Origin of the sequence: Algoriphagus aurantiacus, from assembly GCF_035156405.1 — a bacterium.
Taxonomy (GTDB): domain Bacteria; phylum Bacteroidota; class Bacteroidia; order Cytophagales; family Cyclobacteriaceae; genus Algoriphagus; species Algoriphagus aurantiacus.
The window spans coordinates 1-57,671 of sequence record NZ_JAXRUT010000025.1; the positions used below are offsets into that span (position 1 = coordinate 1).

Genomic DNA, 57,671 nt, shown 5'->3' on the forward strand with positions numbered 1-57,671 from the left:
CGCTGTCGATATTAATGTCGGAGAAAAAGCAAATGTCGCTCCGATAGTGAATATCACCGCTCCGGGTGCAAACTCCCAGTTCATCCAGGGAGATAACCTTAACATCACTGCCAACGCTACGGATGCGGACGGAACAATTGCCAAAGTCGATTTCTATAATGGAAACACGCTTTTGGGAACTGACACTTCTTCTCCATACAGCTTTGACTGGGCTAATCTTCCTGTTGGAAGCTTCTCAATCACAGCTAAAGGAACTGACAACAAAGGAACAGCAACTGTTTCAGCTCCTATAGTAATTAATGTCATTGAAAAAGCTAATGTGGCTCCGAAAGTGAATATCACTGCTCCTAGCATAAATTCCCAATTCATCCAGGGAGATAACCTTAGCATCACTGCCAACGCTTCAGATGAGGACGGAACAATTGCCAAAGTCGATTTCTATAATGGAAACACGCTTTTGGGAACTGACATTACTTCACCGTACAGCTTTACCTGGGCAAATCTTCCAGTTGGAAGCTTCTCCCTGACTGCAAAGGCTACTGACAACAAAGGAACGACTACAGTTTCAACCGCTGTCGATATTAATGTCGGAGAAAAAGCAAATGTCGCTCCGATAGTGAATATCACCGCTCCGGGTGCAAACTCCCAGTTCATCCAGGGAGATAACCTTAGCATCACTGCCAACGCTTCAGATGAGGACGGAACAATTGCCAAAGTCGATTTCTATAATGGAAACACGCTTTTGGGAACTGACACTACTTCACCGTACAGCTTTACCTGGGCAAATCTTCCAGTTGGAAGCTTCTCCCTGACTGCAAAGGCAACTGACAACAAAGGAACAACAACCGTTTCGACTGAAGTCACTATTAATGTAAAGGAAGATGAGTCTACAGTCAATCCTATTGAAGTTGTTATACCAGAAATATTAATAGTTACTCCTATTACTAACCAAGAATTCGATGAGGGTGTAAGTATTGATCTAATGATCATGTTCCAAGGATCTGACGAATTCGTGAAAAATGTAGAATACTATAGTGGTGACCAACTCATAGGCTCTTCGAGCGTCAGCCCATTTAGTTTCACATGGCAAACTCCAGCTTCAACTCAACACACTATTACTGCAAAAGCAATTGGAGAAGACCCTAACAAATTTAAAATATCAGAATCTGTGTCTATTCTAGTGAAGAAAAAAACCCAGACAATCTTCCAAATTATAGATCCAATCAAGGATGCTGTATTCAATGGAGGGGAAAGTATCTCCATAAGGATACAAATTCCAGAGAACAGCAATCCTGTCAATCGAGTAGATTATTTCCGGGAAGATATAGTGATTGGAAGCTCAACTTCTGCACCTTATGATTTTACATGGACAAATGCTCCAAAAGGTGATCATAACTTGTCAGCTAAACTGATTTTTGCTGACGGAACCGAAAGCTTATCGAACACAGTTCCAATAAAAGTTTTGAAAAGGAATCAAGCGTCGGTAAAATTGTTATCTCCAAGCAATAAAAAAGAAATCCAATCAGGAGAAAACTTAGATCTTAATGTAGAATTACTGGAATTTGAAAACAAAGTTGAATTCGTAGAGTATATCCTAAATGGCGAAAAATTGGGAAGCTCTGAAATGCAGCCCTACAGTTACCAATGGAAGAATATTCCAGATGGAGACCACCAGTTAATTGCTAGAGCAGTTGATGCTAGAGGCTCATCTGTCTATTCTGCGCCAGTAATTTTAAAGGCTCGGAAAGACATCAACAACATTCAACTGGAATATGTAATCGGTCCAAACCCAACTACAGAAATCCTTAATGTAATCTTTACAAATTTAGATGGTGTCTATGATTTCGAATTTAGAGTGATATCCATGGATGGTAACGTACAGCGAACTTTCAAAGCAAGGCCTGAAGAATCAATGGTAACAATTGATGTTTCCGATTTGATAAATGGTGTTTATGTACTACAAGTATCTGGCAATGGAAATAACATTTCGAGTAAGAAGTTTATAATAAAAAAATAATGAACACCTCGAAATATGAGTAAGATTAATATAGGAAATTTTACTAGCTGCCTAGGTCAGGAAAACCTAAGCTAGCTCCACTGAACAGCAACATATAAGTTAACATACTGACGAATGAATTAAGAGCTTCCTTAAAAAAGGAAGCTCTTTCTATTATCTAAAAAAATGATTTCAAATCGGTAATGAATTGTTTTACAGCTTAAAAGAAAACATTACCTATTTAGTATGACTCAAAAAATCTCGATACGAAACAATAATCATTCTATTGGTCTTCCTACATCCACTTTTCCTTCTCATGCATATACATTCATTCTACTAATTTTGAAAACATAGCTTAGTTATCAGTTTTGGCATACTTTTGAATAGTTTATATGACGCCCTCTCCTACCAAGGCTTCCATCAATGACTATCATGGAAATCTTTGGAGCATTTACAACTTAGATAAAATGAACTAGCTTCTTAAATCAGTCCCAAAATTTTGACCTCCCATTCCTGCGGAAATTTACTGTCAAAAAGAGCACATAGTTAATTAACTACAGAAAGTCCAAATCCTAAAGTTTTAACCAATAAAATTTAGAATTAAAAAAAACTAAAATAAATGCTTTGATACGGAAAGCTAAAACCAGCTGATCCAATCAGAATAGTCATTCCGGAAATGTATTACCTTTCAAAAAAAAATAGCAAAAAGAGCCTTCCCATATGGCTAGTAAAAAGCCTCTATCAAAGAGGACATCTCTGAATTAAAAAGACCCAATATATGCTAGATTTAAATAGATTTGAAAAAAAAAATTGGTTTTTGAATTGATAAAACGATATTTTTTTACAAAAAAGTTTCAAAGTAAATTTGATTAATGGATATTAGCATGCATCAGAAAACCCTAAAAAATAAAATTATTCATATAAAATCAATTTATTTTCATATGCAAATAATTTATACATTTGTTAGAAAAGGAGAATAAATTTCAATTTCCACCAATTAATAATACCCATGGATAAGTTCATACTAAGAAACTTTAACTCAATAGTTTTCAAATTTAACAAAAAGAAAAAGATCCTGATTTTCCCAATCATGATCTTTGTAATAAGTTCGTGCCTTGAAAAACAAGAACTAGTGGTTACATGTGACCCTTGCACCAGCCCTATCTCATATGAGGGATATACTAAAATATTTGACGATGAATTCAACTCGGTCAATTTTGATGAAGAATGGGAGTTTGTTCAGGGAAACGGATGTCCAGATGCTTGTGGATGGGGTAATGGGGAACTTCAAAACTACAATGAAAACAACATTAAAATCCAGAACGGTAACCTTGTGATCACGGCCAAGGAAGAAATACAAGGACAATCTTCATATACATCTGGAAGGATTAGCACACTTGATACATTTTCATTTACATTTGGGAGAATTGATGTCAGAGCCAAATTACCTAAAGGCCAAGGATTATGGGCTGGAGTTTGGTTATTAGGGGATAACATTAAAGAAGTTAGCTGGCCAACTCCCGGCCACATTAGTCTGCTGGAGTTAAGAGGAGGAGATATGGAAGGCAGAGATAACACCTTAATAGGGAAAATTATATATGGAACCCCTAATCAGGTTGAGACCTTTAGTGATTTCACCTCTTTAAAAAGTGGTATTTTCCATGATCAATTCCATGTTTTTTCCATAATCTGGGAACCTACGAAAGTTCAATGGCTGCTTAATGATCAAGTTTATTTTGAAAAAACTATCGATTCTTCAATGAATGATACATTTACTAAACCATTCCATATAAATGTAAATTTGGCAGTAGGTGGACAATTCCCAGGCAACCCTGACAACAGCACTGTTTTTCCACAGGAAATGGTTGTTGATTACATAAGGGTTTTTCAAAAATAAATTAAAACTTAGCATCAATTTCAAATTTTTGATTAAACAGTACTAATTACATTATAAAATTCGGTATTTTTTTTTTTTAAAAATTATCGGATTTTATTTTATTTTTTGACGATCTTAAAGTAGATAAAATTTAGGAAAATTTAAAATCCAAATGATTAGGTAATGATTTTGGGAATTTGTACTTATAATTAATTCAGATAACCTAATACTTACAAATGGAAAAAACCAAATTTGATTATTTTTTTTCAGCATTTTTTCTGATAATAGCTGCAAAAACTACATTTTTGACCTATTATGATATTTTTTGGTTCATATTTTCTATTTCGTGCCTTTCATACGGCCTATACAAAAGAAGAATTTATGTATCAGATCTTTATGTTTTTGTTGGCTTCACTATTATATATATAGTCTATATTATTTTCAGAAATGTATTCTTTAATAAACTTGATATTAACTATCTATTAAGTGACATTTTTTTCCTTCTGAAGTATATACTTTTAGCTTTTATCTTTTGTATTGTTTTCAAAAGAAACGCTACAATTCTTATATCTGAAGTAATAATAAAATTTGCAAAAATATCATTGATCCTATATATATTTCAATTACTAGGGGGCGGGGAAGTATTGTTTCGGATAGGCATAATATTTCATAATATATTTCCATATCCAGGCAACAGCGAAACTTATTCCAACTTCTTAATATTCACATATGATAAGCTTCATTCTATAAGAAATTCTGGGTTTGTATGGGAACCAGGAGCTTTTGGTTGTTTTTTAACTATTGGATTATTGTTTCATTTTATGAAAAATAATTTCAAATTTGATAGAAACTCTAAAATTCTTGCTGTATCAATTTTAACTACAATTTCAACGACAGCATATTTAGCTTTTGGAGTTTTAATGTTCCTCTATTATCGTGTTAATGGAGGAATAATAAGTATCAAGATGATATTGGGATTTGCAGTTGGAATAGTGTTATTTTTCTCACTTCCATTTCTAGGGGATAAAATTATACAAACCTATCAGGACGACGTGAAGGCTCTGGATGATTATGAGATGATCATAAACGGATTGGATTATTTTACTGAAAATGAAGGAGAAGTTAAATTGAATAGATTTGCAAGTGGTGTTTTTTTATACAGAAATTTTGGACATCAATTAATATTTGGTGTTAGTAACGCATACATCAATGTCAAAAGTAGTGTATATGGTGTTGAAATTAGCAAATTTAACATCTCAAATGGAATAATAGATTTTATTGCCAAGTTTGGTATGATTGGATTGATATTTCTATTTTACCGAATTGGAAATTTTATTTACATTCATTATCAGAAATTAGAGTTCTCATTGTATATTATTTTCATAATCTTAGTCATGAATTTTGGAGAACCACTATTAATCTTACCAATCACTTTAATATTTCTATTTTTACCAAGATTTTCAGAAATTGAAGAGGAAGATGAAGAAGAAGATGAAAATGAGGAAGAAGAGACAAAACTAAGGAATGCAATTAATTTTTACAGTAAAAAATAGAAGCCTTTTTTGAAATTTTTATATTGATATTTATGCAAAAGGTATTAAAATTAGGAAAATTTTAATGGTGATTATCCCCTAGACAGATACTATTCAGAATGGCAACAAGGATTAACTCAAAGCCAACAGCTTTGGGGGAAGGTTGAGTTAGATAAAGAAGATGAGTTTAAATTCATTATTTTACCATATCAGAAGTTGTTCTCCTATCATTAACGAGGTGCTGTTTAGTAAGTGTTCTTAATTTTTAATGTAACTCAAAAATCCACGTCCTTTGGGCGTGGTCATGTTCTTGTGGGGCTTTGCGCGAAACGCATATGCGGTTGAGAAAAATTTGTGGTGCTTAGCAAAAATCGGGGTCAAAGCCACATCCTTTGGTTGTGGATAGTCCGATTTTAACAAATTTTTTACTTCCTCATGGAGAATTAAGTTCTTTTTGTACATATATCTTTAATAATGTGGGTGGGGGTTGAAAAATTCGATAAAAGTTAAAAATTTTCAAAAAGCACTCGGAAGCTAGATCATAAAAAAATAACATGAGATCCCGTAGTTATTAGAATAAATAAGTCATAAATTAAATTTCTGTGGTATCTACATAATTTTGAAGTTTGTTAATAAAGAATCTATTTTTAATCATCACAATTTATTTTGATTTATTATTTAAATGAAGTAATCTGCTCCGATTTTAATTTATCACAAAGTCTATTTGAAGGAATTGTTACATCATCATAAGTCAGAACTTTATCTTTCGGAACATTATTTTTTACCACACAACCTTCTGATAGTCCCATTGGCAGAAGGTTCTCTAACATAGCCTGATCATGATTTTCACAAAGGCCATAGGCCTTAAATCCGCCCACTCCATCTAATTCATCTCCAGGTTTCAAATCACATTTTGCCGTGGTGACCACATCTACAATGGATCCACCTAAAGGTACAATCACGGGATCATCGAAATCAATCAATCTTGCAATTGAACTTGCGATATCAAAAAACAGAAGATGATATGGTACATAAAAGCTATAGAGAGGTCCTGAACCCAACTTTCCATATTTCAGGTACTTTGTCGAATATGAATCTTTTGCAGCTGCATAAACAAAAACTCCTGGGGAAGGTTTTGCACCAACAATATATTCTACAATGCCTCCCCACTCTCTTAGTTGATCTACCTTAAATAAATGGGTTAAATTATCAACATGATCTGTAGATTCATAACCTAGCATCCCCCTTTTAGCTACCCGCATTCCGGTGGCATTAGCAATACAGGATTGCTCAAATGCTACTTTTGTACCATCAGCAAAATTTGTGGCCATTTCAGGTAACATACCCCATGAATCTGCAAAAGCTTTTTGGGTTGCGGGGGTTCGGTAATAATCCAGCATACCCTTTACATTTCCACAGACCAAAGGCTCAAACCCCATTCCCTTTACATACCTATAGAGATTCATTGTAACTCCAGGTTGATCGCCATCTCCAAGTGCATATTTAACACCGAATTGTTTTGCCTTATGATAAAGAATAGGGCCTAAAGTGGAATCCAGTTCTGCGTTAAATGATAAGACGTGTTTACCTTTTTCGAAAGCTTTGAGAATGGTATCTGCTCCAAATTCAATTGCTCCGGTGGATTCTACGACAACTTCCACATCGCCAAGACTCAAAAAAAGATCCATGTCTCCTGTGATCACAGATATTCCATTAGATATAGCATGATTAGCCTTTCCCAAATCGTCTGTGACTAGATAATTATGAATGTTTAATGCTTTATAAACATCAACTGCTCTTCCAGGAGTACGATTATAAGTGGCCGCTACAGTCATTCCAGGGGTGTAATGCATAATTTGATTAATCATACCTTTTGCCATCTCTCCCGACCCAATCATACCTACCTTTATCGGATTTTTATTTATTTCCCTATTTTTCAAGGCGGTATCTACTATTATCATTTTTCTATTTTTTTAATATTTATAATAATATTCAGATTATCTGAAATATTAGATAAGTAATTTTTTTTGGAAGTTCATTACAAACAAAATTAGCTTATTGGTTTTAAGCAATTTTCAAAAAATAATTTCTAAACCAAATGCTTCATTTTTGTTTCGTAAACACAATCGGTTAATCAGAAATTGAAACTTTATCTAAAACTGACCATTTGATTTTCCTATCAGATGCTATTCTTTCATAATCCGAAATTTGTTGCTTGGTAAAGGCAATTACATCTTCTGGTTTATTATAAAACATATAATACCAGTCACCAGTAAATTGAACCAACTCATCTAAATTGAGAGTCGGTTGCCATTTTAAATCAAACATTGCTTTATCGCAATTAAGCTTTAACAATCCAGCTTCAGAAAATTTAAATTCACCTGTCTCGAAAAAAGCTTCGTTTACATTTTCAAAGCCCCAACTTTTGCTCAATCTTCCAAGAAGTTCCATCACCGTAATACTATTCTCTGAGGGAGGACCAAAATTATACCTCTCTCCATTAAATTCTCCGCCATTCCACAACTCTGCAGCTACACTTAAATAGCCACTCAATGGTTCGAGAACATGTTGCCAGGGACGGATTGCACCTGGGTTTCTTAATTCTACCTTTTCAGATTGACTCCATGACCTCATGCAATCAGGCACAATCCTATCAGGTGCCCAATCTCCTCCTCCTATCACGTTTCCTGCTCTTACTGAGGCCATTTTAATATGAGGCAAGTGTTTAATAAAAGAATTATAATAAGAATTGATGACAATTTCTGCAGCCGCTTTGGAACCACTGTATATATCCTTGCCTCCAAGCATATCTGTTTCTTTATATCCCCAAACCCATTCAACATTTTCGTAGCACTTGTCTGAGGTAATAAAAATGGCTACACATTTATTCTCCAAACTCCGGATGGCTTCCAATACATTCCCTGTTCCTATAGCATTGGTTTGAAAGGTTTCTAAGGGATCTATATAGGACGAAGAGACGATGGCTTGTGCTGCCATGTGAAATATAAAGTCAGGGGCAATTCTTTTTATTTCAGACTTTAATGAGGATAAATCCTTAACATCCAACACTATGTGCTCCAGTTCCTTTTCAAGTTCTAATACTTCAAACAATGCAGGTTGTGTTGGAATGTCTTTTGATATTCCATACACTTTAGCGCCCAACTGGTTTAACCACAATGATAACCATGAGCCTTTAAAACCAGTATGGCCAGTAATTAGAACTCTTTTTCCGGAAAATACTTCTAACATCATATTTAATTGTGCCATAAAGATTTTTTTTATTACCTATAATCTTACCTAACTTAATGCTTTCTCAGTTATGAAAATTAAATCGATAATCGACGACCTAAACAATTTCAAATTGATCGAAAAACCTTTCTTTGGGAAGAAGCGGATAAAGACACGATATTTGAAATTTCAATATATGAATCGATTTTTATAAATTTTGTTTAAAATGGAGAATCATAATCTTTTAAACTAGGCATTTTTTGGTCTTTATCCGAAACTATATATTCCATTTCAGGCCAATCTATACCACAAGAATCCCATCTTATACCGCTATCACACTCTTGGCTGTAAACGGTAGTAGTACGATTGAGGAATATACTGCTTTCTTCTAACGCTACAAATCCATGTGCCATTCCAGATGGAATATATAAAAGAGCAGGACTCCGAGAATCTAGTACAAGGCTATAATATTGACCGAATGTGGGGGAAGATTTTCTTATGTCTACTACCACATCGAAAATACTCCCATACAAGCAAGAAACGCATTTGGCATGATCATCTGGAGGAATTTGAAAATGTAAACCTCTTACAACACCCTTAGAGGAAACTGAATAATATTCTTCAGGAAAATTGACTGGCATGCCTAAAGCTTCAAATGTAGGCTTGTGAAATATTTTTGTCAGAGCTCCTCTTGAATCTGTAAAAGTCTTTGGTTTTAGTACAAAGCAGCCTTTTAGATTTGTTTCAAATACCTCCATTATAGTGTATATCTAAAATCAAACACTTTCTTTTTTTGCAGTTGTTCCTTCTTTTCTTTGAATTCATTCCAACCAGTTAACAAGACCATGCAATCCACTTTATCATATAGTTGATCCAAAGTAGCTAAATAGGTGATTGGCAAATCGGGATAGTGATTTTTAAATTCTTCATTGGAAATTGGATCGTATGCAAAAATGTTGCTATACCCTTTTTCCAATAACTGTTTAATAATTTCTTTTGGTGGCGTGATCCTGACATCATCTGAATTTGGCTTGAAGGACAAGCCTAAGATCCCCAAATTTGTGTTTGGGCTAACCTCAGCAATAATCTGCTCCACCAAAAATGGTTTAATTTCTTTGTTGACGTGAAGATTGGCTTTTAGCATTGCCGGTGAATATCCGTTTTTTTCTGCTACACTTACTAGGGCCGCCGTATCCTTTGGAAGACAATATCCACCATATCCACAACCAGGATAAACGTAACTTCTTATGCCTGCAGGATTACCAAACCATCGCTTGTCTTCATGCAAAATCTGAAATGCTTTTTTAATTTCAATATCCCCAATTGCACCTGCGATCATTGACATTTCATTTGCATAACTGATCATGGTTGAAAGCATTGTATTGGATAGATATTTGATGAATTCTGCCGTATTGTAATTTACATAATGAATGGGTGCACCGAAGGGCTGATAGACTTTATCGAGTATTTCTTTCGACTGTTCATCTTCTACTCCAATCACAACCCGGTCCGGACTGATAAAATCTTCCCAACAATATCCTTCTCTCAAAAATTCTGGATTTGATGCAAATCCTACTTTGCGACTTGGATTTTCTGCAAGTTTCTGATTGACAAAGGGAATTACTTCTTTAGATAAAGTCGATGGCGGGACGGTACTCTTTGTAATCAATACTTGAAATTTTTCTGTCGGGACATTCAATATTTGCTCAATCCCATTGAGTAGATAGGTTAAATCTGCGCTTCCATTTGCCTTTTCAGGTGTTCCAACACACAAAAAAATTGCGTCACTATTTTTTATTGCATCTTCAAAAGGCACATCGAGCAGAAAAGAACTGCCTAAAGTTTCGATTAAAATATCTTTGAGATGTGGTTCAAAAAAAGGAACATGATGCTTTTTCAAACTAGCTAACCTCGATTCATTGATATCAAAACCGTAAGTTTTAAAACCTTTTTTGGCAAGACCAAGACTGGTAGTCAAACCAACAAATCCAAGTCCGAGTACAGTTATATTCATAATTTACCTTCATTAATTTTTAAGAATGTTAAAAAGCGTTTCACACCATCCTGGACAAGAATCTCAGGACTATAATTCAATATCTCTTTGGCTTTTCTAATATCAGGACATCTTCTATTTGGATTGTCAGTCAAATATTCACTATCATCCGAAGTTTGAAAAATTGCCTCTCCCTGATAATCATAAACTTCCTTTGCATTAGTAATAAAAAGTTCAGCAAATTCACGAACGGAAATTTCCGGTTTTTCTACTCCAATATTAAAAACATCTAATTTGCCATGGCATAAGACTTTTAAATATCCGGTGATTGCATCAGAGATATAGCAGAATGTCCGGGTGGGTTTTCCATCAGAAAACATAACTAAATTTCTACCTTCATGGATACATTTCGCAAAATCCGCAGGAAGTCTTTTGTCATGAATATTCATACCAGGACCATAGTTGTTAAAAGGTCTCGCTATGGAAATTGGCATATTGAATTTTTCATTGAAAACATAACAAAGCGTTTCGCCAAATCTCTTTGCCTCATCATAACAAGCCCTTGGTCCCATCGTGGCAACATTACCCCGATAGGTTTCGGAAGTTGGAATAAATTCAGGAAACGGATCACCATAAATTTCACTACTGGAAAAAAACAAAAAACCCTTGATTTTTTTAGGGACATAAAAGTCCAATAAACGTCTGAGACCAGTAATATTTGCATCGATAGTTTCAAGTGGATAAATCCTGTAGAAAGTAGGAGATGCAATAGAAGCACCATGGATAATCAAATCCGCATCTGCTAATTCAGGTATCGAAGCGGGGTCATCTGAGATGATGTTAAAAGTGTGTAGGTCTACCTTTGGATTATTTTCTGATAACCTAACCAACCAATCTTTGGATCCAGTGAGAAAATTATCCAGACCTATGATTTTTTTGATTCCAAGTTTCTCAGAATAAGAATTCAAGAAATGCATAAAATAATATCCCAAAAACCCAGCACACCCGGTAATTAAAACTGTCGAACCCTGAAATTTCTCCTTTTCAGCTTCAGAAAGCTTATTAAAAATGTATTCTAAATCTTCTACTAAAATTGGATTCGATTCGATTTTTGTTGCCATACAATTGATTTAGTTTAAATATTTGAGTAATTATTTTCAAAAATAGGTTTCCGTTAAGGAAAAAGCCTCGAATAATCTTCTTGAAGAATTCATTCACAAAAACAGGGCTTAATCACAATTAATTTTAAAAAAAATCGCATAGACTAATCCAATAAAAGGTAAAAGTGTCGTTTCGCATTCCTAATGAACGAATTTAAAATTTATTTTTTCAAATCAGCAAGAAACTGCATTATTAATCTACAGAGGGTCCCAAATAAAATTCTCTTAATCGAAAAGGTCAGAATTTCTGAAACTCCTGTACCTTATCCTTAAAATTACACAAAATATATCAATGGGATTTTACCAAAGATTTGCGAAGGAATTTCCGATTTTTATTAATTGTGTATTTCCACTTTTCTGTTTGTAGCATTCAAGAGACCCTAACAGATGGAAAACTCAAGAATTGAGGTACTTCGGTCACCCGTCTCCCGTCCTGAGCGAAGTCGTAGCATCGGTCTACAGTCCACCTAGGATCATTATAAGTTTTTTTTTACAAGCGGAGTTGGGTTGGTGTCATGAATAGATTTTAATAATCTTACGGCCACAATCTTTTTTTGAAAAATTTAATCGAATAAAATAAATATTTCCCCAAAACCTTTACTTTTAGTGTTAATATATGGAATTCTCTCTGTAACCAAATTAAATAAAGACAGGCTATGTCAAAGCCATGGATCTTGGGCAACGACGGCTGAGTCTACGGTTCTGGAAAGATATTACAAATGGTAAATTGACTAAGATCTGTAGATATTTCAAGATGAAGAAAATTGAAAACCTGAAAGCCCAAGCCGCGGAAAAACTTAACAAAGGGCTGATTAATAAGAATGCCGTGGCCCAGACCGATGAAAGTACCACCTATGATAACTTCACCGATTTCATAGGTGTCAATGTTAAGGAAAATTCAATCTAAAATGGGTTATACGGCAATAAACAATTTAAAGAGGGATGTGAAAATATAGAAGGGAATCAGTAAGTTTTTTCATAACTGCCTAGATGATTGCTATTAAAAGCTAAACAAAAGATATTTTGGTGATAAATTGTTTCAAAGGCTAGATATTGAGTCAATCAACCTTTTGCAGGATTGCGTATAATCATATATTTACAAAAATATTCATAATCATGAACGTAGATGTTGTCTTTAAATTTAATTGGAATATAAATCCCACGAGCCCTCAGCCGCGTGGGAGGGAATCAATTCAAAAAAACTTTAAACCTCTGTTTCTAATGAGTACATGTAGCATTCCGAACAGACTTATTTATTTAATTTCATTAAATTCAAACTAATTTTTATTTTAAATTTTTAAATCATGAAAAAAATAGGAGTTCTAATTAGCTTTTATAAAAGCAAATTAAGTGCAAATGAAATTTTATCCTTAAAGAGATGTGTTAGTATTTTGGGCAAACATGATTTAATTCTTTTTGGACCGAATAATATTGACCTAAGCCTTTATTTGGAGCATGCTGTTGGGGCCAAAACCCATTTAGTACCGGGTGAACTTTTGAAAGGAGCGGATAATTATAGTAAGTATCTTCTTTCGGAAGATTTTTACAACTTTTATAAAGACTATGACCACATTCTTCTTTATCAATTGGATTGTTATGTTTTTAGAGATGATCTAAGGCATTGGGTCTCAAAAAATTATGATTTCATAGGCTCTCCATTTTTTGAAGACTTTGAAAGAACAACAACAAATAAGTTAAGTGGTGTTGGAAATGGTGGATTTTCTTTAAGAGCTCCAAATAAAATATTGGAAGTGTTGGAAAATTGGGAGAAAAAAATAACCTATGAGAGTATAATCAAAAATAAAGAGGTATTTCTAAAAGGGGATAAAATTCGATTGATTTCACAAAAGTTTTTGAGTTCATTAACCGGATATAAATTTCATATTCCTTACAATAAACTGTTAAAAGTCCCTAAGGATGATCTCATGATTGGATTATTCTTTTCGAAAGAATTGAACTTAATAAGAACCCCTTCCCCCATTGAAGCTTCAAAATTTGCAATGGAGACAAATTGTAGTTATTTATATGAACTAAATGGAAAGGTTTTACCTTTTGGCTGTCACGCATGGGAGAAATATGAGCCAATTTTTTGGAAAAATTTTATTTTAAATGAAAGTGAAGATAATTTAAATATTGTCTGATATGGTTATCCGCTATTTTGCAAGTAGGGTTGAATTGACGCAATAAATAGTCTATCAAAGAACCTTTCTCTAAAGTTTTTTGTGCTCAGATTATAACAAAACTCATAGAGGCACTTCTGAAGCTTTACTTCCAAGACCATTCTAAATGTTCTCAGATCACTTTTGAAGTTTATTGCGATGTGAGTGTGCCTAAAAATCCACTTTAAAAAACATTTTTATAAAAAATGACTGAGGTGACCATTTAAATTCATATAATATCCTATCTCAAATCAAGGAAATGAACATTTTTAAAGGACTAGGCATCATAGAGTTTAATCAACGCTTCAAAACTGAAGAACATTTTAAAAAATACCTCAGTGAATTGTAGTGGAATCAGGGATTTGTATGCAGGAAGTGCGTGAGGCCATGAAATCCAGCGAATCTCAACCCCTCACCGGAACGGTGCATGTAGGCGAGTTTGTTGTCGGAGGCAAGGAAACAAGACACGTAGTCAGAGGGTACGGGGGAAAGAAGAAAAAGGTTGTCTGTGCAGTTGAATTGACTGATTCAGGGAAAGTTAAGCGGTTTTATGCCTTGCAGATCAAGGATTTTTCAGCCAAATAGCACCCCCATCTTCTAAAGGCATGTCTCCAAAGATGCTCTAATCACAACGTACGAATGGAAAGGTTATCGTCCAATTAGAGAAGGGTATTCTATCACCCAAATCCCCAGTAAATTTGGGTTTAATTTCATCGCCTTACACAACCTGATCCATCAAGTCAAATCCTGGATCAGAACAACCTACTCATGGGTAAGTAAAAAACATATTGAGCGCTACTTAAATGAATATTCTTATCGAATAAATAGATCTCAGTCAAAGCAAACTATTTTCCATATTTTGATAAAAAGGATGGTTTCAGCAGACAAACTAGTTATTTCCTCGATTGTATGATACTAAATGGTCACCTCTAAAAAATGATTATCCGCAATTCTGCCAGTAGTTTGAAATAAACCAAATAAGGCTTCGACTTAGCTCAGCCACCCGGTTCTGATTTTTTAGATGGAAGAGGGGGGAATGCGGCGGCGCCGCATTCCCCCCCTCTTCCTATTTTCAATCTTAATCGGTCAATCGAGCTACTGTTGCTGAGCCTATCGAACCATGTCTAACTGACTCGAGATCAAATAGAATTAAATTTGGCTAATGGCAAGAAAGCGGACATATATTTTATAAAATCATAATTGTGAATGGTATCCACCATACAGTTACTTTAATCAGTGGCATAATGGATTAACTTTAAGTCCAAAATCGTGGGCCATGACCTCATACAATCCAAAACAATCCTATCCGCTTCCCAAACTCCATCTCCTATTTCAAAACCTGATCTCAGAGGACATTTTGATATTGGCAGTTTCTTGAAAAAGGAATCGTAGTACGAATAGAATACAATTTCATCAGCTGCCTTAAAGTCACTGTAGTTGTCCTTGCCTCAAAGCATGTCTGTCTTTTTATAGTTCAGACCGTCCTAATAGTATTTTTCTGAGGTAATGAAAGTGACGACACATTTTTGGTCCAAACCTCGTAATGATTTAACTATATCAGAACTACCTATGGCGTTAGTAGTAATGATTTAAATAGGGTGCAAATAAGACAAGGACACTATAGGTGGGCTGTCATGTGAAATAAAGTCAGGAGAAATTCTTTTAACTTCTGATTTAATCGAAGAAAGGTCCCTGATATCCATTAGGATGTGTTCCATCTCCTTTTCTAGTTCTAATGCTCCAAACAAAGAGGGTTGAGTAGGAATATCTTTGGATATCCCATAGAGTATGGCTCCCTTCTGTTTTAGCCATAATGACAACCATGAACCTTTGAAACCTGTATGACCGGTAATAAGGACTTTCTTACCTGAGAGAATACTTCTAACATCTGATGAGCTTGTGGCATTACTTAAAAATATGAAATTGATTACCAAATTTTCCAAGGAGCTTTCCCTGCATCCCAAAGCTCTTCGAGAAGATGCTTATCCCGAAGTGTATCCATAGGCTGCCAAAATCCAGTATGCCTGTAGGCAGACAGCTGATTGCTTTTAGCCAATTCCTCTAAAGGTTCTTTTTCCCAAACTGTATTATCATCTGAAATGAAATCCAATGCAGAGGGCTCTACAATAAAAAACCCACCATTTATCCAAGCATTAGTCCTACCGTCTCCAGTAGGTTTTTCTCTAAAGCTTTCAATTTTGGAATCCTCATTATCTAGCGTAAAAGCACCAAATCGACCGGGCTGACGAACTGCAGTCAGTGTGACGGTTGCATTTTGGGATTTATGAAAAGCAATGGATGCATTGATATCTATATCACATACGCCATCACCATAGGTTAGACAAAATGCTTCATCTTTTATATGTTCTGCAACACGCTTAATTCTTCCCCCGGTCATTACATTTTCACCTGTATCCACCAAAGTTACTTTCCATGGCTCGGATTTCTTCCTGTGGACTTCCATAGAATTATTAGCCATATCAAAAGTTACATCTGCCATGTGTAAAAAGTAATTGGCAAAATACTCTTTTATCATGTATCCCTTGTAGCCGCAACAAATGACAAAATCATTGATCCCATGAGAAGAATAGATTTTCATAATATGCCAGAGAATCGGTTTACCACCAATTTCCACCATTGGCTTAGGCCTTACACCGCTTTCTTCACTAATTCGGGTGCCAAAGCCTCCCGCTAAAATCACTGCTTTCATCTGAATAAATTTAAAAATTAGTTATAAGAATGTATGAATTATATAATACAAAATAATGTATTCAAAAACACCTGCGAATCAAAGTTAAATAAAAATATTCGAGTCAAAAATTAAATCGATAATTTTAAAATAGGAATATTCGGTAACTAGGGAATCAAGTTAAATTTAAGCGAAATATGGATTTTATGCATGCTTTTGAGCATAAGGTAATCTGAAGCTACAAATTGCTCCATGATCCTCACTTTAGCCTACTTCTTCCCTATTTTGAGGATTGGGATTCTAAAATGTGTTAGAATTAGGAGTTACATTTACTAGGTTTAGAAATGAATCCGACTTTCCTTATTGATGTAATCAGGGTCCTTGCTCAATTATAACTTCTTGCCTCTCAACTTTGAATTTATCATAAATCAAAGGGAACAGCGTCTTAACCCAAAATTTAAGAAACATTGAAGGGACTTCCCTAGGAAAATGGGTTTTAAGAAAAAACATGTATTCTTTATATTGCAAGCCTTTTGGGCTATACAAAAATTCAATCCTTTCTGAAAGTTTAGAATCCATAGATTTCCAATTCCTTACCTGATCATAATTGCAATTGCCCAACACACCTGGTGCAACCCAAACATCGAATCCAGCTTTTTTGGCCATCAAGGTATAATCAAAATCAGCTATTCCATGAATATATTTCTCATTAAGAATACCAATAGAGCTAGTGATTTCGCTAGGAACAAGCATAATATTAGCACATCCAAAATCACAATCCAGCTCATGAGACACACTATTAACAAGAATGTGTTTGAGTTTATGCGGAGAGTAAAGCTTAAACCCGCCATACGTAAATTTACCATCTGTAAAATCAGTGGTTGTTCCGATGGTAATATTTGAAATTTGATTGGCAAGTTTCATTTTCTGATTACTCTTGATCAATTTCTCTAACGTGTCACTAAAAATCTGAGTATCATCGTTTAAAAGTAAAAAGAAATCAAAGTCCACACCAGTAGCAAGAGCAGCCCTCCATGAATTCCGCATTCCCCCAGCCCAAAAAAGGGTTCCATTACCATACAAAACACTTACTTCAAGAAACCTTTCTTGCACGGCTATGCCTGTACCATCTTTGGAATTATCATCCGTCAAAAAAACTTGCATCTCATAATTTTCTAAAGAAGATTGGGAGTACAAATTCTCCAAACATTTTAAAGTTTTCTCCTTCCTATTAAAACAAGTCAGTAAAACTGCAATTTTCATTATCAATAATTATAAAGGATCAAAATAAATTTGTAAAAACTAATTTCACTTATCCCAAAATCCAATAGCCTTTTTATTAACTATTTTTTGAACCTGAATGTACGTAATCAGTCCGAGGAAGGTGAATACAATAATATTAGAATAAATTACTCCAGGCAGTCCATATATCCCACCTAAATATATTGATAGCGGAACATTAATTGATGCTGCTAAAACAATAGACACCACCTGAAGGTAAAGTTTTCCGACTCCATAAATAAAGGTTACATGAATATTGTACCAGAAATATGCAATGAAATAAATCCCCAATGTCCAAGTGACAGAGAATGGAACTAACAAAGAATCGCCAAGCCATAAGTTAAATACAAATGGAGATACAACCACACAGATTACATTAAGCACAAAAAACAATAAAAATATTCTCCGAAGGTTTTTTAAACTTTTTTCCATCCATACATAATCCTTTAATTCATATGCATCTGCAAACGCACTCCAGTAGGGATTCAAGATAACGGTAATTATCATGAATAAAGCAGTGAAATATTTATAAACGACGTTAAAAACTGAAACTTCTTCCAAGCCTAGAACTTTTGCAATGATAATATTGCTAGTTTGGTATAGCATCAAACTTCCTAACTGCACTATAAAAAATAACCAACCAACACTAAATAAGCCTTTCGACTTTTTAAAATCAATTCTCTTGAGATCAGGTTTAAAAACTGAAAGATCATGTGTGAAATAATAAATAGTATAAATAGCAAGAGAAACTACCGGAGAAAATGCTAATACAAGAACCAAATAAATCAAACTCTCTTCCGTGAAATAGGTTAAAAAAAGAACTCCCATTAATGAGATGACCAATGCTATGGTCTGTATTATATTTGATTTATAGGCAAGATGAACAGCTGTTAGTAAAACAGATATAATTTGGAGAACGAACTGGGCACAAAAGCAAACTAAAACAATTACCACTATTAAATTCACCGTACTTGTCAATTCAAGTGGCGTGTTGAAAAATTCAGTCCAGTCAACAAAAGTGTGGACGATCAAAAAGAACACAAAAAATACAGCAGCTATAAGTGCTAAAACGGCATAAGTCGTACTTACATAGATTTTTCCATCTACATATCGTTTCTGAGCATATTCGGCAGTAATTTTATTACGTAAACCATTTCCCATTCCAAAATCAAACTGGTTCATCCAGCCTACTACGGAACTAATAGTCAACCAAATACCATAATTAACAGCTCCTACATAATTTATAGAGAGTGGTATTAAAATCAATGAAATCAATATACCGACTCCCTTAATCCCTATGGAATTAATAATATTTTTGATTACCAATGAAGACCTGTCTCCATCTTTGAAAGCTGCTGAAAGCCTATTTGAAGCTACTCCTAGACTTGGGATATTAGAGAAAAAATTCAAAATTCGTTTGATCATTAAAAATTACTTACTACTATATGCACTATGCTCTAACTGAAACTACATCCTTGTCTTTCCCGGAGTAATATCCATAACCGAATTTACTTCCAAAGTATTTATTAGAATCATTCAATACCACAAAATTTTGTTTAAAAATTTTCTTGTCAATGATTTCAGCCAATGATTCTAAATTATCGATTCTAGTATAATTCATCCTAACTACAAACACCATTAAATCAGCAATCTTGCTTAAGGAATACGCATCTGCCACCAATCCTATTGGGGAAGTATCAATAATTATATGATCATACGATTTTTTTAAACTATCAATAAGTTTTACTATTTTTTCTGTACTAATAATTTCAGAAGCATTTTCTATTGATTTATTTGAACCAATTATATCCATATTATCATTAACTCCAGAAGGTGATATAATTTCTCTGACATCTTTGATGTCCTGATTTAAATAATCAAAAAGAGAAAGTTTGGTTTTAATATTTAAAGATTTAAAAATACTAGGTCTTCTAAGGTCAAAATCAACTACTACCACTTTTTTGTCTACGATACTAAGAGTAGTAGCTAAATTAAGACAGAAAAATGTTTTACCTTCTCCAGACATTGAGGATGATACCATTATTACCTTGTTATCATCACCTGTTTGGAACTTCAAATTACTTCGGATCATCCTAAGTTGCTCCGCAGCAGGGGATATACTTTTGGGACTAATCGCAATTACTCCTTTTTGCTCATTTTTTGCAATTTCACCTAAAATCTGAGCATTTAAAGTTTTTTCAATTACCCTTTTTGAGGTCACCTTGGAAGTAAAAAAATATTTTGCAAAAATCAGACCGAGTGGCAAGCATAATCCAAGTCCAAAAGCTGCTGCCATAATCATCAGTTTATTGGGCTTTACAGGCTTTAAACTTGCAATTGGTGGATCTACCATTTGTGCACTGCTAACACCTGTAATTTCCAACGCAAGAACAGCTTCATCCCGCTTGCGGAGTAAATACTGATATTGCTCTTGTTTAAGACCGGTATTCCTGTTTATCTCAACCAATTCTCTTTCTATGCCAGGTATGCTTTGCGCCTTATAGCTGCTCTCATTTAAAGCCGCCTCGTAATTTCGCTTATTAATTAGAAGATTTGATTTGATACTGCTTATGTTAGCCAAAATATTTGACTTTATATTCACTATCTGATCATTAAGGCTCAACAACTGGGGATTACTTGGTTGAACAATTCTTATAATTCTTTGTCTTTCTCGCTGTAGTTCATTGTATTTAGTAAGTAAACCAGATAGAGAAGGATCAAGGTCAGCCAACCCACCAGGGATTAGGTCATAATTCCCGCTCTGATTATTCATATTAAACTCGATTGATTCGAGAATATCTATTTTGCCACTAACTTCTGCCACTTGCTTCCTAGTCTCAGCCGTGCTTTCAAGGTAAATTTTTGAATTCATGCTGATATCGGTGATATTATTGCGGGTTTTAAAATCTTCACCAGATTTTTCAAATTCTTCTAAATCCTCCTTTACAATCCCCAATCTTTCATTTATGAAATTTATTGTTTTAAGGGCCGTTTCATTTTTCTGATTAATTATTCTTTGATTATATCCATCTATTACTGAAGACATAATTTGCTTACCCATTTCAGGAGATGAATCAAGCATCCTTATGTAAAGAGTACTAGATTTGATTGAAGGGTTTTCAAATTCAAAAACTTTGGAATAATTTTCAGCAGCTACTTGAGGATTCACTAATTCTACTATAACATTATCTATTTCAGGTGCAAAATCATTACTTGCAGGTCTCTTCTGGATTGATATCTCACCAAAAGACATTTTTATTTTTTGGTCAAATTCAAATTCCTTTTTCTGATCTTCATCAAGTATCAAAACAAATTTAGTTTCTGAGACTGGTTGAATTTCAAATGTTTCGGATGCTGATAAAAAGCTTTTACTAAAAGAGTCTACTGTAATATCTATTGGAGATTCAAATGGATCGATTTTCTTTTTAAAAAATTCATCGTCAACATAATAATTAATAAATCCTTTATTTTTAATAATTGCTTCCATCAATAAAGATTTAGACTTAAGCTTTTCAAGCTCATTTTCTACTGTTATAGTAGACTTCATATTCTCTAAATCACTTATGATGGCATTCTCCGTGACATTATTATTTCTTTCCCCTTCTTTAATAATTATGGTACTTGATATCAAATACTCAGGGGTAAGTGTCTTGACATAAATATAAGCACCCCCGCAGAAAAGGAGGATGAAAATTGGGAAGAGATACCAACTTTTTAAAATTGTTCTTAGAACAAGTTTGATATTAATCGGCTCCTCGTTGGAGTTGACTTCTTTATTAATTTTTCTCATAATATTTTAACAGAATATCCATCAGAGATCAATTAGTATTACCGAAAATAGCTTGCCAACTAAATAAGATTGGCACTAGCAAAGAAATTGCTAATGATAGAAAAACCATACTTCTTTCATTTGTACTGACCTTTACGGATTTCATCTTGTCAGGCTGAACATATATAATATCATTTTGTTTTAGGATATAATAAGGTGATGACAAAAGATCTTTATCGTTAAGATCTAAGGTAGTTACTGACCTTACCCCGTCTGATTCTCTAATCAGACGAACATCTTCACGAAGACCAAACTCTGTCATATCACCCGCTAATCCCAGTGCTTCGAAAATATTTAAATTCTCCGACGGCACATAAAATGTAGATGGATTTTTAACTTCTCCAATAACAGTGATTCTAAAATTAGCAAATTGAATCGTGACTACAGGATCTACGATATACTCCTCAATTCCCTTCTCGATTATTTCTGTTGCCTGTGATTTAGTAAGCCCTTCTAATTTCAATTTCCCAACTACTGGAATATTGACCTCCCCTGTTTCATCTACTAAAAATCCCTCAGCATTGATGCTATTAATGACACTTTTATTGAAATCAAGGTCAGTGGAAGGATCATTGAACATTGCATTCATTTCTGGTTGCAGACTACTCAAGCTGATCCTCAATAAGTCCCCAGACTGGATTTTCACTTGTCTATCTGGTTCTATTACGGTTTGATACTTTTCATCAAAATCCAAATTACTCATGTAGGTGAGGTTCCGGTTGGAGCAGGAGGAGAAAATAATTGACAGGAAAAGAAAAAACAAAAGCTGATTTCCCGACGAATTGCGATTACTAATCATTTTATTTTATTAATTAAATTTTCAAATCTTTAAATAGTCCCTATTCTATAACACTTATCTCCTTTAGTTCAACTTCTATAAAACCTGAAAATAAGCCAAAAAACATGTAAATTATTTTGTTATATTTTTAAGTATCAAAATTATCTCTTGAATTTCATTAAATCAAAAGAATCTAAGTTATACCTTCTTAAACCCACAATTAGGGAGACCTTTCCCCTAAAAACTGACCAAATATCTCTTTTTATGATGACAAGCCCAAGAAATCTTTATCCAGAACTTTCCTCTACATCAATTAGGCCACTTTTCAATAACTTCAAACCCAACACATCTGAATTCAACAACTAAACCTTTATCTCAACAAGTATCTCGTGGGCATTTGAAAGTTTAGGTATTGAATTCCATACTCATTACGAATTCTTTCAAATAATTGCTTCCTTTGAAAGGGAAACAATTAACAAAGTAATGATATTCATGTGGTTGAATTACACTAACATAGGAACAAAAAGTTGACCAAGTAGGCATTAATCGTCGCAGGAGATCATTTTTTGGTCACATTCAAGTACCCGAATGCAAATAATAAATATTTATAGTTGAATACGAATGGATTCAACTATAAATTCTGACTTTTTATTTTTGGTGGGATTAAATTCATTGTTAACTCAACCCCATCTATTAACTTAATCAATATCCAAATTTTTGAAAAAGATCTGGATTGGCTTTAAATGGATAATTCAACAATAGAGAAAACACCATATTTAACTCTTAATACCCTCAAAACAGCTTAATAAAAAGCGCATCCTGATAACGCCCAATTCTCGAAATCCCTATGAAGCAACGGAACCTATTTTTACTCGGATTCATACTAATCAAATTCGTGCTTCAATACCTTCTTATAGACCCAAGTTACGATCTACATAGGGATGAATACCTCCACCTTGACCAGGCACATCATTTGGCTTGGGGGTATATCTCGGTACCGCCTGTTACTTCTTGGTTTTCCCATCTGATTTACCAGATTGGCAATTCTGAATTTTGGGTCAAGTTCTTTCCTTCACTATTTGGAGCTCTGACCATTACTCTGGTTTGGAAAGCGATAGAAAGACTAGGGGGTGATTTATATGCACAATCCTTGGCTGCCATCTGCCTGATATTTTCGGCTCTAGCTCGGCTAAATATCCTTTTCCAACCAAATTCATTTGATATATTGGCTTGGACATTTGTGTACTATTCCTTACTCTGCTATATCCAATCTGGTAGAAAAAAATGGTTGTACTGGTTAGGTGTTGGGTTGGGTTTCGGCATTTTAAATAAATACAATATCGCATTTCAAGTCCTTGGACTTTTGCCTGCTTTGCTACTGACTTCAGAGCGGAAGATTTTCAAAAACCCACATTTCTATACCGCATTTGGATTAGCTTTTTTGATTGCCTTACCAAATCTGATTTGGCAGTGGCAAAATGATTTTCCAGTCATCTGGCACATGCGGATGCTGAGCCAGTATCAATTAGTGAATGTGAATCGCTTCGATTTCCTTACCGATCAATTATTCTTCTTTTTCGGATCCAGTTTCATACTGTTTCTGGCAGTGATTTCTTATTTCGTACACCCACCTTTTCACAAATACCGGATTTTCTTTTGGACTGCTATTTTCACGTTGGCTATCTTTACTTATTTCAAAGCCAAGAGCTATTATGCAATAGGCCTCTACCCTATTCACTTTGTATTTGGAGCAATATATCTTTCACATTTGCTTTCCAAAAGTTGGGGCAAGTATGTCAAAATAGCTGCGATGATTATTCCAATAGGATTATTTATCCTCGCTGCCCCGATGACATTTCCGATTGGAGATCCGAAATACCTCAAAGAAGTCCAAAGTCGTCACCCTGATTTGATGGAAAACCGCTGGGAAGATGGGGAAGTCCATGATTTGCCACAGGATTTTGCGGATATGCTTGGCTGGAAAGAGTTAGCGGCGAAAGTTGATCTGGCTTATTCCAAAGCTCCTACCAGCGAATATACAGTGATCATCTGCGACAACTACGGTCAAGCCGGAGCGATCAATTTTTACACCAAAACCAAGGGCTTGCAAGCTGTCACTTTGAATGCAGACTATATCAATTGGATAGACCTAAGTCGGGAAATCAAAAATGTGATTCTGGTGCGCGAAGCCGTGGATGGGATTAGTGAACGGGAAATCTCATTTTTCGAAAAATCAGAAGAAATAGGAACAATCACCGATCCCAACGCAAGGGAATATGGGACAATCATACATTTACTTGTAGGCACTAAAACTGATATCAATTCGATTCTGAAAAAAGAAATTGAAGAGAAAAGGGCAGAGTTGAGGGAGTAAAAAATTTACACAATAAGATTTCTGTGGTTTGTATCAAAAACCAGGTTAAAGGAATTAATATTTAATATCACCAGTTTTCCCTATTCTGTTTTGTTCCTTTGCCATCAGAAGAACCCACCGCCCTAAGATCTTCTTTGATTCTCAATTTTCAGATTAAATCCCCTTTATGTATACGTTCAAACAAATAGAAGCTGCAATTCTGTCAGCCTCTAATATTCTCATTACCGCTCACAAATCTGCAGATGGTGACTCAGTTGGCTCTTCATTGGGTCTATTGAATTTTATAGAAAAGCTTGGGAAAAAAGCGCTCATTTGCCATCCTGATAAATCCCCCGATTTTTTGGACTTCCTGGACCTGTCTCCCATCATCGTGATGGATGAGGAGCCGGAGAAAGTAACAAAAGCTTTTCTAGAGACAGATTTGATCTTTTGTCTTGACTATAATTCTACTGATCGTGTAGGCAAAGAAATGCAGTACTTGCTGGAGGCGGCAACCTGCCCCAAAATCATGATCGACCATCATCTTGACCCGCAGGATTTCACATCAGTCACAATCTCTGAAACCTCATCATCCTCCACGGCTGAGTTGATTGTGGAATTGATAGAGCAATCTGGAAACGGTGCATTACTCGATGAAAAAATTGGAACCCCCCTATACCTAGGAATTCTCACTGATACGGGAAGCTTTAGGTTCAATTCCGTGAAACCCAGAACACATGAAATACTAGCCAAATTGCTCGATGGAGGTGTAAAACATAACCTGATCCATGAATTGCTAAACGACACGAATACAGCGAGTCGCCTTCGCCTACAAGGATTTGCGATGAGTGAGAAAATGGAGATTTTAGATGAGAACGCAGTTGCAGTTGTTTCACTGACTAAGGAGGAGTTAGCTAAGTATCAATACCAGAAAGGTGATACAGATAGTCTAGCCAATCTTGCTTTATCCATCAAAGGAATGAAAGTAGCTATTGTGCTTTCGGAGCGGGACGGTATTATCAAGATGTCCTTTCGCTCCAAAGGAAAAGATCACGCGGTAAATGAATTGGCAGCAACTCATTTCGATGGAGGCGGACATGCTAATGCATCTGGGGGAATGAGTGCGCTTTCCATGAATGAAACCTTGGATAAACTTAAAGGGTTAGTCCCTGAGTATTTTCCTGTCTAGATGAAAGAATAATCCAAGTAAAGCTTCTTGAAAGAAGGACAAGTGTGATCGTTCGAAGTTCAAAAAACCTCAACCGTTAAATGCACTATAGTTATGAATAACAAAAAAACTCCGTGCGAACTGAATTACACGGAGTTTTATTTTAGGTGGTTTTTTGTTCTTTATTTAGTCCCTCAGAGTTACTGTTCTGGTGACATCATTGAATCCACCAGGGATCAAATTTCCGTCAGCATCCAACAATTCCAGTTTGACAGTGACTTCACCTTTTGGAAGACCTTTGATGATATAAGGAGCCCACTCAGTGATCATAAATACCTGACCATTAATGGTTGCTCTTACTTTATTTCCAGATTCAGAAAGCGTTGTGTTTAGCAAAAAGAAATCAAGTAATAAATTCTCAGTGTCAGCACCAGTGTATTCTCCTTTTGGACGACTATAGATCATGGTAGGCTGATCAAAATCTACATTGAAATTATCTCCTGATTCACCAATTACCATTTTTTTGGCAATAAATGAATTTTCATTTTTTACTGATTCATGATATGATCTACTTAAAAAAGCTACCAAGTAATGAGTTCCTGCTGGTAATTCTCGCTTAAACTCAGACTCATAGTGAGCAGAATATGGCTCATTATCTAATATAAAATGGATGTGTTGACCATCGCCGGAATTGGCTAACATTCCTGCCATCTCATTTTTTTCAGTTTGTGCTCCCAACTCATAATCTCCCACTTCAAATGCAAAGTCAACTTCCCCCGCATCTGCAATGGCAGTAGTGCTAGGCTTTGCCATTTTCAAAGAGGAACTTGAATAAGCTGGAGAATCTTCAAATTTTTCGATGGAGATGATGGCTTCATCAGTCATTTCCATATCCTCAACCACTACTTCTTCATTTTCAGTATTTTTCGGCTGGCAGCTTACCGCGATCAATAATGCCACAGCAGCTGTACCTAGTATTTTTACATTCATAATTCTCAATTTTTTTTGTATATGATTTACATTATAAAAGTCTCAAACGCCATTCCATCGCTCCCCAGAATGAATTTCGAATTCAAAGTTATTCATCTAAGAGTAAAATTTTCACAATCCTACGTATGATTTCCCATTAACTTTCACCTAAATAGTCCAAGAGACTAAGTAAAAGCCAGCTTTCATACGTTTCTGATCATGCTACTAGACCCAAAATCCCTTGAAGTTCAAATTGAAATTTTAGGTTAGCCTTAGCAAAAAAGGTTTTTATATTGATTTAAGCGCGTATTTTTGCCCTGAATTGGGTAAATTAATCCCCACACCAAAAGATGATTTTGTAGTAACATTAACTAAGTTCATCCACATAAACCATTTTAAATTTGCAAGGCATATAGATCCGATAATTTTAAGCCTTAGGCTAAAGCTTATGAAAAACTGGAAAAAATCGTTGGCCATAAAACCTGCACGGAAGCTTTTCAGGTGGACTTGGAAAATTTGATGGATTTGATTGAGGTTTTCTTTTGGACAGTGCGCTGCGATCCAAACACTGCTAAGTACATTTTATTTTTTGATACCGATGAGCAACTCAAATTCAACATTTGCAAATACGGCAATCTCCACCTCACCGAATTCAAACAAGAAAAACTTACCCAAGAAGTGCTGGAGTCTCTAGGCTGGACAGTGATCACAGGACGGGAATATGATCAGTTCACAGAAGATGGTGGAATAGAAGGTAGAATGATTAGTATGTGAAATCCTTCAAATCATTCCTACCAGTGAAGGTGCATTGATCCATATTAAAAGATAATCTTCTGTTCCATTAATTCAGAATATAAGTACGAATTCCGATCTTACATTTTCTCACATTCAGTTCTAATCGGTAACTATTTTTAAAATGAAAGCTGCAATCCGGAGATCTTATGGAAGCCCTAAAATAATTAAAGTTGAGAGCACCGAGCGTCCAGTTCCCAAGGACGATGAACTTTTAATCCGCGTGCATGCCACAACAGTGAACCGGACGGATTGTGCTAACCTCACAGGCAAACCCTTTATTATGCATTTAATGTTGGGTTTATTAAAGCCTAGAAAAATAATTATGGGGACAGATTTCGCTGGTCAAATCGTGGAAGTCGGTAAAAACATCAACACCTTTCAAGTCAATCAGCGGGTGTTTGGTTTTACAGATATGGGTTTAGAATCGCAAGCGGAATACATGGTTCTGGAGCCAAAAAATAACGTGTTGACTATTCCCGCACAATTAGATTACAAACAAGCTGCAGCCAGCCTAGAAGGTGCTCATTATGCTTATACTTTTATCCACAAAGTAGCCATACAGTCTGGACAAAGAGTACTTATAAATGGTGCTACCGGAGCTATAGGTTCCGCTTTGCTACAATTTGTCAGGACTTTCGATGTGCATGTGACAGCCACCTGCGATACAAAAAACAGTTCGCTTATTAAATCACTGGGGGCGGACAAAATATATGATTACACAAGGGAAGATTTCACTCAGGACGATGAGAAGTATGACTATATATTTGATGCCGTAGGCAAAAGTACCTTTGGCAAGTGCAAACTCTTATTGAAAAAAGAAGGTGTCTATAGTTCTTCAGAATTGGGGCCCTATTCACAAAATATCTTCTTAGCACTGTGCACTCCTTTCCTAGGCGGCAAAAAAGTAATCTTCCCAATCCCTTATAGCCTTTCTGAAACACTTCCGTACGTAAAATCCATGTTAGAAAAAGGGCTATTCCACCCTGTAATTGATCGTGAATATCCCCTAGATACCATCGCAGATGCCTATGATTATGTACTTTCCGGTAAAAAAACGGGTAACGTAATCATCAATTTATAGAACTTGATAAAACACCCAAACTTTATAGGTTTTCACAGATAAATAAGAAATGCTAAGGACACAGACCACTGCTATACAGCTTGCCTCCTGATTGTTCTGTGCTTTGCCTTTCCTTAATTTCCCCAAGCAATTCATCTAACCGGTTAATTAGAACCTGAGGCTGTTTGATCACCACCAAATCACCCAGTGCGATCACCCAACGTACAAATCCCTCAATGGAGGAATTCATAAAGGTCATCTCTGTTAGTTCTCCCACTTTTTCCTCGGATACAAATCCATTATTGTACTTTGAGTTGGCGAGGTATTTCAAAGAACCATCCGGAACCTGCAGAATGATTTGATGCAATTTTTGTTCACTCGCTATTTTGTCCAGATATGTCTGCAGAGAAGGATGTTTTGCTGTGGAATAGGAATTCTCTGTCACCTGCAATTTGCTGAATCGATCTAGTCGAAACGTACGATAATCATTTCTCAGAAGGCAAAATGCCAATAAATACCATTGTTCATAGGAATGAAACAAGCCTATGGGCTCTAGCTCTCGATCTGATTTCCGCTCAGGGTCAAAAGTCATATAGCTAGTAGCTAATACTTTTCTCTCAGAAATAGCCTGAAGGATTACCTGAAAAGCCTTGCTGGATTTATTCATTGCCTGAGAAGATCCTGACTTCAAAACCTTGATGGTATCCTCCACTTCCACCAATAAATCTTTTTCGGTAGATTTTAATACAGCCTTGATTTTGATCAGCGCTTCTTTGAAAAACTTACTGCTTTGCTCATCCAACAGCTTTTCCACCAACTTGTCAGCGACCAAAAGTGCCAATGCCTCCTCACGACTGAACATAATCGGAGGAAGTCTGTACCCTTCCACCAGGGAATACCCCTGCCCTGCCTCGCCTATAATCGGTACCCCAGATTCGCCCAGAGATCTCACATCCCGATATATCGTTCGCAAACTCACACTAAAGCGCTCAGCAAGTTCTGCTGCACGCACAGTTCTCTTGGACTGTAGATGCGTGAGAATCGCCGTAAGTCTGTCTATTCTGTTCATTGAAAAAAGGGGCAAAAGTCTAAAAGCAAAGAAACCTGAAAAAAATCAGAAAAACTTTCAAATTCCAAAATCCTACTGACATAGGGCTGACACTAGGCGGTTGTTTATTTGGGTATTCTTAAACAAAACACAAGTACTATGGAAACTACAACATCAGCAACAACAGCACAAATCATCAACAAAGATCAGCTTTTGACCCACTGGCTAGGACATCGCAAGCTCACCCGAAAAGTATTGGAAGCTTTTCCTGAGAAAGAACTTTTTGAATTCAGTATAGGTGGTATGCGCCCTTTTGCCAAGTTGATCAAAGAAATGTTGGCAATGGCAGCACCTACAGCGCAGGGTTTAGCAACAGAGGAATGGGAGGCTTTTGATGAGGAAAAAGCGGAACTGACTACAAAAGCCTCACTTTTGGCTCGCTGGGATGAATCTACTGAAAAGATCGAGCAATATTGGAAAGCTATTCCTATGGAGAGATTTCAACAGCAGGTAGTTGCCTTCGGACAATATGAAGGAACTGGATACAGTACCCTGTTTTATATTATTGACAATGAAGTTCACCACCGTGGTCAGGGATATGTGTATCTCCGTGCGTTGGGGATCACTCCTCCAAATTTCTGGGAGCAGTATTGATTTTCAGAACCGTGGTCTGTGTTTGCACAGTCCACGGTTAATTCACCAATAGGGTGTTCAGTGTCGCAGACCCCATTAATTGAACCCCAAGTCCAAAACCTTACAAACCACTCTCCCTCCACAGGTTAAAAATTTTTATTCTTTATGTAGCGAACAAAACTTATCATACGTCTTGATGTTGATTAAAAACTAAAACCAACAAGTACATATTATGAGTGTAAATTCATTTGCAATGAAGAATCTTAAATCTCTGGCTTCAGTAGCATTACTGGCCGGAACTATGGGATTGACTGGTTGTCTGGATAACGACAATATCCCGAACGATTACCCGCCTGCAGGCTATATTTCTATTTATAATGGAGCTCCTAGCAATACTGGAGTAATCGTATATGCTGACCAAAATCAGGTGAACAATTTCTCTTTGAAGTATTCTGAAGTATTGCCTTACAGCAACTTCTACCCTGGAGACAGGCTTTTCAAGTTTTCTGAACCTAATTCTCTGTCTTCTCTTTTGGAAAAGGAATTTGAGATCAAAGTAGATTCTGTTTACTCCTTATTTATGGTAGAGGATGAAGGTGAGTTGGATGCTGTCTTGGTAGATGATGATTGGTCGGAGCCAACAGCTAATGAAGCACAAATACGAATGGTAAACCTTTCCTCTGATGCTGGAGCAGTGTCACTAAGGATAGATGAGATAGAAACTCCAATGTTCAGAGATCTGAGTTTTAAGTCAAATTCTGAGTTTGAAAGTCTGGCTACCAAAATTTATGATTTAACTGTAGTTTCTGCCACAGGAGAAACCCTTGCCACGGCAACCAATCTGGAGCTTAAAGGAAACAGAGTTTATACTCTTGTGCTAAGAGGCAACAAGCAAGCGACAGAGAATACCAAAAAACTTGATTTGCAATTATTGACCAACTATATAGATTACTAAGTAAACTTACTTCCACAATGCAATAATCCCGGCCAATCAGGTCGGGATTTTTTTATTTTAACCACAGGCGACACGGAGGTTTTCGCAGAGGTGACAACGCATCAATAACATAGAAGTGCCGAGCTACCGAGATCTCAACCTTTGATTTTGGTTTATTGAATTCTCCATCTCAGATCACACGGACTGAAGCTCCTAATATCCTAGCCCACCTTCAGTGCTGGGTAATAATAATATAGAAAGTTCTTCTAGCTCTGAAAAAGCGGAATATACCTTTACCACATTTACCTCATGTCCAAGATTTAGAATTTTTTGAACGCCTAGTTGAAATTAGAAATCAACTTAATTTCGTGCTCGCTACTAGTCCCTAAACTCACTCAGAATCTCATCCATCTCCTGAATAGGCTTCTTAAAATTATTTCTGTTTTCACTGTGTATCGCATAGATGCAAGAAGCCAATGTCACCAGATAAATTGCGGCAGCAACTTCTTGATATTGGCCTACTCCACCGGGAACCCATAAATAAAAGCTGATAAATACTCCCAAAGCACTATGAACAGGGATAATAAACCACTCATATATAGATTTGAAATGAAAGAAATCTGAGAGAAACTGTCTCTTTCTTTGGATATAAGCCTTGAGTGATTCCGGCTCCTCATTCTCGGCTCGATTACTTGCCATCTGCTTAAATTTCTTCATCAGCATCCAGGTAAAAGGTATAGTGACCAAGATTCCGAAAATGGAGATTGCTGCGATCAAAAGATCATTCATTCCCCACCTAATCCCTACATGGCCCAGCACTGCATACACTCCGATGTGCATGGTCAGCGTCATCCAGAAGTAACCCATGATTTGTTTGTTTTGCTTTTTCATACGTAGTTTGATTATGCCATGAAGGGCGTATAAATCGATTTTTTGCGCGTTTGTTTCTATTGGATCCTGCTGCTTCCATTGGTTTTTCAGCGAATCGAAAATGCTGGACTCAGACATGGCGTATTGATTTAAGTTTTGCTTCTAGTTCACGTTTGATGCGGACAAGCTTCACACTGATATTTGACTTGGACAATCCTGTAATTCCGGCTATTTCTTCATAACTCATTTCCTCCAGATAGAGTAAAATAATTGCCTTGTTCAAAGCCGACAGCGTTCCTATTGCCTGATAAAGCTCATTGATCATTAGATTCTTATCACCCAGATCTACATCGGCAATTTCAAAGTGAGTTGCCTTCAGGTCCTTTCCAGTATGCCTCTGCTCTTTTTTCTTATATGTAATTGCCGTATTCAGGCAAACCCGGTACATCCAAGTGGAGAATTTGGAATCCCGCTGAAAGCTGCTGAAGGACCGCCAGAGCTGATACATCATTTCCTGAAGCGCATCCTTATAGATCTCCTCTTCCCGGAAATAAATCCGGCAGACCTTATGGGCTATTCCCAGGTTTTGGTTGATCAAAGAAAGGAATTCGCTTTCTTCTTGGATTCTCATGTTCTGCAATTGGTTCTTTACCTGATTAGTATGCAGAAAGTTAAAAAAACTACAGGGAGGGGGAAAGAAAGTTGGAAAAGACAGTTTAGGTGACGGGAGACCGCAGATAAAGCATGTATTCAATTCCCAGTTCAAGTTAGGCTAAATCTGAAGACTGTATCTGCTATGACTAATACCTTTCAATTGGCAACTTATTTCATTGCAACTGACCACTGATGACTGACCAACTACTCTTCCTCAAGCACAGACAAAATATTCCCCGCCGGATCCTTAAACCAAGCGATTAATGGGCCACCTCCTTCACGGCAAATTCCTTTTTCATCAGTTTGGATCGGATCTGTGTATTGCTCAAACTTAACCCCTTTAGCAGTCAACTCATCCACTATCTGATCAATATCATCCACAGGAAAATTCAGCACAGTAAACGTAGCAGGTGTGTGATCGGGCTTAGGATAAATGATGACATTACTTCCACCGCTAAAGTGCAGGGAGAGAAACCCCATTTCATCTTCTGCTACATACAGACCAAGAATATCCTGATAGAAAGATTTGGCTTTTGGGAGATCATCCACTGAGAAGCCGCTGAAAGCACGGGAATTTTGAAGCATGGCAAAGAGAGTTTATGAGTTCTGTATCAGTATTGTTGCATCAAAATTTCGACAGATTTTAGGAAACTTCCTATTTCCCTTACGGAGGTCTGTGTGGACAAAGTCCAAAAACTCATCAGGAAGTACTACCGCAAAAACACTGATTTCAAGAGATAATGGATGTTTGGAATTTACTTTTATTAAGAAGTAGTCTGTGTTGACACAGGCCAATCACATAAATCCAACACCCTTTTTTAACCATTCACTCTTAAAAGAAAAAATCAGAAAAACATTTGCGTAGCTACATAACTACATCTAAATTTGTAGCCAAGTGACTTCGTAATGTAGCGACAGCGCCGCCAGACCATTATCATGAAAAACATATAAGGAAATGAATTTAAGACGAGACGTATTTCAAGCGATTGCCGACCCCACAAGAAGAGCTATTCTTCTCTTGCTTGCCACGCAATCCATGACAGCAGGTGTTATTGCTTCCAATTTTGACACGGCAAGACCTACCGTTTCCAAACATCTTCAAATTCTAACAGCATGTGAACTGCTCAATCAAGAACAGCAAGGAAGAGAAATGTACTATCATCTTAATCCTGACAAAATGAAGGAGGTTGCCGATTTCTTAGAGCCATTCAGAAAACTTTGGGATGATAGATTTAACAAATTAGAACAGGTAATGAAATCCTATAACCCAAAAAAATAAAGGCGTGGAACAGAAAACCAAAATTACAGCCGAAGACGGCAAACAGGAAATCTTGATTACAAGAAAGTTTGATTTGCCTGTAAATCTACTTTTCAAAGCTTACACAGAAGCTGAATTGGTGGAGCAATGGATGGGCAACAAGGTGTTGAAATTGGAAAACAAAACACACGGTGGATATCAGTTTGAAACCACCGACGCACAGGGAAATGTTGTGTTTCGCGCCAATGGCTCTATTCACAAAGTCATAGAAAACAAAACCATCATAAGGACTTTTGAAATGGAGAATACCTCATTTCCTATTCAACTTGAATTTTTGGACTTTGAGTCAATCAGTGAAGAAACGAGCGAGCTGACCATGAAAATCATTTTCAAATCATTGATAGACAGAGACAATATGCTCCGACTTCCATTTGCACAGGGCATTAACATGGCTCATAACCGGCTTCAGAAGGTAATCAGCAAATTACAATAGCGGTATGAAAAACAAAGAGAAAATCATCTATTGGGTCGCTACAATCTGGCTAAGTCTAGGAATGGTTTCGACGGGAATAGTTCAACTCATCCAACTGGACGAAGAAGTCCAAAAAATGAATGCCCTGGGTTATCCTTCCTACTTTCTAACGATAATCGGCATTTGGAAACTCTTAGGGGTAATCGCAGTTCTTGTCCCTAAATTCCCTTTGGTTAAAGAATGGGCCTATGCAGGTTTTTTCTTTATCATGTCAGGAGCTATTTTCACACATCTTGCAGTTGGAGATGATGCGGTTGAATATTTTGGTCCCGCTCTATTGCTTGTATTAACAATCGTTTCTTGGTTTTTCAGACCAGCCAACCGTAAAATCACAAGCAGCTGATTATGAAATCGAGCATGTCGAAAGCGACACACAGCGAGATGATTATTCACCTTGCGAGATTCTCCCGAACCGATCCCGAAAACTATCGGGACGGGACAGGCTATTCCGTTTCCTTTGTCACGGGACAGGTTATGACCAATGAAAAACAAAAAATAAACAGATGAAAATAGAACTGAATCCACAAGTTGACAAATACCTGGTTGACGGCTGCATGCGCTGTAAATATGGAGGCACCCTACAGTGCAAAGTCAATAACTGGAGAGAAGAATTAGAATTGCTTAGACAACTTGTTTTAGAAACAGGACTGATAGAGGAAATAAAATGGGGGGCGCCGGTTTATACCTCCAAAGGAAAGAATATTGTTTCGGTGGGAGCATTGAAAGAATCTGCTGTCATTGGATTTTTCAAAGGAGTATTATTGACAGACAAGCATAATATCCTTCAACAACAGGGAAGTCTACAGTCTGATCGGATAGTCAGGTTCACTCATACAGACGAAATTAAAAAAATAGAAGATGTGTTGAAGTCGTACATATTGGAAGCTATTGCCATCGAAGAAAGCGGAAAGAAAGTAGAATTTAAAAAGAACCCTGAACCCATTCCTGAGGAACTGTTGCAAGTATTTGAAGATGATCCTGCATTTCAACAAGCTTTTTACGCTTTGACTCCTGGAAGACAAAGAGGCTACATCATTAATTTTTCCCAACCCAAACAAGCGCAGACACGAATTGGAAGAATTGAAAAATATAAAGACCAGATTTTTAACGGAGTTGGACTACACGATAAGTACGGTAGCTGACGAGAAAAGCAGCAGCCAGCATCGGTACTGGCCACTGCGACTGAAGACTGATCACTCCCCCTACTTCTCTCCTCCTCCGAAATTCATCTTGAAACTAGCTCCGAACAAGCCAAAAGTATCACCGTAACCAGAGACTTCTCTTACTTGATAATTGTAGAAAGGCATGATCACATAGTTTGCTCCTTTGGTCTCCAAGACTCGAAGATTCACCCCGAAGTTCAGCGTGGCAAAGGGATAAAATCTACCGCTTTTTGATTCTAGCGGAATGCTCTCTGTCACATCCTGCTGTCGTAGGGATAATGAAGAAGAACCAAGTGCATTATTATTATATACCGCCACCTGTCGCGCTACTGTATTCTCTTGGCTGCCCGTTTCATTTAAGGCATAGAAGTTTGAAAATCCAGCTTGTATGGAAACGGAATTATTTCTTGTCACTGGATACTTCACGAACACAGGCACCTCTACCTGCATCTGCCGAACTTCCAGTTTCTCGGTTTGAGGGTAAGAATTACCAAAGGCCATCACCGTACTTTCCTGCTTACCATTTTGATTTAGATAGTTCAAGCCTAGTCCAGATCCCAAGGTGAGCTTTCCAGGGAGCTTTATATCCACCAGCATACCAAGCCCAATAGTTGAAGCTGTAGCAACCTGATTATCGCTTTGGATTGCCCCAAAACCCGGAGATAAGCCCATGCCAAGTCCTACTGTCGTTTTATTTTTTTCAATTATAGGAAATTCATTTTCTGCGACAAAAGACTCTTTTTCCGCAGGTTTCATAGGCTCTTCAGGCTGTACCAAGGCCAGTGTTTCCTCAGGCGACTTCATTATTACTTGCTTTTTCTCTTCTTCTGATTTCGCGATAAGTGGCTGCTTCTGTAGGGAGCTTGGCTTTTCGGCTATTTGCACAATTGGATTCTCCTTAACGATTTGTGGCAATTCAGGGGAGATCTTAATTGTTTCCGTTTTCTCGGTCTTTTGTATTGGCTGCGGAACCGAAGCCAATGCTTTTGAATCAGTAGGGATTATTTGGCTTTTTGGAATTTCTGAAGCCTTTGGAAATGTCTTAGAACCAGATGCATTCGTGTTTGGCTCTACAGCTTTCGGAGCTGCAATAGGTAAATTTTCAGCCAATTCTTTAGAATCAGTTGTAGGAATTTCTTCTGTTGCAGGAAGTTCCTCTACCTCATTATCAGGAGCTTTCTCTGTGTTTTCGGCCAACTGAACTTCTGGTGAATTTGCATTTCTATTTTCAGAAAGGTCAACGGAATTCAGCCCTACTACTAACAATAGTAGAGATGCAGCAATTCCACTTGCCCAATAGGCAATAGTTTTGCGTTTGAGCTGTGCGCGCTTTTTCTGAAAACCTTCCCAAGCGCCCAATTCATAGGGCACGGAGGCTTCGACTAACTTCTTTTTAAGGGAAGCAGCGATTTCCTTATCCAGCTTATCTTCCTTCATATTCTTTCAAGTGTAATGATACTAATTTGCGGAGCTCAGACTTTGCCCTTGCCAGATATACTCTGGAGGAGCTTTCAGTTAGGCCAAGCTTTTCGCCAATTTCCTTATGACTATAGCCTTCGATCTCATAGAGATTAAAAACCATTTTATGATCCTCGTGCAATAGATTGATCAGCTTGATAATATCCTGAAAGGCCAGATCCTGAAGTGCACTCACTTCATGGAAAACGCCTGTTTCCTCAGACACATCGGTTTGATTCTGAAACTTCTTCTGCTTGCGGAAATAGTCTATCGCGGTGTTTACGGTGATCCGGCGAAGCCACGCCTTTACAGACTGGAAGTCATCGAATTTGTTAACAGACCCGAAAAACTTGATAAATGAATCGTTTGTGATCTCATCGGCAAGCATTTTATCCTTGGAATAGGACAGACTGATCCCCATGACATAGCCATAGTATTTTTTATAGAATACCTCTTCGTACTTAGCCGATCGTCGTTTGCAACCTTCGATCAGCTCCTGATCAGTCCACTTCAATTCAAACCTATTAATCTATAGTTTACGACATCCATGTTGGAGTCGGAATTATCACTCGTTAACTATTCATTTGTTTATCTCCTCATAGGCCCTTTCCTCTGAGACATTCTTCTCAACAGCTCTTTTAATCGTCTTATTCTCCTTCTGAGTGGAGGAGTTCATGCAGTCGGCGATCCCCTCTAAATTCTGAGAATAACCAGTATTTGTAGCAAAATTAGATGCTTCTATCAGAAATCCCGACTTGATTGAATCATTCTCTGAGCCAGCATTTAGCGCGCTGCTCGCAAATATCAAAACCAAATAGGTTCGCAGAAGTGTTTTCATGATGCTTTATTACCCTGACGGAGCACTTACACAATACGCTACAGTAGTCGGTAAATAATTTTGAGTGGTGGGTTGTTGGTTGGCTAATTGAATTTAAAAATAGATGAATTTAAAATTTGTAATTGGGTGGCTGTGCCGAATACGGTCGGGACTGTTGTGGTTAGTGATATTGTCGACCGGCTGGTGAGCTTTCCGAACCAAAAACCTGACGAAAGTCATTAGGGACACTGAATTCTGGCAGGCAAAAGAGCGGCAATTAGACCTAGTTTTGCTTTTTCAAAACAAGTAAAATCAGCCACTATACATATGCCACATCAAACCACAGCACATACTTTCCATATCCCAGTAATGGGACTTGGATATACAGTAGATACTCCCATCAAAGTTGCAAAGTATGGTATTTCCAGTGTGGTATCCATTATGGATGATCACCTGTTGGAAGACATGCGAAAAATCTACTCGAAGAAATATGTGCGAGAATTCATACCTATTTCGGATGAAGAAGAAGATTATCGTGCTAAGCGAATCACTGCTTACCTAGATTTGACTCAGTCTATCATAGAGGAGCAATTCAATAAACTGATCAATGAGGATTGGGAAAGCAATACAGAATTCAAAAAGTACCTGAATCTATTGCCTGAAAATTCTCCTGTCCTGAATTTGGTTCAAAAACTGGAAACTGCTTCAGAATCGGAGAAATTTCAACTCAAAGAGGAATTCAAATCCATGTTGAATATGGGCGCTGTCGACGTGAACATCATGACAAAAGTGGACAAAATTAACAGCGATAAATCAGGCAATGAATTACCCCGGGAATATTCGGATGCCTTGTCTGCACTTAGGGGTTTTGCCAAGAGTAAAGCAAATGGATCCGTGGTATTTTCGGCTGGAATGAATCCGGCATTGTACAGCTATGCCGAGCAGTTCTCTGAATTTTTCCCAAATCAATTCGGCGAATTTCCGAAAGGAATTATCCTAAAAGTGAGCGATTATAGGTCAGCTTTAATACAAGGAAAATTCTTGGCGAAGAAAGGACTTTGGGTTTCAGAATTCAGAATTGAGTCTGGTCTGAACTGCGGTGGACATGCTTTTGCCACGGATGGATTTCTGATCGGGCCAATTTTGCAAGAGTTCAAAAGTAACAGAAATGAGCTATTTCAAATACTTTATGAAACATGCCAAAAATCACTGGAAAACAAAGGGTTAAACAACCTTTCGAAAAGCCCTACTTTCAAGATAACTTACCAAGGTGGAATAGGAACTTGGAGTGAAGATAGCTTTTTACGTGAGTATTATGAGCTTGATGGAACCGGCTGGGGAAGTCCTTTTCTCCTCGTACCAGAAGCTACTTCTGTTGATGATGACACATTGGATCGATTGCTTAAAGCAAAGAAATCCGACTTCTATCTCAGCCATGCTTCCCCACTTGGAGTACCTTTCAATAATCTACGCACTTCCTCTGGTGAAGAGCAGCGTGTGGAGAGGATCGAAAAAAATCGTACGGGAAGTCCATGTTACAAGAAGTTCCTTTCTAACAATACCGAGTTCACAGACAAGCCGATTTGTACCGCTTCTAGGCAGTATCAAAATCTCAAGGCAAAGCAATTTGAGGCGGGGGAAATTGAGTCTGAAGAAATGGATAAAGTGAAGGCGAAAGATTGTCTTTGCGAAGGATTAAGCGCACCCGCTATTTTGGCAGCAGGAGAAAAACCAAGACGAAACTTAAACGCAGTCACCATCTGCCCTGGTCCGAATCTAGCTTATTTCAAAGGCACATTTACCCTTAAAGAAATGGCGGATCATATCTATGGCAAGTTCTCTCTGAAAGTGGATACAGAAAGACCGCACGTATTTGTGAAGGAATTGCAGCTGTATGTGGCTTATTTGAAAAAGGAATTTGAAACTAAGGTCACTGAGAAAGTAGCTAAACAAGAGGCGTATTTGGAGAAATTCAGAAATAACCTGATCCAAGGCGTAGAATACTATCAGGAGTTGATCGATAAAGTGGAGGTAGATTCAATTGCTATTCTTGAAAAAATGTCAGATCAGTTTTCAAAAATCAAACACGAAATCGAACAGTTAAGTAAACCAGTAGAAGCTAGCACGACCTAATAGATCAATCTAGTTTCAAGAACTTTTGTAACCCAAGTAAACCAAAAAGAGCTGAGAGCTATTCCAGCCAATTATCGGCTAGTCTGCGATCACGTAAGGAAAATGCTTTCAGCTCACTTTTTGGGATCAAATAATCTAAAATAAAAACCACAATTTTTAGCCATGCGATATCTGTCAGCATTGCGTATTTAGAAAAACCCAAAGACAATCTTTAATTATCTTTATTCCAGCGTAAGGAATTACTCGGGAATGATTGGATTAATTGATGTGGATTAATGGAATACTTAGTTGAAAAATCCTCCACTAAGCGTAGTCTCCCTTTTTTTCGATCTTTCCCAAAAAGCGTTGGACAAGGAGGGAGTTTCATTTCAATGGCTTAAAGAGAGTATTTCTATTTTTCACTACCTCTATAAGTTTTAATTTTTTCTTTAATTTATGAGAAAATCAAAGCTCTATATATGAAAAATCTTCTGGTTCTTCTCCTTCTATTTTTCACGCTTTCATATTCCTATGGGCAGAAAAAATCTTCTCAGGATCGTTTTTCTGGGTTGGATGCTGAACTCGAAAAAGTTCTGGAAACTTGGAACGCTGCTGGGTTTGCAGTTGCTGTGGTCGAAAAAGATAAAATTATCTACTCCAAAGGCTTTGGATTTCGGGATTATAATAATAAAATTCCGGCAACTCCAAATACACTTTTCGCAATTGGGTCAAGCAGTAAGGCATTTACATCTGGGCTTTTGGGGATTTTGAGGGAGGAGGAAAAATTGTCTTTTGAAGATAGTCCTATCAAACACATCCCCGAACTCAGGTTTTACACTAATGAAATGAACAACCTGATTACCATCAAGGATTTGATGACCCATCGAACAGGTCTTCCAAGGCATGACTTGAGTTGGTATTTTTTCACCACCCAATCGAGGGATTCTTTAATGCAACGCATCCAATATCAGGAACCTTTCGCCAAAGTCAGGGAACAATGGTATTACAATAATTTCATGTTTTTGACCCAAGGAGTAATTGCAGAAAGGATAACAGGCAAGACCTGGGAAGAAAACATTAAGGAAAAGTTTTTTGATCCTTTGCAAATGAAAACCAGTAATGCAGTAATTGAAGGTCTGAAAAACGGAAATGATGTTTCCTTTGGCTATGAAGTCAAAAACGATTCCATCATCAAAAAGATGGAGTACTACGATATAGCCGCGATGGGTCCGGCCGGAAGTATCAACAGCAGTGTCAATGAAATGTCCAATTGGTTGATCGCTTGGGTTAATGGAGGAAAGTTCAATGGTAATCAAATCCTGCCTGAAGCCTATGTCAAAGATGCCATAAGTCCACAAATGATCATGGCAAACAGTATCCCTGACAAAGAATTTCCGGAATTGCACCTGAGTAACTATGGATACGGTTGGATGGTATCTTCCTACAAGGGACATTACCGGGTAGAGCATGGAGGAAACATCAACGGATTCTCTGCGAATGCTGCCTTTTTCCCGATGGATAGTCTTGGGATTGTGGTTTTGTCCAATCAAAACGGTTCACAAATTCCCGCGATTGTTCGGAATATCATCAGTGACAGATTGTTGAAAATGGAAAAATCCGATTGGAACAAGATCCAAAAGGATAGAGTTGATGAAGCCAAAAAGCAAGCTGAAGCTGGCCGGGCAAAATCCAGTTCCATTCAAAAAAAGGGTACTAAAACCTCTCACATTCTTGCAGAATTTACTGGAGACTATACACATCCGGGCTATGGGACTGTTGATGTACAGTTTGAACGTGATTCCCTTTTTGCCACTACCCCTTATGAAAAAGTCTGGCTAAAACACTTCCACTACAATATCTTTTCCTTGGTGGGAATGGAAAAAGGAAAGGTTGATACCTCACTGGTTTCACCCATGCAGTTCAATTTCAGGATCAATAATATGGGTGAGATCGCATCGCTTTCCTTCAAGGCTGAACCTACCGTTGATGCCATAGAATTCAAGCGTAAGCCCAAAGAAATCGAGGTAGACAAAGAAACCTTGGAGAAATATGCCGGCGATTATGACCTGGGTGGGCAGGTTGTGAAATTTTACCTGAAAGAGGAAAATGAAACGACGCTGTTCCTTTTTGTACCAGGTCAACCGGAATATGACCTTTTGTCCATTGGCAAGGATAAGTTCACGCTCAGAATCGTAGAGGGGTTTGTGATTGAGTTTTTGGAGGATGAAGCTGGAAATATCAAAGAAGCTAAGTTTACGCAACCCAAAGGGGTATTTGTGGCGAAGAAAAAGTAAGGGTTACTAATGGATCCCTACATTGGCGTAGTCCAACTCTTTTCTCGTTGAGCAACTAGCTTTTTTAAAGGTGTAGGTGCTATTTTCAAAGTAAATTCACGAAAAATAGATTAATTGTGAGAAAATTTGGATCCTTAATTTTACTAATCATTATATCATCGATAATTCATTTTTACTTTAATGATTACAAGTTCAATCATGCAATTGGTGGTATCATCTTTCAATTTATTGCATCGGGACTAATAGGTTGGGTATTCGCTCAGTATTATAATAAATACTATAATTCATCCAGAATTACATGGTGGGCTAGATTTTATGCCTTGATGATTATTGGCACCATAGCTGTACATCTTTTAGGAATATATCCGAATTAAGCAAAGTTTGTACTTTTCTCTATTTAGCGCCAAATTGACGCTTGCCTGCATGTGGTCTTTCCAACTTGACAAATGGTTATGATAATTGGTTTCAAGCCGATATCGGCCATACCTACGGCATTTTGTGAAATCATCCATCGACCATTTTACCAGCCATTAAAATGGCTGGCTAGGTGATCGGTCATGCCTACGGCATTTGAACTTGCACATTTTTAAAGTCCCATAGGGGCGGACGATATCTTTTGACAAACCATTAATTGAAATCTCCAATACAAAAACAAGACCCACACTGAGCGTAGTCAACCTTTTCTCGATAAGTAAACATATAGGCGTTTGCAAAGGCGAGTTTGCTACATTACTCTGATTTAAGAATTGCAGCAGGATTAGCCTTTAGTATTTTCCAAATCTGAGAACTGACGGTAATTGCAATGACAAGAAGTAAAATAAGTAAGCCCAAGCCTATCGGAACTATACCTACCCCGGAATGGAAAGCAAAGAAGCTGTCTAAGAAGTTGGAAATAATCAGCATCGAAAATGCCCCTCCCAGCACGGAGGCAATCCCCCAAATGATCAAATATCGCTTAAGTAACTTCATCGACAAATCACCCAAATTAGCACCGAAAACCTTTCTGACACAGTAATCTTTGACATGAGAATTCATATTCAAAGACACCAATCCAAACAGCCCTAAAGAAGCCAGAATAACGGCTAGTATAGCTGAGAACAGGATAATATTACTTACTCCCCGGACGTCGGCAACCTCCCGGTCAAAAACTTCTGTTTGTAATTTTCCCTCAAAAAGTCCCCGTGGAATGGTTTCACGCCAGATTTTCTTAACTGTTTCTATGGAAGAGATGGCTTGCCCTGCATTCATCTTTAGAGTGAGGTAATTATACGTAGTATCCTGTGATGCCCTAATCACCACTGGGTCAATGGCATGTTGGAAGTACGTTGTATGAAAATCCTCCACCACTCCTATTACAACAAAATCAGTACTATCAAGCGTTATTTTTTCTGCTATAGGAAAATCCAATCCAAGCTGATCCAAAAAAGTCTGGTTTACAAGAACTGATTCTTGCGTATCAGATATCAAGTCAGGATTAAACATACGGCCTTCTTTCAGTTTAAGATCCAAAACTTCCGGGTAAGAAGCTTCTGCATTCAGAAGGCTGATTTCATACTTCTCATCATGAAATACAAGCTCCTCTTCTCTTAGCCAATTCCCGACATAATTTTGGCTTCCACTGACCTCATTTACAGAAGCAAGTGCTGACAGCTTGTTTTTGAGTGGAAGGTAATCTTTTGCACTAGGTACATTTACTATGATTTTATCTCCACTATCGTAACCCCAGTCCCTATTTGCATTGATATAGTTGGTCTGGACAAAAGCTACTCCAGCTACAATACTAATGATCGCAAGAGTAAACTGGAAAGTCAGCAATACACTGGTAAAGACACTTTTACTTCCAATCTTCTGATTGCCCTTGAGGATGTTGATTGGATTAAAGGATGATACATAAATCGCTGGATACAATCCGGAAACAATAGTGATAAAGAGAAGCAGAGCTCCCAAAAACATCCAAACGTAATGATCCCGGAGCAGGTCAATTTTGAGGTTCTTAGAAGCGATATCGTTGAATCCCGGAAGGAAAATAAAACCTGCGAAAAGACATCCCAGCAAAATGGCAAAAAAACAAACCATCAAGTTTTCACTAAGAAACTGAACAACGAGCTGACTTTTCTTACCCCCTATCACCTTACGTACTCCGATTTCTTTTAACCTCCTTGATGCCATCAGCACGGATATATTGATGTAGTTGGATATTGCCAAAACCAGAATAAAGATGGCTATGGCAGCTAATAAAATCTGAGCAGCCATGGGTAAAGAACCAACCACGCCATGTTCTATTTGCTGCGCGTGTCGAACCAAATCTGTGAACGCCTCTAGCTGAATACTTTTGTAGGGCTTTTCTGGATTGATCTTATTTTGAATAGCGGTTAGTTCCGCCAGACCTGACTTCATTTGGGAAATATCTGTACCATTCTCCACCTGAACAAACGTCCATAATTGCGAATTCCAGGCATCTTTTAGTGGTAAACCTATAGTAGATGTACGATAGGTAGAAATGTTAACCAATATGTCAAAATTGAACATATCCATGTCATTAATATCGGCCAAGACCCCGCCCACTTTATAGAGTTTTTCTTGTCCATTGACCACCAAAGAAAGTTCCTGACCTATGGGATGCGTATCTCCAAAAAATTTCTTTGAAAGCCCATGCGTTAAAATCACTTGATTTGGCTCTCTTAAGGCACCCGCATACCCGTATTCCATGCTGTAAATAAACATGTCCATAAATGCAGGATCCACAAAAAATGACCGTTGATAATAGCTTTCATTCTTATATATCCAAAGAGGAAAATCAACCGAAATGCGCGTATGACTTTTTACTTGATCTAATTTCTCAGGAATCAGCTCAGCAATAGGGTCCGCGACGGCGCCATAAGTCATTAAGCCATTTTCTCCATCGGCAGTATAGGTCAGCTGATAGATTTCATTTTTGTTAGGCTGTAGCATGCCTTTGAACCAAACCTGTGCAATAAACAAATAAGCCACCATGCAGCAGCCTACCGCGCAGGACAATCCAAACACAGAAATAAAAGTGGTTCCTTTTTGCTTAATGAGATTTCTCCAGCCAATTTTAAAATAGTTCTTAAACATAGCTCCTTGGTTATAAGTCTGATAATTAGGTTTTGTACGTCTAATATTGCCCCATCTGAAAAAACTGAGCACATGAATAAAAAATCGGAACCTGGCATAGCCTAGTCCCCGCTCCTCTAAATTCAGGTAGAAAAGCTCATATGCATCACCCTGTATCTGTTCCAATCGACTGGGATTGCAATAGAATTCCAGGAAGCGATCCGGCCATCTGGGAGGGTTATGTTTGAATTTAGTATCCATGGGAAAAATCCAAAGCCAATGGAGGAAGCTGGTCGAAAAGTTTATTTCTCAGGTTTTTGACTTCTTCGATAGCCGATCTACCTGTAGCTGAAAGTGTAAATAACCTTTTTCGCCTTCCACCCCTCTCTTCGGTAGCACCGCCCATATAAGACTTCAAAAAACCCTTTTCTTCCAATCTATTCAAAACCGTATGTATTGCCGAGATATTGACTTTTCTGCCCGTTTGATTTTTGATTTCTTCCAAAACTGCAACTCCATAAGCCTCTTGATCCAAGATTCCCACTGTCAGCAAAACCAACTCTTCCAATTCACCTAAATGATACCCCTTCATATGTTTATAATTGTTTTTTATGGCCATTACCTGTCCCGAGAATCGGGATGGAATCTCGCATGCACTCCCCGAGCTATCGGGGCCTCCCAGTTTGTGACTCTTGAGTCATGCCTGTCTGTCCGGTAGGCAGGCTTGATTTTATAAACCTCTTCCATTATATTTACAAAAGTAAATGTAATACATTACTTTCATATTTGTAAAATAAATACGGATAAAAAAAATTCCTCCGATTTTTAAACAGTAATCAATTTTGAACTAGGACATCACAAACTGGAATGAGGGTATATATTTTGCATTTGCAATTCTTCTAAAACTAGACCATAAGTCGCGCTCTCTGTGAAAAGCTCGGTGATCTTGGTGGTTATTAAAAAGGCTATTATTTCTGAGTCAGAATCTGGTTTTCCTGATCTAACACTACTTCCAAATCGGCATAGCTCAGATCCTGAACTGCAATTTCCTGATCGATCGCCAAAGAAGCGACTGCAGCTGCGGATTGACCCAAAATCATAAAAACAGGTTCCATACGAATAGAACCAAAAGCAGTGTGAGAACTGGACACGCATACTGGTACAAGCAGATTAGTGCATTCTTCTTTTTTGGGTAAAAGCGTTCCGAGGGAAATTGAATAGGGCTTTTCTGGGTGAACACCTATGTCACCTTCATTCTGAACAAAGCCATCTTTTGTCACGAATCGCTGGGTATTGTGAGAATCCAAAGAATACGAACCCATCCCAACAGGCTCAGGAACTGTTTTGGCTCCGAGCACATCATGCTCCGTCATCACGTAAGCTCCGATCATGCGTCGGGCTTCACGCACATAGATTTGATGAGGCCAGTTTCCATTATCTACAAACTCATCCTTTGCCAGTCCCCATTGTGCCATTTCATCACGAACTTCTTGAGGCACTTTTGAATCATTTGCCAAATAGTACATCAGACCTTGCTGATAGTCCGTGTTTTCCTGCACGATTTGCTTTCGCTCTTCATAGCTGGCTTCTGGATACGCATAATTCTTCCCAATGTAATCCGTAGAAAAAGGCCCGTGATTATTAGTGTCTGTTTTCAAATTTGGGATCGGGTCAAACTTCTCAAATGTTTCATCCCAGCCAGCAGCATAAACTCTTGCAAGCAGTTCATAGCGAGCTGGGTCGTAGTTTTGTGGCTTCGCAAAAGGAACGCGATTGTCAGGATGGCGGCTGAGTGCCATTCTATAGTTATAAGCCTGAATCCTGCTATCTCCATCTCCATTCTCACCCGGAGGATCAGCCGAAATCTCTGGCAACAATCCACTGGTGGAATCACCCTCGATAACATAAGGGCTGATATCATTTTGGAAATAATGCCTGTGCTGATATATACCAACCTGCACACCATTCCACTTTTCATCATAAACCGAATTTGCCTCTCTCCCCACATGATAGCTCACACCCGCAGCAGCCATGAGATCTCCTTCATAGGTCGCATCAATAAACACTTTGCCTCTATATGTTTTGCCTGATCGCGTCTTGATCTGCGTGATTTGACCATTCTCTTTAGTCACCCCAGCTTCCCGATCTAGCCATTCATCCCTGTGGATTACCATTTCATATTCTCGGGCAAGATCTTCAAAAACCTGCTCAGCAACATGCGGCTCAAAAATCCACATCGTCCTATTTTCCCCGTCCATTGCTGGAGTACCTTGGCCTTGATTGCCATATTCCTCTTTCTTTTGCCACTTCCAAGCAGAATCGGTCTGGTAATGCATATACACTCGATGATAAAACTCACGGGCCAGACCACCGATTACAGATTTATTCCCTGTATCGGTGTAACCCAATCCACTGGAAGACAATCCTCCCAAATGAATATCCGGAGAAACAACAATAACTGATTTCCCCATTTTTTTGGCCTGAATGGCTGCAGTGATGGCTGCAGAAGTTCCTCCATAAATAATCAGATCTGCTTCGTAGTCGGAAGTGCTTTTGGGCTCACAGCCAAAGATTAATAGAAGGATAATTAGACTTGAGAAAAATTTCATGGTGAATAACTTATCTTGGGTAGCTGATTTATTAAAAGAATGAAAACTACTTTCAAAATAATCTATTTTATCCAAGTCTGCTAACTAATCCACTTTCTCATGTCAGTTCATACCATCCTTGGTGCCAATGGCAACATAGCCAAAATCGTCTCTGCAGAACTCGCCCAGTCAGGAATATCAGTCCGGCAGTTCAGCAGAACCCCAAAAAAAGTAAATCCATCAGATGAACTGGTTTCTGGCGACTTGTTGGATGCTACTGCTGTGTCTCAGGCAGTAAAAGGATCAGAAGTAGTATTTCTCTTGGCTGGGATTCAATACAACTCAGCTATATGGGAAAGAGACTGGCCTGTCGTCATGAGAAACACATTGGATGCTTGCATCGCACATGGAGCTAAGTTGGTGTTCTTCGACAACATGTACGCTTGTGATCCCGACCATATCAGTCATCTCACCGAAGATACCCCGCTTAATCCCAAAAGCAGAAAAGGGAAAGTCAGAAAGCAGATCTTGGACATGCTATGGGCTGAGGTGAAAAGCGGAAAAATTTCCGCTATTGTAGCCAGAGCCCCTGATTTTTATGGGCCAGACGCTAGTAATTCAGTCTTGGATGAACTGGTAATAAAAAAATTGAAAGCAGGGAAAAATGCTCAATGGCTCTATTCCGGAGATAAAAAGCATTCCTTTATCTATATCCCTGATGCAGGAAAAGCAACAGCATTTTTGGCCTTGCAGAAAGATGCATGGAATCAGACATGGAACTTACCCACTGATAATTCCTATCCTTCGGTAAAAGAAATTGCAGAACTGATCAATCAACAACAAGGCACCAAGCTCAAACTGCAAGTGATGCCAGCCTGGCTGGTCAGTACCCTTGGACTTTTCATGCCTGTGATGAAAGAAATCGCAGAACTTCGCTACCAGTCGGATTCTGATTATTGTTTTGATTCTTCGAAAATTGAGCAAGCCTATGGACTTAAGCCTACAAAGATTAAGGAAGGGTTGAGTGTTAGTCTTAAAAGCTAATCCTACTTTTCAATCAATTTCAATTTATATAGAACAATCCCATCGTCTTCTGTCTCGGATAAGCCAGCAACTTTGGACACGACCAATTCTCCCTCGTTATTGACCACCATTGGAAAATTGCTGGTAAAAGGAAAAGGCACATTGGTAGCTAACTGATTGAAATCCTTATCAAAAATCGCAGCATACATTGGGTCTCTTTTAAGTGCACCTATCCCATATTTGGCTGATGGATCAAGCCGAACCATCTCTTCTTCAGAAATTCCCCTGTGATATATAGCGAGGTAATAATCACCTACCACAAAAATATTGGTCAGACTACCGGGTCTTATTTTCCGGATTTCATTAAAATACTGTTCAGGGTTATCCATTGGAACTGGTGTATACCCAATCCAATCCGGGATACTTACTTCAACCGTCTTTTCATAGACAAACTGATCTCCCTCCCTAGTGTAAACATATAAAATTGGTTCAATTCCTATACTTAGCACCAACATATCTTCATCCAGGGTATAAACAGGAATCGGAAATCCGTGAATCTGGTTATTAAACAATACGGAAGTCTCAGGTAAGCTCAGCACCCCTAAGGTGTCTCCTGTAGTTTTATCCTGAGCTTCAATAATCGGAAGCTTATAAAATGCTCCAAAAAAATCGTCTCCAAGCGACATGGATTCCGGAATTGGTTGCGGATAATAGATTTTATTCCCCAATTCGAACAAACCCAGCTTGCGATTCTTCATGACAACCTGATAAGGATACGGGATACTTATCTCCCCTACTTTAGTAGAATCCTGAAACCTATAGTAGCCATCTAGGCGATTAAAAACAGTTACGTCTCCATTGAAATACCCAAGACTTACTGGATAATCAACTACATCAATACCATCCTTATTGAATTTATTATGGTGCAGGATTTTACCCTGAGCATCTACTTCAAGGTATTCCCATGGTTCATCCGTGGCAAGCAAATATTTATCTTGTTTTGGATCATAATCCATTAGCATCATTTCCCCGAGATAATCTATCTGAACTGAATCGGTGATTTCCAGAGTAAAGACCTTAAGCTCCTTATCTGCTTTATCATTGTCGGAATTTTTCCCGCACGAAACAATGACAAGTAAACATAAAATCAAAACTGATAATCGTAAAAATCTGGACATAAGGTTGTGGTTTGGTGAATTAAAAGATAGTTAGTTAAATGAAATTTCTTCGAAGAACTACTACTTGTGCGTTAGGGATAACTTGTAAAGTATAATCCCATCATCTTCTGTCTCGGATAAACCGGCGACTTTGGACACTACCAATTCTCCCTCGTTATTTACCACCATCGGGAAATTACTTGTAATAGGAAAAGCGACATTTGTAGCCAATTGGCTGAAGTCCTTATCAAAAATCGCAGCATAGTTTGGATTCTTTTTCCGTCGGGCAACCCCACCGTCATTTGGTTGGCCAAGGTCAGACATCTGCTCTTCTGAAATTCCTTTATTATAGACTACCACATAGTTATCTCCCACCTTAAAGAAGTTGGTCAAATTGCCTGACAATTTCTTCGAAAAACTTTCAAAAAATTGCTTTGCCTTATCCGAAGGGACAGGATCATAGTGAACCCAACCGGGAATATCCACCTCAACGGTCCTTTCGTAATCAAATTTATCACCTGACTGTTTGTAAACATAAAACCTCGGCTCAAGCCACATGCTCAATAGAAGGATATTTTCAGTTTTGGTATATACCGGTATAGGGAATCCGTGAACTTGTTTATCAAGCAAGGGGGAAGTTTCCGGTAATCTCACCACTCCCATGGTATCCTGGTTAGTTTCATCAAGCGAACTGAGTACAGGAAGTCTGTACAACTTTCTATAAAAGTCTCCTTCATCCATATTCACTGCAAATGTCTCTGGCCAAAGTGATGGGAAATAAGTTTTGTCCTTATTTCTAAAAACTCCAAGCTTTGGGTAAAACATGAATATTTGGTAATTATATGGAATAGGGATTTCACCAACTTTGGAAGAATCCACAAATTGATAGTACCCGCTGGTTTGCGTCAAAACAGTGACCTTTCCATCTACATATCCTAAGCCCAAAGATGTCTCAACAGCATCTATTCCTTCAGGATTGAATTTATTGTGATTCAGAATTCCCCCTGAATCATCCACCTCTAAGTATTCATAATAGGAATCTGTCGCCAGCAAATACTTATCAGCTTTAGAATCATAATCCAGCAGCATCATTTCCCCGAGATAATCTATCTGAACGGAGTCAGTAATCTCTAGCGTGAATGTCTTCTGAGACGAGCTGTTATCAGGATTTTTAGAACAGGAGGAAAACCCAAAAGCTATTGCTCCAAGAAGAATTAAGGTTGTGTTAAGTCTCATGAGAAAAATTTAGCGATGAAAAACTGAAAGGGCAATTGTATGATTTTCAAAATCATACCTAAAAAACCAAATCAAACCAGAAATTGCAACTGTATAAGATTTTTTAACTAACTCTTCCCATCAATAAGATCATGAACTCGCTCGTGTAGTGACGGCACCACTTCCTCTCCAAACCATGGATTTCTCCTTCTCCACATAAGATTGCGGGGTGAGGGGTGGACTAGCGGCATAAACTCCGGCAGATAAATTTCATAATTCCTTACTGTCTCTGTCAGGGTTTTCTTCCGACTATTTCCCAAGTAATATTTCTGGGCATATTGGCCTATTAGTAAGGTCAATTTTACCTCCGGCATCTCTGCCCTTAACCTTGCATGCCAAGTAGGTGCACATTCTGGTCGGGGCGGCATATCTCCACCTTTTCCCCTACCCGGATAACAAAATCCCATCGGCATTATTCCAAAAATCTGAGGGTCATAAAATTGCTCTCGGTCTACTCCCAACCACCGTCGTAGTTCATTGCCACTGGCATCATTCCAGGGAATTCCTGTGGCATGGACTTTCGTCCCGGGTGCTTGGCCAACGATCAGAATTTTGCTTTTAGGATGGATAGAAAAAACCGGAAGAGGGTCTAGTGGTAAAAAAAATTTGCACAAAGTGCAAGCCTTTGCTTCAGCAACTAACCTTTGAAAATTATCCATCTGTGGGCATTTTGTTCATTTGAAACTCATTTTTAATGAAAAAAAGAAGGAATATAATAGTAGGCTGATTATTGTGCTGAATTTATGTTAAATTAATACGCTACTCGCTTGAACTACAACAGATTATTCAAAACAAATAAATCATAAATTTGGTTAAATCCATCTGATCACCCTAGTTCGTACTTAGTAAAATATCATTCAACCAATCTATCCTACATGCCATGAAAAATACTTCCATCCTTTATGCGCTCCTCATTTTAATTTGTGCAGGTTGCTTCTCATCCAAAGATTATGTGACAGATTACGACTACAATTATCAAGCTTCTTTCAAAAAGTATAAAACTTTCGCGTTTGTTGTGCCTACGGAAAAAGACACCAGTATGATTTCGCCAGTATTAAGTGCTACTATTGGAGCTAGACTAGGTTCACAAGGTTTTAGGGAGCAAGACAACAAGCCAGACCTTTTGGTGAGTTATAAAATTTTCATGGACTCCATTAGATACCGTGGCTACGTTCAGCCTGAATTTGACTATTGGCTAAAGCGAGTAGGAACAGTACCCGAAACTGAAGAAGGCGAACTTGACAAAGAGCAGGAAAAAGATGAAACCTATAATCAGGTGAGGTATAGCCAAAACCAAGGAATGCTGGTAATTTATGTGATCGACAGCAAAAGGGGAAATACGATATGGCAGGGATATACCGCCGCCAATTTTGATTCTGAGTCTCCTAACTTCCAATCAGATATCACCAGAGCTGCCTATCGAGTCATGAATGAATTCAAAGTTATCAATCGCCTTATGGAATGATAAATGAATATTTCTGAGTAAATTGATAATCAACCTGTGTAAGAATTCCACAGTTTTTCAAAAAGGCTCCAATTACATATTGGGGCCTGTTTTTTTTATAAAACATGTCTCAACTGACTGCATTCAAGCCTTTGATGGGCATTTAAGCAAAATCGAAATTTATTTTCAGTTGTGGCAATTCCTTTGAAATGGTTGATTCAAATACAAAGAAATTAACTATGAAAAAATCACTTATTGTTATAGGACTTTTGAGCGCCACAGTGATGGTGTCATGTGTTTCTAAGAAAAAATACACTGAGCTAGAAGGTAATCTTTATAAAACACAAACCGAATTGGCGACGACTGAGCAAGAAAAGGCTGAGTTGGAAGAGAAAATGCAAATCATCGAGAATAGAGTTGCTGAGTACAATTCAAGAATCAATTCTCTTCGTGACACCAATGATGCATTGACTATGCAAAATGATGGTATGCTAAGTATAGATGGGGCTACAGTGATGTCCAAAAATTCTAAGGAGAAAATGAAGCAAACCTTGGCGAATGTAGATCAGGCAAAACTTGCTCAAGCACAAACTTTGGAAGATTCTGTAAACCTTGCTGTAGAATATAACCTTAAGAAAAACATTACAGAAACTACCGTAGATGGTGAGGAAGATGATGTCAATATCAGTATTGATCAGACAGTAGTGATGATATCTGTTTCAGACAAACTTCTTTTCAATACAGGTAGCTATAGAGTAAATACTAAAGCTGATCCCTTGCTACAGAAATTGGCTGAATTGATCAATGCAGAACCTAGCCTTCAGGTGATGATAGAAGGACATACTGATCCAAGAACTATTTCTACTGGTGTAGTTCAGGATAACTGGGATCTTTCTGTGAAAAGAGCGACAAGTATTGTAAGAAGACTTCAAGAGCAATTTAATGTTGCACCTGAGAAAATGATCGCTGCAGGTAGAGCTAGCTATATGCCAATTGTAGAAAATGATACACCTGAAAACATGGCGATCAACAGAAGAACAAGAATCGTTTTGATCCCAGATTTGGACATGTTCTTTGCAATGCTATAACTTAAAAACCACCGATATTCTTTAACCACCACAACCGAAAAGCAGGCCAATTGGCCTGCTTTTTTTGGTTTTCATTTTTCGTGAGAAATAAAAAGGATTGACGAAAGCCACAGCTTGATCAATTATTAAGGGCATTGGGCTTGATTTATTTCTGATTATTTCATCTTGTAAACGCACTAGTAAGACACGAAATTATTTTTAGAAATTGGTATCTTTTGATAAAAAGATGCGATCAACTCAAAAATCAATTGACAATCTCTCCTACCAAATAATAGGGGCTGCAATAGAAGTTCATAAAAATTTGGGTCCAGGTCTTTTAGAAAGTATTTATCATAAGTGTCTAGCAATCGAATTAGCAACAAAAGACATAAAATTCGCAAGTGAATTAGTCATACCTATTGAGTACAAAAGTCACCTTTTAGACACCCAGCTCAAGTGTGACTTTTTGGTAGAAGAAAAGATAGTAGTTGAAATAAAATCTGTTTCTGAAATCCTTCCAATTCACCAAGCGCAGGTAATTAACTATCTCAATTTATTAAAAGCGCCAAAGGGAATACTAATAAATTTCAACGTGGTAAACATTTTTCATAATGGTCAAAAAACGTTCGTCAATAAGTATTACGACAGACTTGATAATGGATGACCTTTTAAAAGAAAGTCCCTTACGCTAGCTGAACAAATAAAAACCACATAGGAGTCACATAGGAAAGCATAAAGATTATATGGCTAGAAGGGAGATCAATTTCAATCTCCAAACTTTGAGCACTTTGTGACTTTATGGTGAATAATGGTTACCACAAAGTCATAAAGGGAGCAAAGATTATGGCTTGAGCGAAAATCTTTATGCGCGGAAAAACTATGATCCTATGTGGTTAAAATATGCTCACCACATAGATAGATAGCAAACATAGCTTGCTAAATGCGATAGAAATACATTTCCTATGAAACCTATGTGGCTATGTGGTCAAAAAAAACCTTTCCGCTTTTAAAAAAACTAAAGAAAAATCTATCCTCATTTCCCCTCAACTTCAAAAGTTATTAAACCACCTAGGAGCCACATAGTAAACATAGTTTGATAAATGAGACAGAAATACGTATCCTATGATATTTATGTAGCTATGCGGTAAAAATCCTACACCACTCATTCCAACACCTCTAAGGTGCCCAGAGCATGCTGCATCAATACTTCTTGGAAATACAAAGTATAAACTGCCTGTGCCTGATCAGCTTGAGCGCTTACTAGTTGTTGGTTAGCTGTTGCCAAGTCTACGAAATTGGAAATACCCAGCCGAAAACGCTCTCTAATTGCATTTTGTGCTTCTGTAGCCGCTAGAACCTGAATTTCAGTATTCGCTTCTTTCTTTACCGCTGCCAAATAATTTTGGTGTGCAAGTTTCACATCTTGATATATTTTTCTGTCAAACGATTCCTTTTGCAAGACCTGATTTTTATAGGCAACCCTACTCCTACTTACATCTAGCCTTGTCTGGAAATTATTGAAAATCGGTATTGAAAGACTAAGTCCTAATGTATTTTGAGGATATACTTTCAAAAGTTGATCCCCAAGATTTCTATCATCCAAGGAGGTAAAGAAGGTATTGTAATTATAAAACGCACCTATTCTTGGATAATACATAGCCTTGATCGCCTGCATGTCTTTTTTGAAAGAGGTAACCAAAAGCTCCTGTTGTATACGATCAGCCCTATTTATCTGAGCTATATCATACAACTCAGGCATATCCATTTCTGCAAATCTCAAGCTTTCAATTCTTGGATCTACTGACTCCAATAGCGGCATGACTCCCGGCTCAAGTTGCAGATACTCCGACAGATCCCAAACATCATTTTGATACTGCAATTCCGAATCTACAATCACGGATTCCAGCCTAGCTACTTCTGACTGCTGATTGTATTTATCTGACAACGTTCGCAAACCTGCCTCAACGAATCCTTCAATTTGTCTTAACTGTTCCTTTTGATTATCTAGATTTTGCTGGGAAATCCTTACCAATTCCTCATCCAAAAGCACTTGAAGATACCGTCTTGCCACTTCGAACACCACTTGTTGAGATGCTCTGTCAAGACCTTTTTCTCCAGCATCATAAGCAAGCTTCGCGGATTGAGTATCCAGTATCCTTCTTCCGGAATTGAAGATTGGCATGTTCATATTCAGTCCCGCACTGACTACCTCGTTTTTTACATTGGTCACCACTATCTCCCCCTCTATCTGCTGAAACTGCTGTCCAGCCTGCCGGGAAAAGGAGCTATTAATATTAGCATTAGGAAGATGGGAAAGAAGAGCCGACTGCTTTTGTAGCTTTAACACTTCCATATTATTGAACTGGGTCTGGTAATCCACATTTGCAGCCAAAGCCAGATCCACTGCATCTCGGAAATTAATCTTTAATGTATCCTGAGCCTGGATAGTGCCTGCCAACAGGATTGAAACAATCAGAACTAAATACTTCTTATACATGAATAATCGCTTCATCTTTTTCTATTTTACCATCCAGCATATCAATTAATCGCGTGCCGTAATCCGCATTCTCTCTAGCGTGAGTTGCTTGAATAATTGTTGTTCCTTCACGGTGCAATTCCTGGAAAATTTCCATGATTTCCTTAGCTTGACCAGAGTGCAGATTGCCCGTTGGCTCATCAGCAAGAAGTACACGCGGTTTTCCTGCCACTGCCCTTGCAATACCGACTAGCTGTTGTTGTCCTCCTGAAAGTTGGGCAGGAAAAAGGTCTTTTTTCGCTACCATATTAAAGCGGTCAAGAAGATTCGCGATGATACTTTTGCGCTCGTTGGAAGACACATTTCTGTACAAAAGTGGCGTCTCGATATTCTCATACACAGTCAATTCATCAATCAGGTGATAGGCTTGGAATATGTATCCAAACTCACTTTTATGAAGTGACGCGCGTTCACGCTCCCTCATGGATTTGATGCTCCTATCACCAAAAAAATAATCTCCATCATAATCCTCATCAAGCAAACCAAGAATATTTAGGAGAGTGGATTTCCCTGCTCCGCTTGGTCCCATCAAGGTGATAAATTCCCCTTCATTGATAGTAAGATTAACGCCTTTTAGAATAAACACACGCTGAAAACGCGATTCTATGTATTTATCAATTTCTTTGAGTTCGATCATTTTTTATTTAAATCAGATAATTATTCACTTTTTAATGTTTTGGAAGGATTCAATGAAAAGACTTTCCAACTTCTATAACTAATCGTCAATCCCGCCAGCAATAATACCAGTAAAATCGATAAAACATATGGCCATGGCGAGAATGAAACACGATTTGCAAAGGACTGCAGCCATGCATCACTAAACCAAAGCCCAAATCCAACTGCCAATACTGATGCTACTAAGAGCAA

50 protein-coding genes and 2 pseudogenes (1 of these 52 running past the window's edge) are annotated in these 57,671 nt (G+C 37.7%); 23 read left to right on the forward strand and 29 right to left on the reverse strand.

What is annotated here, in order from left to right; genetic code table 11:
* From SYJ56_RS20200 to SYJ56_RS20210, 3 genes are all read left to right on the forward strand, one after another.
* Positions 1-2,017 (forward strand): Ig-like domain-containing protein (locus SYJ56_RS20200; RefSeq protein WP_323837338.1); only part of this gene is annotated, 2,017 nt, incomplete at its 5' end.
* A 988-nt stretch (positions 2,018-3,005) separates the two neighbouring features.
* On the forward strand, positions 3,006-3,893 hold the full coding sequence (locus SYJ56_RS20205) for a glycoside hydrolase family 16 protein (RefSeq protein ID WP_323837339.1): 888 nt from the start codon (positions 3,006-3,008) through the stop codon (positions 3,891-3,893).
* 215 nt (positions 3,894-4,108) lie between these two features.
* Positions 4,109-5,425, forward strand: coding sequence for a hypothetical protein (locus SYJ56_RS20210; RefSeq protein WP_323837340.1), 1,317 nt, complete (start codon positions 4,109-4,111; stop codon positions 5,423-5,425).
* 653 nt (positions 5,426-6,078) lie between these two features.
* Here the strand turns inward: SYJ56_RS20210 and SYJ56_RS20215 are convergent.
* From SYJ56_RS20215 to SYJ56_RS20235, 5 genes are all read right to left on the reverse strand, one after another.
* A complete protein-coding gene (locus SYJ56_RS20215) occupies positions 6,079-7,365 on the reverse strand; it encodes an NAD(P)H-dependent oxidoreductase (RefSeq protein WP_323837341.1) in 1,287 nt (428 codons plus the stop codon).
* A gap of 169 nt (positions 7,366-7,534) precedes the next feature.
* Entirely contained in the window at positions 7,535-8,671 is a 1,137-nt protein-coding gene (rfbG, locus tag SYJ56_RS20220; RefSeq protein ID WP_323837342.1) for a CDP-glucose 4,6-dehydratase, read from the reverse strand.
* A gap of 182 nt (positions 8,672-8,853) precedes the next feature.
* Positions 8,854-9,390, reverse strand: coding sequence for a dTDP-4-dehydrorhamnose 3,5-epimerase (gene rfbC / locus SYJ56_RS20225; protein WP_323837344.1), 537 nt, complete (start codon positions 9,388-9,390; stop codon positions 8,854-8,856).
* Positions 9,390-10,646, reverse strand: coding sequence for a UDP-glucose dehydrogenase family protein (locus SYJ56_RS20230; protein ID WP_323837346.1), 1,257 nt, complete (start codon positions 10,644-10,646; stop codon positions 9,390-9,392). The genes rfbC and SYJ56_RS20230 overlap by 1 nt, the downstream gene beginning before the upstream one ends.
* The gene (locus SYJ56_RS20235) at positions 10,643-11,746 is read right to left on the reverse strand and encodes an NAD-dependent epimerase/dehydratase family protein (RefSeq protein WP_323837348.1); all 1,104 of its coding nucleotides are present in this window, start codon (positions 11,744-11,746) and stop codon (positions 10,643-10,645) included. Before SYJ56_RS20235 ends, SYJ56_RS20230 begins: the two co-directional genes overlap by 4 nt.
* Before the next feature lie 675 nt (positions 11,747-12,421).
* Between SYJ56_RS20235 and SYJ56_RS20240 the strand changes: the two are divergent.
* The 3 genes and pseudogenes from SYJ56_RS20240 to SYJ56_RS20250 form a co-directional block, all read left to right on the forward strand.
* A pseudogene (locus tag SYJ56_RS20240) lies at positions 12,422-12,873 on the forward strand (IS1595 family transposase); the annotation flags it as partial.
* 216 nt (positions 12,874-13,089) lie between these two features.
* A complete protein-coding gene (locus tag SYJ56_RS20245) occupies positions 13,090-13,926 on the forward strand; it encodes a DUF5672 family protein (protein ID WP_323837349.1) in 837 nt (278 codons plus the stop codon).
* 384 nt (positions 13,927-14,310) lie between these two features.
* Positions 14,311-14,857, forward strand: a pseudogene (locus SYJ56_RS20250) (IS1595 family transposase); the annotation flags it as partial.
* 676 nt (positions 14,858-15,533) lie between these two features.
* On the opposite strand, the gene SYJ56_RS25980 reads toward SYJ56_RS20250, so the two are convergent.
* The 6 genes from SYJ56_RS25980 to SYJ56_RS20275 form a co-directional block, all read right to left on the reverse strand.
* On the reverse strand, positions 15,534-15,908 hold the full coding sequence (locus SYJ56_RS25980; protein WP_416377820.1) for a GDP-mannose 4,6-dehydratase: 375 nt from the start codon (positions 15,906-15,908) through the stop codon (positions 15,534-15,536).
* Entirely contained in the window at positions 15,872-16,654 is a 783-nt protein-coding gene (gene rfbF / locus SYJ56_RS20255) for a glucose-1-phosphate cytidylyltransferase (RefSeq protein ID WP_323837351.1), read from the reverse strand. The genes SYJ56_RS25980 and rfbF overlap by 37 nt, the downstream gene beginning before the upstream one ends.
* Before the next feature lie 351 nt (positions 16,655-17,005).
* Positions 17,006-17,896: a glycosyltransferase family 2 protein gene (locus SYJ56_RS20260; RefSeq protein ID WP_323837353.1), complete on the reverse strand. Its 891-nt coding sequence runs from the start codon at positions 17,894-17,896 to the stop codon at positions 17,006-17,008.
* 45 nt (positions 17,897-17,941) lie between these two features.
* A complete protein-coding gene (locus SYJ56_RS20265; RefSeq protein WP_323837356.1) occupies positions 17,942-19,240 on the reverse strand; it encodes a lipopolysaccharide biosynthesis protein in 1,299 nt (432 codons plus the stop codon).
* A 124-nt stretch (positions 19,241-19,364) separates the two neighbouring features.
* Positions 19,365-21,704 carry a GumC family protein gene (locus SYJ56_RS20270; RefSeq protein WP_323837358.1) on the reverse strand — a complete coding sequence of 780 codons (2,340 nt, stop codon included), beginning with the start codon at positions 21,702-21,704 and terminating at the stop codon, positions 19,365-19,367.
* 28 nt (positions 21,705-21,732) lie between these two features.
* Positions 21,733-22,542: a polysaccharide biosynthesis/export family protein gene (locus SYJ56_RS20275; protein WP_323837360.1), complete on the reverse strand. Its 810-nt coding sequence runs from the start codon at positions 22,540-22,542 to the stop codon at positions 21,733-21,735.
* An 826-nt stretch (positions 22,543-23,368) separates the two neighbouring features.
* On the opposite strand from SYJ56_RS20275, the gene SYJ56_RS20280 reads away from it, so the two are divergent.
* Entirely contained in the window at positions 23,369-24,895 is a 1,527-nt protein-coding gene (locus tag SYJ56_RS20280; protein WP_323837362.1) for a glycosyltransferase family 39 protein, read from the forward strand.
* A 166-nt stretch (positions 24,896-25,061) separates the two neighbouring features.
* Positions 25,062-26,063, forward strand: coding sequence for a DHH family phosphoesterase (locus SYJ56_RS20285; protein ID WP_323837364.1), 1,002 nt, complete (start codon positions 25,062-25,064; stop codon positions 26,061-26,063).
* A gap of 165 nt (positions 26,064-26,228) precedes the next feature.
* On the opposite strand, the gene SYJ56_RS20290 is transcribed toward SYJ56_RS20285, so the two are convergent.
* Positions 26,229-27,032 (reverse strand): hypothetical protein, encoded by an 804-nt coding sequence (locus tag SYJ56_RS20290; RefSeq protein ID WP_323837366.1) that lies wholly within the window; start codon positions 27,030-27,032, stop codon positions 26,229-26,231.
* Positions 27,033-27,530: 498 nt separating this feature from the next.
* On the opposite strand from SYJ56_RS20290, the gene SYJ56_RS20295 reads away from it, so the two are divergent.
* Together SYJ56_RS20295 and SYJ56_RS20300 are read left to right on the forward strand one after the other, a co-directional pair.
* On the forward strand, positions 27,531-27,785 hold the full coding sequence (locus SYJ56_RS20295; RefSeq protein WP_323837368.1) for a hypothetical protein: 255 nt from the start codon (positions 27,531-27,533) through the stop codon (positions 27,783-27,785).
* 142 nt (positions 27,786-27,927) lie between these two features.
* Positions 27,928-28,887, forward strand: coding sequence for an NAD(P)-dependent alcohol dehydrogenase (locus SYJ56_RS20300; RefSeq protein WP_323837370.1), 960 nt, complete (start codon positions 27,928-27,930; stop codon positions 28,885-28,887).
* A gap of 52 nt (positions 28,888-28,939) precedes the next feature.
* Here the strand turns inward: SYJ56_RS20300 and SYJ56_RS20305 are convergent, their stop codons facing one another.
* On the reverse strand, positions 28,940-29,935 hold the full coding sequence (locus SYJ56_RS20305; protein ID WP_323837372.1) for a helix-turn-helix transcriptional regulator: 996 nt from the start codon (positions 29,933-29,935) through the stop codon (positions 28,940-28,942).
* A gap of 138 nt (positions 29,936-30,073) precedes the next feature.
* On the opposite strand from SYJ56_RS20305, the gene SYJ56_RS20310 reads away from it, so the two are divergent.
* Together SYJ56_RS20310 and SYJ56_RS20315 are read left to right on the forward strand one after the other, a co-directional pair.
* Positions 30,074-30,568 carry a DinB family protein gene (locus SYJ56_RS20310; RefSeq protein WP_323837374.1) on the forward strand — a complete coding sequence of 165 codons (495 nt, stop codon included), beginning with the start codon at positions 30,074-30,076 and terminating at the stop codon, positions 30,566-30,568.
* 232 nt (positions 30,569-30,800) lie between these two features.
* Positions 30,801-31,502 carry a DUF4397 domain-containing protein gene (locus SYJ56_RS20315; protein WP_323837376.1) on the forward strand — a complete coding sequence of 234 codons (702 nt, stop codon included), beginning with the start codon at positions 30,801-30,803 and terminating at the stop codon, positions 31,500-31,502.
* A gap of 357 nt (positions 31,503-31,859) precedes the next feature.
* Here SYJ56_RS20315 and SYJ56_RS20320 read toward each other — a convergent pair whose 3' ends face one another.
* The 3 genes from SYJ56_RS20320 to SYJ56_RS20330 form a co-directional block, all read right to left on the reverse strand.
* Entirely contained in the window at positions 31,860-32,489 is a 630-nt protein-coding gene (locus tag SYJ56_RS20320) for a hypothetical protein (RefSeq protein WP_323837378.1), read from the reverse strand.
* A complete protein-coding gene (locus tag SYJ56_RS20325; protein WP_323837380.1) occupies positions 32,482-32,982 on the reverse strand; it encodes an RNA polymerase sigma factor in 501 nt (166 codons plus the stop codon). Before SYJ56_RS20325 ends, SYJ56_RS20320 begins: the two co-directional genes overlap by 8 nt.
* 227 nt (positions 32,983-33,209) lie before the next feature.
* Positions 33,210-33,590, reverse strand: a complete 381-nt coding sequence (locus tag SYJ56_RS20330; protein WP_323837382.1) for a VOC family protein — start codon at positions 33,588-33,590, stop codon at positions 33,210-33,212.
* Positions 33,591-33,960: 370 nt separating this feature from the next.
* Here SYJ56_RS20330 and SYJ56_RS20335 point away from each other — a divergent pair, with 370 nt between their 5' ends.
* Genes SYJ56_RS20335 through SYJ56_RS20355 form a run of 5 tightly spaced genes read left to right on the forward strand, consistent with a single transcriptional unit; the run spans position 33,961 to position 35,937 of the window.
* The gene (locus tag SYJ56_RS20335; RefSeq protein ID WP_323837383.1) at positions 33,961-34,284 is read left to right on the forward strand and encodes an ArsR/SmtB family transcription factor; all 324 of its coding nucleotides are present in this window, start codon (positions 33,961-33,963) and stop codon (positions 34,282-34,284) included.
* 4 nt (positions 34,285-34,288) lie between these two features.
* Positions 34,289-34,756 carry an SRPBCC family protein gene (locus SYJ56_RS20340; RefSeq protein WP_323837384.1) on the forward strand — a complete coding sequence of 156 codons (468 nt, stop codon included), beginning with the start codon at positions 34,289-34,291 and terminating at the stop codon, positions 34,754-34,756.
* 4 nt (positions 34,757-34,760) lie between these two features.
* The gene (locus SYJ56_RS20345; RefSeq protein WP_323837385.1) at positions 34,761-35,138 is read left to right on the forward strand and encodes a DoxX family protein; all 378 of its coding nucleotides are present in this window, start codon (positions 34,761-34,763) and stop codon (positions 35,136-35,138) included.
* 2 nt (positions 35,139-35,140) lie between these two features.
* The gene (locus SYJ56_RS20350; protein WP_323837387.1) at positions 35,141-35,302 is read left to right on the forward strand and encodes a hypothetical protein; all 162 of its coding nucleotides are present in this window, start codon (positions 35,141-35,143) and stop codon (positions 35,300-35,302) included.
* Positions 35,299-35,937 (forward strand): YdeI/OmpD-associated family protein, encoded by a 639-nt coding sequence (locus tag SYJ56_RS20355; RefSeq protein ID WP_323837388.1) that lies wholly within the window; start codon positions 35,299-35,301, stop codon positions 35,935-35,937. Before SYJ56_RS20350 ends, SYJ56_RS20355 begins: the two co-directional genes overlap by 4 nt.
* A gap of 60 nt (positions 35,938-35,997) precedes the next feature.
* On the opposite strand, the gene SYJ56_RS20360 is transcribed toward SYJ56_RS20355, so the two are convergent.
* The 3 genes from SYJ56_RS20360 to SYJ56_RS20370 form a co-directional block, all read right to left on the reverse strand.
* A complete protein-coding gene (locus SYJ56_RS20360; protein ID WP_323837391.1) occupies positions 35,998-37,395 on the reverse strand; it encodes a hypothetical protein in 1,398 nt (465 codons plus the stop codon).
* Positions 37,382-37,930, reverse strand: a complete 549-nt coding sequence (locus tag SYJ56_RS20365) for an RNA polymerase sigma factor (RefSeq protein WP_323837393.1) — start codon at positions 37,928-37,930, stop codon at positions 37,382-37,384. The genes SYJ56_RS20360 and SYJ56_RS20365 overlap by 14 nt, the downstream gene beginning before the upstream one ends.
* A 66-nt stretch (positions 37,931-37,996) precedes the next feature.
* Positions 37,997-38,254 (reverse strand): hypothetical protein, encoded by a 258-nt coding sequence (locus SYJ56_RS20370; protein ID WP_323837395.1) that lies wholly within the window; start codon positions 38,252-38,254, stop codon positions 37,997-37,999.
* A 306-nt stretch (positions 38,255-38,560) separates the two neighbouring features.
* Here SYJ56_RS20370 and SYJ56_RS20375 point away from each other — a divergent pair, with 306 nt between their 5' ends.
* On the forward strand, positions 38,561-40,366 hold the full coding sequence (locus tag SYJ56_RS20375) for a hypothetical protein (protein ID WP_323837396.1): 1,806 nt from the start codon (positions 38,561-38,563) through the stop codon (positions 40,364-40,366).
* Between the two features lie 58 nt (positions 40,367-40,424).
* Here SYJ56_RS20375 and SYJ56_RS25985 read toward each other — a convergent pair whose 3' ends face one another.
* The gene (locus tag SYJ56_RS25985; RefSeq protein ID WP_416377821.1) at positions 40,425-40,574 is read right to left on the reverse strand and encodes a SpoIIAA family protein; all 150 of its coding nucleotides are present in this window, start codon (positions 40,572-40,574) and stop codon (positions 40,425-40,427) included.
* Positions 40,575-40,824: 250 nt separating this feature from the next.
* Between SYJ56_RS25985 and SYJ56_RS20380 the strand changes: the two genes are divergently transcribed.
* A complete protein-coding gene (locus SYJ56_RS20380; protein ID WP_323837397.1) occupies positions 40,825-42,639 on the forward strand; it encodes a serine hydrolase in 1,815 nt (604 codons plus the stop codon).
* 729 nt (positions 42,640-43,368) lie between these two features.
* On the opposite strand, the gene SYJ56_RS20385 is transcribed toward SYJ56_RS20380, so the two are convergent.
* From SYJ56_RS20385 to SYJ56_RS20395, 3 genes are all read right to left on the reverse strand, one after another.
* Entirely contained in the window at positions 43,369-45,975 is a 2,607-nt protein-coding gene (locus SYJ56_RS20385; RefSeq protein ID WP_323837398.1) for an ABC transporter permease, read from the reverse strand.
* On the reverse strand, positions 45,965-46,306 hold the full coding sequence (locus tag SYJ56_RS20390) for a PadR family transcriptional regulator (RefSeq protein WP_323827622.1): 342 nt from the start codon (positions 46,304-46,306) through the stop codon (positions 45,965-45,967). Before SYJ56_RS20390 ends, SYJ56_RS20385 begins: the two co-directional genes overlap by 11 nt.
* A gap of 376 nt (positions 46,307-46,682) precedes the next feature.
* Positions 46,683-48,323, reverse strand: a complete 1,641-nt coding sequence (locus tag SYJ56_RS20395) for an FAD-dependent oxidoreductase (protein ID WP_323837400.1) — start codon at positions 48,321-48,323, stop codon at positions 46,683-46,685.
* A 99-nt stretch (positions 48,324-48,422) separates the two neighbouring features.
* Between SYJ56_RS20395 and SYJ56_RS20400 the strand changes: the two genes are divergently transcribed.
* Entirely contained in the window at positions 48,423-49,346 is a 924-nt protein-coding gene (locus SYJ56_RS20400; protein ID WP_323837402.1) for an NAD-dependent epimerase/dehydratase family protein, read from the forward strand.
* 2 nt (positions 49,347-49,348) lie between these two features.
* On the opposite strand, the gene SYJ56_RS20405 is transcribed toward SYJ56_RS20400, so the two are convergent.
* From SYJ56_RS20405 to SYJ56_RS20415, 3 genes are all read right to left on the reverse strand, one after another.
* Positions 49,349-50,503, reverse strand: coding sequence for a hypothetical protein (locus SYJ56_RS20405; RefSeq protein WP_323837403.1), 1,155 nt, complete (start codon positions 50,501-50,503; stop codon positions 49,349-49,351).
* Positions 50,504-50,563: 60 nt separating this feature from the next.
* Positions 50,564-51,718, reverse strand: a complete 1,155-nt coding sequence (locus SYJ56_RS20410) for a hypothetical protein (RefSeq protein ID WP_323837404.1) — start codon at positions 51,716-51,718, stop codon at positions 50,564-50,566.
* A 107-nt stretch (positions 51,719-51,825) separates the two neighbouring features.
* Positions 51,826-52,416 (reverse strand): uracil-DNA glycosylase family protein, encoded by a 591-nt coding sequence (locus SYJ56_RS20415; RefSeq protein WP_323837406.1) that lies wholly within the window; start codon positions 52,414-52,416, stop codon positions 51,826-51,828.
* 221 nt (positions 52,417-52,637) lie between these two features.
* On the opposite strand from SYJ56_RS20415, the gene SYJ56_RS20420 reads away from it, so the two are divergent.
* From SYJ56_RS20420 to SYJ56_RS20430, 3 genes are all read left to right on the forward strand, one after another.
* Positions 52,638-53,222 carry a DUF4136 domain-containing protein gene (locus SYJ56_RS20420; RefSeq protein ID WP_323837408.1) on the forward strand — a complete coding sequence of 195 codons (585 nt, stop codon included), beginning with the start codon at positions 52,638-52,640 and terminating at the stop codon, positions 53,220-53,222.
* Positions 53,223-53,440: 218 nt separating this feature from the next.
* Positions 53,441-54,289, forward strand: a complete 849-nt coding sequence (locus tag SYJ56_RS20425; protein WP_323837410.1) for an OmpA/MotB family protein — start codon at positions 53,441-53,443, stop codon at positions 54,287-54,289.
* 226 nt (positions 54,290-54,515) lie between these two features.
* Positions 54,516-54,932: a GxxExxY protein gene (locus SYJ56_RS20430; RefSeq protein WP_323837412.1), complete on the forward strand. Its 417-nt coding sequence runs from the start codon at positions 54,516-54,518 to the stop codon at positions 54,930-54,932.
* A gap of 498 nt (positions 54,933-55,430) precedes the next feature.
* On the opposite strand, the gene SYJ56_RS20435 is transcribed toward SYJ56_RS20430, so the two are convergent.
* The 3 genes in view from SYJ56_RS20435 to SYJ56_RS20445 are tightly spaced (at most 20 nt apart) and all read right to left on the reverse strand, a layout consistent with a single transcriptional unit that may run on beyond the window.
* Positions 55,431-56,780: a TolC family protein gene (locus SYJ56_RS20435; protein ID WP_323837413.1), complete on the reverse strand. Its 1,350-nt coding sequence runs from the start codon at positions 56,778-56,780 to the stop codon at positions 55,431-55,433.
* The gene (locus SYJ56_RS20440) at positions 56,758-57,441 is read right to left on the reverse strand and encodes an ABC transporter ATP-binding protein (RefSeq protein WP_323837415.1); all 684 of its coding nucleotides are present in this window, start codon (positions 57,439-57,441) and stop codon (positions 56,758-56,760) included. Before SYJ56_RS20440 ends, SYJ56_RS20435 begins: the two co-directional genes overlap by 23 nt.
* Positions 57,442-57,461: 20 nt before the next feature.
* Positions 57,462-57,671: the end of an FtsX-like permease family protein gene (locus tag SYJ56_RS20445; protein ID WP_323837417.1), read on the reverse strand. Its footprint extends 2,190 nt past the window's final position; only the last 210 of its 2,400 coding nucleotides appear in the window; the start codon falls outside the window, past its right edge; its stop codon occupies positions 57,462-57,464.

Excerpts from the sequence above, each read along its gene's own strand:
- SYJ56_RS20205 (WP_323837339.1), top strand. The coding sequence starts at position 3,006 with ATGGATAAGTTCATACTAAGAAACTTTAACTCAATAGTTTTCAAATTT.
- SYJ56_RS20210 (WP_323837340.1), top strand. The coding sequence starts at position 4,109 with ATGGAAAAAACCAAATTTGATTATTTTTTTTCAGCATTTTTTCTGATA.
- SYJ56_RS20215 (WP_323837341.1), bottom strand. The coding sequence starts at position 7,365 with ATGATAATAGTAGATACCGCCTTGAAAAATAGGGAAATAAATAAAAAT.
- rfbG (WP_323837342.1), bottom strand. The coding sequence starts at position 8,671 with ATGGCACAATTAAATATGATGTTAGAAGTATTTTCCGGAAAAAGAGTT.
- rfbC (WP_323837344.1), bottom strand. The coding sequence starts at position 9,390 with ATGGAGGTATTTGAAACAAATCTAAAAGGCTGCTTTGTACTAAAACCA.
- SYJ56_RS20230 (WP_323837346.1), bottom strand. The coding sequence starts at position 10,646 with ATGAATATAACTGTACTCGGACTTGGATTTGTTGGTTTGACTACCAGT.
- SYJ56_RS20235 (WP_323837348.1), bottom strand. The coding sequence starts at position 11,746 with ATGGCAACAAAAATCGAATCGAATCCAATTTTAGTAGAAGATTTAGAA.
- SYJ56_RS20245 (WP_323837349.1), top strand. The coding sequence starts at position 13,090 with ATGAAAAAAATAGGAGTTCTAATTAGCTTTTATAAAAGCAAATTAAGT.
- rfbF (WP_323837351.1), bottom strand. The coding sequence starts at position 16,654 with ATGAAAGCAGTGATTTTAGCGGGAGGCTTTGGCACCCGAATTAGTGAA.
- SYJ56_RS20260 (WP_323837353.1), bottom strand. The coding sequence starts at position 17,896 with ATGAAAATTGCAGTTTTACTGACTTGTTTTAATAGGAAGGAGAAAACT.
- SYJ56_RS20270 (WP_323837358.1), bottom strand. The coding sequence starts at position 21,704 with ATGAGAAAAATTAATAAAGAAGTCAACTCCAACGAGGAGCCGATTAAT.
- SYJ56_RS20275 (WP_323837360.1), bottom strand. The coding sequence starts at position 22,542 with ATGATTAGTAATCGCAATTCGTCGGGAAATCAGCTTTTGTTTTTTCTT.
- SYJ56_RS20280 (WP_323837362.1), top strand. The coding sequence starts at position 23,369 with ATGAAGCAACGGAACCTATTTTTACTCGGATTCATACTAATCAAATTC.
- SYJ56_RS20285 (WP_323837364.1), top strand. The coding sequence starts at position 25,062 with ATGTATACGTTCAAACAAATAGAAGCTGCAATTCTGTCAGCCTCTAAT.
- SYJ56_RS20290 (WP_323837366.1), bottom strand. The coding sequence starts at position 27,032 with ATGAATGTAAAAATACTAGGTACAGCTGCTGTGGCATTATTGATCGCG.
- SYJ56_RS20295 (WP_323837368.1), top strand. The coding sequence starts at position 27,531 with ATGGATTTGATTGAGGTTTTCTTTTGGACAGTGCGCTGCGATCCAAAC.
- SYJ56_RS20300 (WP_323837370.1), top strand. The coding sequence starts at position 27,928 with ATGAAAGCTGCAATCCGGAGATCTTATGGAAGCCCTAAAATAATTAAA.
- SYJ56_RS20305 (WP_323837372.1), bottom strand. The coding sequence starts at position 29,935 with ATGAACAGAATAGACAGACTTACGGCGATTCTCACGCATCTACAGTCC.
- SYJ56_RS20310 (WP_323837374.1), top strand. The coding sequence starts at position 30,074 with ATGGAAACTACAACATCAGCAACAACAGCACAAATCATCAACAAAGAT.
- SYJ56_RS20315 (WP_323837376.1), top strand. The coding sequence starts at position 30,801 with ATGAAGAATCTTAAATCTCTGGCTTCAGTAGCATTACTGGCCGGAACT.
- SYJ56_RS20320 (WP_323837378.1), bottom strand. The coding sequence starts at position 32,489 with ATGTCTGAGTCCAGCATTTTCGATTCGCTGAAAAACCAATGGAAGCAG.
- SYJ56_RS20325 (WP_323837380.1), bottom strand. The coding sequence starts at position 32,982 with ATGAGAATCCAAGAAGAAAGCGAATTCCTTTCTTTGATCAACCAAAAC.
- SYJ56_RS20330 (WP_323837382.1), bottom strand. The coding sequence starts at position 33,590 with ATGCTTCAAAATTCCCGTGCTTTCAGCGGCTTCTCAGTGGATGATCTC.
- SYJ56_RS20335 (WP_323837383.1), top strand. The coding sequence starts at position 33,961 with ATGAATTTAAGACGAGACGTATTTCAAGCGATTGCCGACCCCACAAGA.
- SYJ56_RS20345 (WP_323837385.1), top strand. The coding sequence starts at position 34,761 with ATGAAAAACAAAGAGAAAATCATCTATTGGGTCGCTACAATCTGGCTA.
- SYJ56_RS20350 (WP_323837387.1), top strand. The coding sequence starts at position 35,141 with ATGAAATCGAGCATGTCGAAAGCGACACACAGCGAGATGATTATTCAC.
- SYJ56_RS20355 (WP_323837388.1), top strand. The coding sequence starts at position 35,299 with ATGAAAATAGAACTGAATCCACAAGTTGACAAATACCTGGTTGACGGC.
- SYJ56_RS20360 (WP_323837391.1), bottom strand. The coding sequence starts at position 37,395 with ATGAAGGAAGATAAGCTGGATAAGGAAATCGCTGCTTCCCTTAAAAAG.
- SYJ56_RS20370 (WP_323837395.1), bottom strand. The coding sequence starts at position 38,254 with ATGAAAACACTTCTGCGAACCTATTTGGTTTTGATATTTGCGAGCAGC.
- SYJ56_RS20375 (WP_323837396.1), top strand. The coding sequence starts at position 38,561 with ATGCCACATCAAACCACAGCACATACTTTCCATATCCCAGTAATGGGA.
- SYJ56_RS20380 (WP_323837397.1), top strand. The coding sequence starts at position 40,825 with ATGAAAAATCTTCTGGTTCTTCTCCTTCTATTTTTCACGCTTTCATAT.
- SYJ56_RS20385 (WP_323837398.1), bottom strand. The coding sequence starts at position 45,975 with ATGGATACTAAATTCAAACATAACCCTCCCAGATGGCCGGATCGCTTC.
- SYJ56_RS20390 (WP_323827622.1), bottom strand. The coding sequence starts at position 46,306 with ATGAAGGGGTATCATTTAGGTGAATTGGAAGAGTTGGTTTTGCTGACA.
- SYJ56_RS20395 (WP_323837400.1), bottom strand. The coding sequence starts at position 48,323 with ATGAAATTTTTCTCAAGTCTAATTATCCTTCTATTAATCTTTGGCTGT.
- SYJ56_RS20400 (WP_323837402.1), top strand. The coding sequence starts at position 48,423 with ATGTCAGTTCATACCATCCTTGGTGCCAATGGCAACATAGCCAAAATC.
- SYJ56_RS20405 (WP_323837403.1), bottom strand. The coding sequence starts at position 50,503 with ATGTCCAGATTTTTACGATTATCAGTTTTGATTTTATGTTTACTTGTC.
- SYJ56_RS20410 (WP_323837404.1), bottom strand. The coding sequence starts at position 51,718 with ATGAGACTTAACACAACCTTAATTCTTCTTGGAGCAATAGCTTTTGGG.
- SYJ56_RS20415 (WP_323837406.1), bottom strand. The coding sequence starts at position 52,416 with ATGGATAATTTTCAAAGGTTAGTTGCTGAAGCAAAGGCTTGCACTTTG.
- SYJ56_RS20420 (WP_323837408.1), top strand. The coding sequence starts at position 52,638 with ATGAAAAATACTTCCATCCTTTATGCGCTCCTCATTTTAATTTGTGCA.
- SYJ56_RS20425 (WP_323837410.1), top strand. The coding sequence starts at position 53,441 with ATGAAAAAATCACTTATTGTTATAGGACTTTTGAGCGCCACAGTGATG.
- SYJ56_RS20430 (WP_323837412.1), top strand. The coding sequence starts at position 54,516 with ATGCGATCAACTCAAAAATCAATTGACAATCTCTCCTACCAAATAATA.
- SYJ56_RS20435 (WP_323837413.1), bottom strand. The coding sequence starts at position 56,780 with ATGAAGCGATTATTCATGTATAAGAAGTATTTAGTTCTGATTGTTTCA.
- SYJ56_RS20440 (WP_323837415.1), bottom strand. The coding sequence starts at position 57,441 with ATGATCGAACTCAAAGAAATTGATAAATACATAGAATCGCGTTTTCAG.